The organism is Saccharomonospora sp. NB11, from assembly GCF_015910535.1.
GTDB lineage: Bacteria > Actinomycetota > Actinomycetes > Mycobacteriales > Pseudonocardiaceae > Saccharomonospora.
Genome location: NZ_JACBJG010000015.1, coordinates 1 through 56,656 on the forward strand (window position 1 = coordinate 1; position 56,656 = coordinate 56,656).

General features: G+C 68.8%; 55 protein-coding genes (1 of these 55 cut by a window edge). 29 read left to right on the plus strand and 26 right to left on the minus strand.

Going from position 1 to position 56,656, the window contains the following annotated elements; translation table 11 throughout:
• The 8 genes from JAV51_RS20335 to JAV51_RS18880 form a co-directional block, all read left to right on the plus strand.
• Positions 1-1,761: polymorphic toxin-type HINT domain-containing protein (locus JAV51_RS20335; protein ID WP_255535035.1), on the plus strand; the 1,761-nt coding region annotated here is incomplete at its 5' end.
• A gap of 1,196 nt (positions 1,762-2,957) precedes the next feature.
• Positions 2,958-3,485, plus strand: a complete 528-nt coding sequence (locus JAV51_RS18850; RefSeq protein ID WP_005438055.1) for an SMI1/KNR4 family protein — start codon at positions 2,958-2,960, stop codon at positions 3,483-3,485.
• A 648-nt stretch (positions 3,486-4,133) separates the two neighbouring features.
• Positions 4,134-4,568, plus strand: coding sequence for an HINT domain-containing protein (locus JAV51_RS18855; RefSeq protein ID WP_231642680.1), 435 nt, complete (start codon positions 4,134-4,136; stop codon positions 4,566-4,568).
• Positions 4,569-4,637: 69 nt separating this feature from the next.
• The gene (locus tag JAV51_RS18860; protein WP_197322085.1) at positions 4,638-5,066 is read left to right on the plus strand and encodes a hypothetical protein; all 429 of its coding nucleotides are present in this window, start codon (positions 4,638-4,640) and stop codon (positions 5,064-5,066) included.
• 390 nt (positions 5,067-5,456) lie between these two features.
• On the plus strand, positions 5,457-6,215 hold the full coding sequence (locus tag JAV51_RS18865; RefSeq protein ID WP_307845932.1) for a UbiA family prenyltransferase: 759 nt from the start codon (positions 5,457-5,459) through the stop codon (positions 6,213-6,215).
• Positions 6,216-6,316: 101 nt separating this feature from the next.
• Positions 6,317-7,018: a methyltransferase domain-containing protein gene (locus tag JAV51_RS18870; RefSeq protein WP_197322086.1), complete on the plus strand. Its 702-nt coding sequence runs from the start codon at positions 6,317-6,319 to the stop codon at positions 7,016-7,018.
• A gap of 130 nt (positions 7,019-7,148) precedes the next feature.
• Positions 7,149-7,574: a Fur family transcriptional regulator gene (locus tag JAV51_RS18875; RefSeq protein ID WP_197322087.1), complete on the plus strand. Its 426-nt coding sequence runs from the start codon at positions 7,149-7,151 to the stop codon at positions 7,572-7,574.
• An 11-nt stretch (positions 7,575-7,585) separates the two neighbouring features.
• On the plus strand, positions 7,586-9,055 hold the full coding sequence (locus JAV51_RS18880; RefSeq protein WP_197322088.1) for a catalase: 1,470 nt from the start codon (positions 7,586-7,588) through the stop codon (positions 9,053-9,055).
• A gap of 67 nt (positions 9,056-9,122) precedes the next feature.
• Here the strand turns inward: JAV51_RS18880 and JAV51_RS18885 are convergent, their stop codons facing one another.
• Positions 9,123-9,653 (minus strand): gamma carbonic anhydrase family protein, encoded by a 531-nt coding sequence (locus JAV51_RS18885; RefSeq protein WP_197322089.1) that lies wholly within the window; start codon positions 9,651-9,653, stop codon positions 9,123-9,125.
• Positions 9,654-9,738: 85 nt separating this feature from the next.
• Positions 9,739-10,188 (minus strand): DoxX family protein, encoded by a 450-nt coding sequence (locus tag JAV51_RS18890; protein ID WP_197322090.1) that lies wholly within the window; start codon positions 10,186-10,188, stop codon positions 9,739-9,741.
• 89 nt (positions 10,189-10,277) lie between these two features.
• Between JAV51_RS18890 and JAV51_RS18895 the strand changes: the two genes are divergently transcribed.
• On the plus strand, positions 10,278-10,754 hold the full coding sequence (locus JAV51_RS18895; protein ID WP_197322091.1) for a MarR family winged helix-turn-helix transcriptional regulator: 477 nt from the start codon (positions 10,278-10,280) through the stop codon (positions 10,752-10,754).
• A gap of 15 nt (positions 10,755-10,769) precedes the next feature.
• On the opposite strand, the gene JAV51_RS18900 is transcribed toward JAV51_RS18895, so the two are convergent.
• Genes JAV51_RS18900 through JAV51_RS18920 form a run of 5 tightly spaced genes read right to left on the minus strand, consistent with a single transcriptional unit; the run spans position 10,770 to position 14,899 of the window.
• Positions 10,770-11,312 (minus strand): putative immunity protein, encoded by a 543-nt coding sequence (locus JAV51_RS18900; protein ID WP_197322092.1) that lies wholly within the window; start codon positions 11,310-11,312, stop codon positions 10,770-10,772.
• Between the two features lie 28 nt (positions 11,313-11,340).
• On the minus strand, positions 11,341-11,970 hold the full coding sequence (locus JAV51_RS18905; protein WP_197322093.1) for a response regulator transcription factor: 630 nt from the start codon (positions 11,968-11,970) through the stop codon (positions 11,341-11,343).
• Position 11,971: 1 nt separating this feature from the next.
• The gene (locus tag JAV51_RS18910; protein WP_197322094.1) at positions 11,972-13,246 is read right to left on the minus strand and encodes a sensor histidine kinase; all 1,275 of its coding nucleotides are present in this window, start codon (positions 13,244-13,246) and stop codon (positions 11,972-11,974) included.
• Positions 13,247-13,248: 2 nt separating this feature from the next.
• Positions 13,249-13,983 (minus strand): ABC transporter permease, encoded by a 735-nt coding sequence (locus JAV51_RS18915; RefSeq protein WP_197322095.1) that lies wholly within the window; start codon positions 13,981-13,983, stop codon positions 13,249-13,251.
• A gap of 10 nt (positions 13,984-13,993) precedes the next feature.
• Positions 13,994-14,899 (minus strand): ABC transporter ATP-binding protein, encoded by a 906-nt coding sequence (locus JAV51_RS18920; protein ID WP_197322096.1) that lies wholly within the window; start codon positions 14,897-14,899, stop codon positions 13,994-13,996.
• A 164-nt stretch (positions 14,900-15,063) separates the two neighbouring features.
• On the opposite strand from JAV51_RS18920, the gene JAV51_RS18925 reads away from it, so the two are divergent.
• Both JAV51_RS18925 and JAV51_RS18930 read left to right on the plus strand, forming a co-directional pair.
• The gene (locus JAV51_RS18925) at positions 15,064-15,744 is read left to right on the plus strand and encodes a thiamine pyrophosphate-dependent enzyme (protein WP_197322097.1); all 681 of its coding nucleotides are present in this window, start codon (positions 15,064-15,066) and stop codon (positions 15,742-15,744) included.
• Positions 15,741-16,625: a transketolase family protein gene (locus JAV51_RS18930; protein WP_197322098.1), complete on the plus strand. Its 885-nt coding sequence runs from the start codon at positions 15,741-15,743 to the stop codon at positions 16,623-16,625. The genes JAV51_RS18925 and JAV51_RS18930 overlap by 4 nt, the downstream gene beginning before the upstream one ends.
• Positions 16,626-16,668: 43 nt before the next feature.
• Here JAV51_RS18930 and JAV51_RS18935 read toward each other — a convergent pair whose 3' ends face one another.
• Both JAV51_RS18935 and JAV51_RS20410 read right to left on the minus strand, forming a co-directional pair.
• Entirely contained in the window at positions 16,669-17,934 is a 1,266-nt protein-coding gene (locus JAV51_RS18935; RefSeq protein ID WP_197322099.1) for an MFS transporter, read from the minus strand.
• Between the two features lie 200 nt (positions 17,935-18,134).
• Positions 18,135-18,269 (minus strand): hypothetical protein, encoded by a 135-nt coding sequence (locus JAV51_RS20410; RefSeq protein ID WP_255535036.1) that lies wholly within the window; start codon positions 18,267-18,269, stop codon positions 18,135-18,137.
• A 312-nt stretch (positions 18,270-18,581) separates the two neighbouring features.
• Between JAV51_RS20410 and JAV51_RS18940 the strand changes: the two genes are divergently transcribed.
• From JAV51_RS18940 to fahA, 3 genes are read left to right on the plus strand one after another with little or no spacing between them, the layout of a single operon-like run.
• A complete protein-coding gene (locus tag JAV51_RS18940) occupies positions 18,582-19,778 on the plus strand; it encodes a homogentisate 1,2-dioxygenase (protein WP_197322100.1) in 1,197 nt (398 codons plus the stop codon).
• The gene (locus JAV51_RS18945; RefSeq protein ID WP_307845933.1) at positions 19,745-20,641 is read left to right on the plus strand and encodes a hypothetical protein; all 897 of its coding nucleotides are present in this window, start codon (positions 19,745-19,747) and stop codon (positions 20,639-20,641) included. The genes JAV51_RS18940 and JAV51_RS18945 overlap by 34 nt, the downstream gene beginning before the upstream one ends.
• Positions 20,638-21,816 (plus strand): fumarylacetoacetase, encoded by a 1,179-nt coding sequence (gene fahA / locus JAV51_RS18950; protein WP_197322101.1) that lies wholly within the window; start codon positions 20,638-20,640, stop codon positions 21,814-21,816. The genes JAV51_RS18945 and fahA overlap by 4 nt, the downstream gene beginning before the upstream one ends.
• Before the next feature lie 84 nt (positions 21,817-21,900).
• On the opposite strand, the gene JAV51_RS18955 is transcribed toward fahA, so the two are convergent.
• The 4 genes from JAV51_RS18955 to JAV51_RS18970 all read right to left on the minus strand — a co-directional run bounded on the left by JAV51_RS18955 (position 21,901) and on the right by JAV51_RS18970 (position 27,941).
• Positions 21,901-23,184, minus strand: coding sequence for an MFS transporter (locus tag JAV51_RS18955; RefSeq protein WP_197322188.1), 1,284 nt, complete (start codon positions 23,182-23,184; stop codon positions 21,901-21,903).
• Between the two features lie 138 nt (positions 23,185-23,322).
• On the minus strand, positions 23,323-25,689 hold the full coding sequence (locus JAV51_RS18960) for a cytochrome P450/oxidoreductase (protein ID WP_197322102.1): 2,367 nt from the start codon (positions 25,687-25,689) through the stop codon (positions 23,323-23,325).
• A gap of 336 nt (positions 25,690-26,025) precedes the next feature.
• Positions 26,026-27,351 carry an amidohydrolase family protein gene (locus tag JAV51_RS18965; RefSeq protein WP_197322103.1) on the minus strand — a complete coding sequence of 442 codons (1,326 nt, stop codon included), beginning with the start codon at positions 27,349-27,351 and terminating at the stop codon, positions 26,026-26,028.
• A 17-nt stretch (positions 27,352-27,368) separates the two neighbouring features.
• The gene (locus JAV51_RS18970) at positions 27,369-27,941 is read right to left on the minus strand and encodes a CBS domain-containing protein (protein WP_197322104.1); all 573 of its coding nucleotides are present in this window, start codon (positions 27,939-27,941) and stop codon (positions 27,369-27,371) included.
• 143 nt (positions 27,942-28,084) lie between these two features.
• On the opposite strand from JAV51_RS18970, the gene JAV51_RS18975 reads away from it, so the two are divergent.
• From JAV51_RS18975 to JAV51_RS18985, 3 genes are all read left to right on the plus strand, one after another.
• The gene (locus JAV51_RS18975) at positions 28,085-29,287 is read left to right on the plus strand and encodes an MFS transporter (RefSeq protein WP_197322105.1); all 1,203 of its coding nucleotides are present in this window, start codon (positions 28,085-28,087) and stop codon (positions 29,285-29,287) included.
• Positions 29,288-29,368: 81 nt separating this feature from the next.
• The gene (locus JAV51_RS18980) at positions 29,369-30,157 is read left to right on the plus strand and encodes a putative hydro-lyase (RefSeq protein WP_197322106.1); all 789 of its coding nucleotides are present in this window, start codon (positions 29,369-29,371) and stop codon (positions 30,155-30,157) included.
• Between the two features lie 146 nt (positions 30,158-30,303).
• Entirely contained in the window at positions 30,304-31,662 is a 1,359-nt protein-coding gene (locus JAV51_RS18985) for an NAD(P)/FAD-dependent oxidoreductase (protein ID WP_197322107.1), read from the plus strand.
• Here the strand turns inward: JAV51_RS18985 and JAV51_RS18990 are convergent.
• A complete protein-coding gene (locus JAV51_RS18990) occupies positions 31,659-32,981 on the minus strand; it encodes a chloride channel protein (RefSeq protein ID WP_231642682.1) in 1,323 nt (440 codons plus the stop codon). The two genes, JAV51_RS18985 and JAV51_RS18990, sit on opposite strands and share 4 nt — an antisense overlap.
• A gap of 72 nt (positions 32,982-33,053) precedes the next feature.
• Complete coding sequence (locus JAV51_RS18995; protein ID WP_197322108.1) at positions 33,054-33,350, minus strand: hypothetical protein; 297 nt, start codon at positions 33,348-33,350, stop codon at positions 33,054-33,056.
• A 161-nt stretch (positions 33,351-33,511) separates the two neighbouring features.
• Between JAV51_RS18995 and JAV51_RS19000 the strand changes: the two genes are divergently transcribed.
• The 4 genes from JAV51_RS19000 (at position 33,512) to JAV51_RS19015 (ending at position 36,971) form a co-directional block, all read left to right on the plus strand.
• Complete coding sequence (locus tag JAV51_RS19000; RefSeq protein WP_197322109.1) at positions 33,512-33,817, plus strand: GNAT family N-acetyltransferase; 306 nt, start codon at positions 33,512-33,514, stop codon at positions 33,815-33,817.
• A 64-nt stretch (positions 33,818-33,881) separates the two neighbouring features.
• The gene (gene nhaA / locus JAV51_RS19005) at positions 33,882-35,693 is read left to right on the plus strand and encodes a Na+/H+ antiporter NhaA (protein WP_197322110.1); all 1,812 of its coding nucleotides are present in this window, start codon (positions 33,882-33,884) and stop codon (positions 35,691-35,693) included.
• A gap of 71 nt (positions 35,694-35,764) precedes the next feature.
• A complete protein-coding gene (locus JAV51_RS19010) occupies positions 35,765-36,067 on the plus strand; it encodes a UBP-type zinc finger domain-containing protein (protein WP_197322111.1) in 303 nt (100 codons plus the stop codon).
• Between the two features lie 4 nt (positions 36,068-36,071).
• On the plus strand, positions 36,072-36,971 hold the full coding sequence (locus tag JAV51_RS19015) for a DUF5996 family protein (protein ID WP_197322112.1): 900 nt from the start codon (positions 36,072-36,074) through the stop codon (positions 36,969-36,971).
• A gap of 259 nt (positions 36,972-37,230) precedes the next feature.
• Here the strand turns inward: JAV51_RS19015 and JAV51_RS19020 are convergent, their stop codons facing one another.
• Positions 37,231-38,391, minus strand: a complete 1,161-nt coding sequence (locus tag JAV51_RS19020; protein WP_307845934.1) for an ROK family transcriptional regulator — start codon at positions 38,389-38,391, stop codon at positions 37,231-37,233.
• 86 nt (positions 38,392-38,477) lie between these two features.
• Between JAV51_RS19020 and JAV51_RS19025 the strand changes: the two genes are divergently transcribed.
• Genes JAV51_RS19025 through JAV51_RS19040 form a run of 4 tightly spaced genes read left to right on the plus strand, consistent with a single transcriptional unit; the run spans position 38,478 to position 42,836 of the window.
• A complete protein-coding gene (locus JAV51_RS19025; protein WP_197322114.1) occupies positions 38,478-39,788 on the plus strand; it encodes a Gfo/Idh/MocA family protein in 1,311 nt (436 codons plus the stop codon).
• Complete coding sequence (locus JAV51_RS19030) at positions 39,788-41,074, plus strand: ABC transporter substrate-binding protein (protein ID WP_197322115.1); 1,287 nt, start codon at positions 39,788-39,790, stop codon at positions 41,072-41,074. Before JAV51_RS19025 ends, JAV51_RS19030 begins: the two co-directional genes overlap by 1 nt.
• 5 nt (positions 41,075-41,079) lie before the next feature.
• Positions 41,080-41,985: a carbohydrate ABC transporter permease gene (locus tag JAV51_RS19035; RefSeq protein ID WP_197322116.1), complete on the plus strand. Its 906-nt coding sequence runs from the start codon at positions 41,080-41,082 to the stop codon at positions 41,983-41,985.
• Positions 41,982-42,836 carry a carbohydrate ABC transporter permease gene (locus JAV51_RS19040; RefSeq protein WP_197322117.1) on the plus strand — a complete coding sequence of 285 codons (855 nt, stop codon included), beginning with the start codon at positions 41,982-41,984 and terminating at the stop codon, positions 42,834-42,836. Before JAV51_RS19035 ends, JAV51_RS19040 begins: the two co-directional genes overlap by 4 nt.
• A 135-nt stretch (positions 42,837-42,971) precedes the next feature.
• Here the strand turns inward: JAV51_RS19040 and JAV51_RS19045 are convergent, their stop codons facing one another.
• Complete coding sequence (locus JAV51_RS19045; protein ID WP_197322118.1) at positions 42,972-43,571, minus strand: GNAT family N-acetyltransferase; 600 nt, start codon at positions 43,569-43,571, stop codon at positions 42,972-42,974.
• A gap of 111 nt (positions 43,572-43,682) precedes the next feature.
• Between JAV51_RS19045 and JAV51_RS19050 the strand changes: the two genes are divergently transcribed.
• The gene (locus JAV51_RS19050; RefSeq protein WP_197322119.1) at positions 43,683-45,143 is read left to right on the plus strand and encodes an amino acid permease; all 1,461 of its coding nucleotides are present in this window, start codon (positions 43,683-43,685) and stop codon (positions 45,141-45,143) included.
• A gap of 25 nt (positions 45,144-45,168) precedes the next feature.
• On the opposite strand, the gene JAV51_RS19055 is transcribed toward JAV51_RS19050, so the two are convergent.
• From JAV51_RS19055 to JAV51_RS19070, 4 genes are all read right to left on the minus strand, one after another.
• Complete coding sequence (locus tag JAV51_RS19055; protein ID WP_197322120.1) at positions 45,169-46,623, minus strand: sodium:alanine symporter family protein; 1,455 nt, start codon at positions 46,621-46,623, stop codon at positions 45,169-45,171.
• 75 nt (positions 46,624-46,698) lie between these two features.
• Positions 46,699-48,021, minus strand: coding sequence for a carboxyl transferase domain-containing protein (locus JAV51_RS19060; protein ID WP_197322121.1), 1,323 nt, complete (start codon positions 48,019-48,021; stop codon positions 46,699-46,701).
• The gene (locus JAV51_RS19065; RefSeq protein WP_197322122.1) at positions 48,018-49,451 is read right to left on the minus strand and encodes an acyl-CoA synthetase; all 1,434 of its coding nucleotides are present in this window, start codon (positions 49,449-49,451) and stop codon (positions 48,018-48,020) included. The genes JAV51_RS19060 and JAV51_RS19065 overlap by 4 nt, the downstream gene beginning before the upstream one ends.
• Positions 49,452-49,640: 189 nt before the next feature.
• The gene (locus tag JAV51_RS19070) at positions 49,641-50,216 is read right to left on the minus strand and encodes a TetR/AcrR family transcriptional regulator (protein WP_197322123.1); all 576 of its coding nucleotides are present in this window, start codon (positions 50,214-50,216) and stop codon (positions 49,641-49,643) included.
• A 55-nt stretch (positions 50,217-50,271) separates the two neighbouring features.
• On the opposite strand from JAV51_RS19070, the gene JAV51_RS19075 reads away from it, so the two are divergent.
• Positions 50,272-51,318, plus strand: a complete 1,047-nt coding sequence (locus tag JAV51_RS19075; protein ID WP_197322124.1) for an FAD-dependent monooxygenase — start codon at positions 50,272-50,274, stop codon at positions 51,316-51,318.
• A gap of 33 nt (positions 51,319-51,351) precedes the next feature.
• Here the strand turns inward: JAV51_RS19075 and JAV51_RS19080 are convergent, their stop codons facing one another.
• The gene (locus JAV51_RS19080) at positions 51,352-52,464 is read right to left on the minus strand and encodes a tyrosine-type recombinase/integrase (protein ID WP_197322125.1); all 1,113 of its coding nucleotides are present in this window, start codon (positions 52,462-52,464) and stop codon (positions 51,352-51,354) included.
• Positions 52,464-52,934 carry an Rrf2 family transcriptional regulator gene (locus tag JAV51_RS19085; RefSeq protein WP_197322126.1) on the minus strand — a complete coding sequence of 157 codons (471 nt, stop codon included), beginning with the start codon at positions 52,932-52,934 and terminating at the stop codon, positions 52,464-52,466. Before JAV51_RS19085 ends, JAV51_RS19080 begins: the two co-directional genes overlap by 1 nt.
• Before the next feature lie 87 nt (positions 52,935-53,021).
• Here JAV51_RS19085 and JAV51_RS19090 point away from each other — a divergent pair, with 87 nt between their 5' ends.
• On the plus strand, positions 53,022-53,780 hold the full coding sequence (locus JAV51_RS19090; protein WP_197322127.1) for an SDR family oxidoreductase: 759 nt from the start codon (positions 53,022-53,024) through the stop codon (positions 53,778-53,780).
• 16 nt (positions 53,781-53,796) lie between these two features.
• On the opposite strand, the gene JAV51_RS19095 is transcribed toward JAV51_RS19090, so the two are convergent.
• From JAV51_RS19095 to JAV51_RS19105, 3 genes are all read right to left on the minus strand, one after another.
• Positions 53,797-54,129 (minus strand): YnfA family protein, encoded by a 333-nt coding sequence (locus tag JAV51_RS19095; protein ID WP_197322128.1) that lies wholly within the window; start codon positions 54,127-54,129, stop codon positions 53,797-53,799.
• 95 nt (positions 54,130-54,224) lie between these two features.
• Positions 54,225-55,022 carry an endo alpha-1,4 polygalactosaminidase gene (locus JAV51_RS19100; RefSeq protein WP_197322129.1) on the minus strand — a complete coding sequence of 266 codons (798 nt, stop codon included), beginning with the start codon at positions 55,020-55,022 and terminating at the stop codon, positions 54,225-54,227.
• 211 nt (positions 55,023-55,233) lie between these two features.
• The gene (locus JAV51_RS19105) at positions 55,234-56,301 is read right to left on the minus strand and encodes a hypothetical protein (protein WP_307845935.1); all 1,068 of its coding nucleotides are present in this window, start codon (positions 56,299-56,301) and stop codon (positions 55,234-55,236) included.
• A gap of 210 nt (positions 56,302-56,511) precedes the next feature.
• On the opposite strand from JAV51_RS19105, the gene JAV51_RS19110 reads away from it, so the two are divergent.
• A protein-coding gene (locus JAV51_RS19110; protein WP_197322131.1) for a hypothetical protein crosses the window boundary here: on the plus strand, positions 56,512-56,656 show its start. Its footprint extends 269 nt past the window's final position; only the first 145 of its 414 coding nucleotides appear in the window; the start codon lies at positions 56,512-56,514; its stop codon lies off the right edge, out of view.

The window sequence follows — 56,656 nt, forward strand, 5'->3', positions numbered from 1 at the left end:
CGGTCTTACAGTCCGTTCGGACAGCGGCAGGCTGAGGCGGGAACGCAGCCTGCGTTGGGTTTCCAGCACCAGTACACCGACCCTGACAGCGGGAACGTGAACATGGGTGCGCGGTGGTATCAGCCGGCCACGGGCACGTTCGCCAGCCGCGACACCGCAGGCCTGGACCCCCGGGATGTGGGCAACGCCAACCGCTACGCCTATGCGAGCGCAGACCCGCTTGGACGCGTCGATCCGAGCGGATATCTCTCTTGGAGCGGTATCTGGGAGGGCATCAAGGAGATCAGCGGTTACAACGATGTCGTCCGTTGTATTGGTGGTTCGTGGGGTGGTTGTGCCTGGGCTGCGGCGGGTCTGATCCCGGTCAGCAAAATCGGTAAGGGATTCAAGGTCGTCACGGGTGGGAAAGCGGCCACCAAGGGGAAGAAGGCTGACTCACTTCCGAAGGCGGACCCGCCGAAACCGCTGACCAGTGCGCAACTGAAGGGAATCTTCGACAGCTGGACCAGCGGTTGGCGGAATCTGACCAAGACGTTGAAGGCTGCGGTGAAACGCGCGGTCTCGCTCTGCGGTGGACGCTGTGGTGTCGCGGTAGCACGTGCAGTCAATGGCGTGCTGGGCAAGGGTGCCGTGCGGGTTGGTTCACGGGCGGAGGCGCATGCTGCTGCGGCCGCGATGTCGGCCGCGAGGTCGTCGGACGCGGCTGCGGCTGCTGCGGCGCGCGCTGCGCGGGTGCGTCGCGATGTATTGACTCCGCACAAACGTCCGGAGCCGACTCGCACATTGTCGCCGGAGATTCGCAAACGTCTTGATGCCGTGCAGAACGAGAAGCCCATCGATCTGGGTGTGGTCGTTCCAAGATCGAGTGCGGATGATTTCGCCGATGCGATTACCACGCATGTTCCGATCAGCGCACCGAGGGGAGGCCCTTCCCCAGGGACGGGCAGGGGCGACTTCGAGTGGAGTGCGTCGTGTACGTCGAACAGTTTCGTGCCGGGCACGAAGGTGGTGATGGCGGGCGGGTCGACCAAGTCGATCGAGGAGGTCGAGCTCGGTGACTACGTGTTGGCTACCGATCCGGAGACCGGGGAGTCGGTGTCGCGGAAGGTGACGGCCACGATCACTGGTGAGGGCGAGAAGACGCTTATCGAGGTCACCGTCGATATCGATGGTGAGGCTGGGGATGCGGTGGAGACGATCACCGCCACCGACGGTCATCCGTTCTGGGTTGCGGACCTGGAAGAGTGGGTTCCGGCCGGGGAGTTGCGGAGTGGTGACTGGCTACGCACCGGCTCCGGCAGTTGGGTCCAAGTCCAGAATATCGACACTCGGACCGCGCATCAGCGGGTCCACAACCTCACCGTCGACGACTTCCACACCTATCATGTGGTGGCGGGCGAGACACCGGTCCTCGTCCACAACTGCGGCGGTACTATTGAGCCAAGTTTGGTGAGGTTCTCCCAAGATTCTGTCAGCCCTCGATTCAGCTCTGGAGAGACCATTGAGCAGACAGCTGCCGCGTTGAGGTCTGGTTATCTCAAGGCAAATGATCTGCCAACGGTGCGACTGACTGTCAAAGGAGGGCAGGTGTATGCGCTCGACAACAGAAGGCTCGTGGTCTTCCAGAAGGCTGGTACACCAATGCCATTTCGTATGGCGACGTCTGACGAGGTGGCTAATGAAGCGTGGAAGTTCACTACAAGGAATGAGGGACGGTCAATCATGATTAACTACTTCGATCCGCTGGAGTGGACGCCATGATATGGCATGATGACGCCTTGAACCAGGTGCAAAATCGCGAAGACCTAGCTCGGTTCCTGATTGATCTGGCAGAACAGATTCGAGACGGTAGACTCGCGATTGAGAACGCTGCAACCGTTGACTTTGTCGACTCGGCTGGGCGGTGGGCGCGTTCGATGGACGGGTTCTTCAGCAACGTGATAGGAGAGTCAGTTCCCGAGACTCCGGACTGGGCGATGGTTGCCGCGATGTTTCGGGCTGCGCTCGTGTACGAATAGTTCTTCGGTCCATTTCGCGATGAGAGATTCCATTGCATGTCCTCGTTGTGATCAGGGTTCGGTTGATCAATGCAGGGTTTTGTCAACGCAGAGCGTAATTTGGGTATGTGATGAATGTGAGGCGCTATGGTGGTCTAGGGAAGATGTGGGGGTTTCGTCTTTTGCTGACCTTTCCGTGGTGCTTGAAAGTATGGGCGTTAGGGTTTCTTGGGATCAGCTAAAACCCTTACTGAATTAAGAGCCCCTAACACATTCGGTTTAGGAGTCTGCGCCAGCAGATGATGCTGGTGGCGAGGGCGAGGAGGCCGTGGTGGATGTCGGTGCGGCGTTCCCGGCGGGTGTCCAGGCGGCGGAACTGACGCAGCAGCGCGAGGGTTTGCTCGACAACCCAGCGCACGGCCTAGTTGTGTCACAGGTGCCGCGTCGACTGGTCAACGGGCGGATACCGCGCTGACGTAGCAACTGGCGGTGTTTTCGTGGTCGTAGCCGTGGTCGGAAAGACCACGGCGGGCTTGCGGCGTGGCTCAAAATGCGAACTACTCCCCAGGTGATCGAGGGGGTAGCAGTGCCGATCCAGCGGTATATTGGTATAGGGGCAAGGTGGAATACGCGGCAATTTAGTTACAGTCCGAACTTGAATTACTCGAAAGTTGATGGCCGCGCCGAATTCGAAAGGCAAGCTTGGCTAGAGGCGCGCCGCCAGCGGATTATTGACGATGTCAACACGCCTCACGCTAAACCCCCTAAGACGAAAAGCATTGTTGACAGTATTCAGAGGGCTATCGAGCTCGCTAAAAGTACCATAATCGACCTCGGTGTTATTAACCCATATTCGAACGATGATTGTAGCTCCATCCCCTTGGGTGCTACAATTTCTGCGCATGGAATGTGAAATTTGCTCTAGATGTCACAATGGTCAATAGGAAAAGGTGAGCTGAGGTGTCTGTGGCGGAGTTGGCGCGATGGGCAAATGTCTCGTATCCGCAGGCGCCGGGTGAGGTTGACTGGAATAATGTCTCTGAAGAGCTTCGCGCTCTGATGCCAAGTGATTATCGAGAAATGATCGACACGTTCGGGGGTGGGAGTTTCGACCGGCATATCTGGATTCACTCACCTCGAGGGCGAGGGGAGCCTTATGATCTTGTGTCCGGGGCGATCGAGCGGGAAATGGCGCTGGAACTCCTCTGGGAAGCTGGGGAGGAGGTTCCTGCTGCGATCGACCGGGAAAACGACAGGCTGATCGCCTGGGCAAGCACTGGTGACGGTGAGTACCTCTACTGGCTAGTGCCCGAGAAGAATGACTCTCAGGTCCGTCGGCGGATTGCGGTTCAGGATTATGACGGAGACTGGGAGTTCTTCGATTTTTCGTGCACCGAGTTCTTGCTCCGATGGATCAATGGGCAACTCGATACGAATTTGATATCCAGTGCATTCGCGGAGTTTGAGCACTCGTTTATTCGTTATTGAGTCTTGGTTCATGGCGGAGGGTTGCTGTGGGGAGATGTGTGCCCGTCAGCCCAAGGCAGATATCCCCGCGTGTTTGAACTCATGGGCCGATTTTGACCGGGTTCTCGCGCTAACCTTGATGAGGCGTGGTGGAAACTGCATGTATGCCGCCAAATTGAAGAATTGCTAGAGGGTCTGCCGTCACTTCCCGTTGGTCGTAGTCGATGTGACTTTGGTAGCTAGGAGATCGCCTTTGCGGAGGCGATTTCGCGTGGCGCGTGCAGCCGGTCGGTTCGGGTGGTGCCGAGGGCTGATGGGCGTCTGCCTCAGTAAACGGGCGGAGCATTTGGGCGTGGTGTAGTGCTCTTGATGTTCTGGGCGATGTTGCGGGGCAGTTCGTCTTCGCGGACAGTCTGCGCGAGGGCAAACTTGGGACCCGAGTACACGTAGGTCACGGTCGAGGGGACACCTGTTCTGACGGTACGGGTGGTGTTGGTCGTGAACCCATCTAGCAAGGGTTCCATTCATCTGTCATGTCGGCTGTCGAACTGGTGCAGCAAGTTGGAAGAGGTTCAGTGCGCCGATTGATTTGGGTGTGGTGTCGCCCGAGTCGAGTGCGGACGATTTCGCCGATGCGATCCGGCCGGGGAGTTGCAGCGTGGTAACTGGTTGCGCACCGGCTCCGGCAGCTGGGTCCAAGTCCAAAATACCGACACTCGGACCGCGCATCAGCGCGTCCACAACCTCACCGTCGACGACCTCCACACCTACCATGTGCTCGCAGAGGCCACCCCTGTCCTTGTCCACAACTGCAATAGCGCAGCTCTTCATGATGTAGCGAACATTGTCCATGGCCTCGATAACAATGTTTATTTCCACTACACGAGCGAGAGGGGGCATAGTGGCATCATGGCCGATGACGGTGGTCTCAGGCTTCGCGCTAATTCTGCCGGAAAAGTTCATGTGACGCAGTCTATGGGGGCCCTGGCGAGATTGAGCGCGACATCTTCATTGGCAGTAGAAGGTATGCCGGAAAAGCGGATTATGTATTTGTATTTCGCTTGCCGGGAGGTGTTGAGCTTGCTCCGGGTCTCAACCCAATGAGCTGATCGCGAGAGAGTCGCTCAAGGTTCCGGCAGAGAACGTCCTATTTTATGGAAGGAACCCCTTCTGATGTCAGAGTTGATCGAGTTTGAAGATCTTGTTCAGATTGAGACGCTTCTCCGTGCGGGAATGGAGCTCAAGTTCGAGGTATCCGGTGACGAAAGTATTCTTAATGAAAGCCCAATTTATGCTTCAGCGTTGAATCGTCTCCGCGATGGGTTGATCTCGGGGTTGCGTTCGAATCATTTGGCGGGAAAGGCGCAGGCGGTGGGTGACTGGTATCAACTTTCATATCATAGAAATCGATGGGATGCTATTGCTCGTAGGGCCATCTCGCACCCGCATTGGGGAGAGCTTGATCCCGTCGATCTGCGTGAATGGATCGAGACGCTCGCCGCGCCGCTAAGTGTGGACGATGAAACTATGGCCGCCATTAAGGCGTCGGCTGACGAAATTGTCGCTTCGTGGGCAGGTGGCGGAGATTCCGCTGGCGAGTAGGCGGTGAGGCTTCGATGTCCTGGGACAGGATCTTTGGTAACGGCGAGAATCGTCTCGCCGGTGCGGGTCGGGCATGGGTCTGAGTCGGTCGAGGCTCGTCGAGATCGGCGAAGGCGGGTGCGGTCACGGTGTGGCTGGTGCGGCGGAGGGTGTTTACGGCGTCGAAAGCTAGTTCTGAGAGTTGTGTTCGTAGCGCGAGTGTGCACGTATCTGACCAGTTGATGCTGGCGAGCAGTATCGGAAGTCCAGCTCAACGACGTTCCACCACCTGGTGACCGACCGTCGCCTTCCGCCCGGACGGAACGCCCTGGCCGTGTCAGACTGCTTTCGTGCGAAGCGTCGCAGCGCGCTCTGGCGTTGGTGCGCGCGAGTCATCCCGAGCCATCCGTCGTGGCCACCGCCGTTGCTGCGGGGTTGGCCGTCAATACCGGACGCGATGCCGCGGGTGTCGTGACGGTCGCGGTGGCGGTGTTGGCTGGGCAGTTGTCGGTGGGCTGGCTGAACGACGTTCTCGACGCGGACCGTGATCGGCTCGCTGGGCGGATCGACAAGCCCGCCGTCACTCGAACGGTGTCCCGGCGTGCTCTGGCCGTGGCGACCATCGTCGCGGCGCTCGTGTGCATTCCCGCGTCGTTCGCTTCGGGGCCAGCCGCTGGGGCGGTGCACGTGCTCGCCGTGGCGTCGGCCTGGACCTACAACCTCGGACTCAAGTCGACGCCGCTGTCCGTGGTGCCCTACGCGGTGTCGTTCGGGCTGTTGCCGACCTTCGTGGTGCTCAGGCTGCCCGGTGCGCCCGCGCCGCCGTGGTTTGCCCGCCGTCGGCGCCCTGCTCGGCGCGGGGGCGCACACTTCACGAACGTGCTGCCCGACCTGGCGGCGGACGCGGCGACCGGGATCCGGGGACTGCCGCACCGGCTCGGGTCCGTCGGCAGCCGGACGGCGGCGGTGCTGCTGCTCGCCGCGTCGGTCGTGCTCGCAGCGACGGCGCCGGTGGTGCCGCTCGTGGTGGTCGGTGTTCCCGTGGCCGCGGCGGCGGGGCTCGCCCGCGCGCGTCGAGACGGGTCGCGGGCGGCGTTCCGTGGGGTGCGCGTGGTCGCTCTGGTCGACCTCGCGTGCCTGCTCACCGCCGGTCGCCCCATGGTGGCGTGAGCATTCACCGTGACGGTTTCTCGAAACCAGCCGGTGGCCTCGCGATCGGCCATACTGAATCGGTGCTCGCTTCTTTGGACGTCCGAACGCGGTCTCGCGCGGTGTCTCGCCGACGTCGCAACGATCCAGCGCAGTACGACGATCTCGCGGGTGAGTGGTGGAAACCTCGGGGCGCGTTCGCGGCGCTGCACTGGTTGGCCGAGGCGCGGGGTGCGCTGGTGCCGCCGGCCGAGCGGCCCGGTGCGGTGCTGGTCGACCTCGGCTGTGGTGCGGGGTTGTTGGCTCCGCACGTGGCGGGCAAGGGTTACCGCCACATCGGCGTGGACCTCGGTGCGGCCGGTCTCGTTGACGCCGCTCGGCACGGGGTGGCCGCGGTGCGCGGTGACGTGCTGCACGTGCCGTTGGCCGACGAGTGCGCCGACGTGGTCACCGCGGGGGAGATCCTCGAACACGTCCCCGACCTCTCGCAGGCGGTCGCCAAGGCGTGTCGGTTGCTCCGGCCCGGAGGTCTCCTGGTCATCGACACCATCGCGCCGACGGTGGCGGCGCGGGTGTTGATGGTGACCGTGGGCGAGCGCGTGCCCGGTGGACCTCCGCCGGGGTGCCACGATCCTGACCTGTTCGTCGATCCCGACAGGTTGGCGCGGGAATGTGCCGCGCACGGAGTAAATCTTCGGCTGCGGGGAATCACACCGCATGGTCTCGACGTCGTGCGGTGGCTGGCAGGGCGCACCGATCACGTTCGGATGCGGCCCACTCGGAACACGTCGGTGCTCTACCAGGCCGTCGGGCGACGTCGCTGACAACGCCGACAGCGCACCGTTCGCCGTCGGTAGGCAGTCGTTGACCGAGAGGGGAACGTGTGTTCGAGTTCACCGGCCTGGAGTCGTTCCTTTTCTTGAATGATTCCAGAAAGGGTGCCAGTCTGGGCCTATGCGACCCGCCCATCACGACCTGCTCCGCTCCGCCGGGCTGAGGGTTACCGCGCCCCGCCTGGCGGTGCTGGATGTGGTCGAAGCCGGCCCTCACGCGGACGCGGACACCATCCGCGGCCGGGTGGTCGATCGGCTGGGAGCGGTGTCGACGCAGGCGGTGTACGACATCCTGCACACCCTCACCGACGCGGGGATTCTCCGACGCACCGAGCCGGCCGGTTCGCCGAGCCGGTACGAGATCGCGACCGGCGACAACCATCACCACCTCGTGTGCCGGTCGTGCGGCGACGTCGTCGACGTCCCGTGCGCCGTCGGTGAGGCGCCGTGCCTGCACGCGAGCGATGACCGCGGCTTCCTCATCGACTCGGCCGAGGTCATCTACTGGGGCTACTGCCCAACCTGTCTGTCCCACTCCGCTTCCTAGAAGGAGGATGCATGTCCGACACCACCGGCACCCCGATCGACGCGACGCCGTCGACCCGCGAGAACGGTGCTCCCGCCGGCAGCGACCGCAACTCGCTGAGCGTGGGCAGCAACGGTCCGCTGCTGCTGCACGACGTCCGCCTGATCGAGACGTTGGCTCACTTCAACCGCGAGCGCGTGCCGGAGCGCAACCCGCACGCCAAGGGCGCGGGGGCGTTCGGTGTCTTCGAGACCACCGAGGACGTCTCGCGGTACACGAAGGCCGCGCTGTTCCAGAAGGGCGCCAGGACCGAGATGCTCGCGCGGTTCTCCACCGTGGCCGGTGAGCAGGGCTCGCCCGACACGTGGCGCGACGTGCGCGGGTTCTCGCTGAAGTTCTACACCAGCGAGGGCAACTACGACCTCGTCGGCAACAACACCCCGGTGTTCTTCGTGCGCGACCCGATGAAGTTCCCGCACTTCATCCGTTCCCAGAAGCGTCTGCCCGGCAGCGGTCTGCGGGACGCCACGATGCAGTGGGACTTCTGGACGCTGAACCCGGAGTCGGCGCACCAGGTCACCTACCTCATGGGAGACCGTGGTCTCCCACGCACCTGGCGGCACATGAACGGCTACGGCTCCCACACCTACATGTGGGTCAACGCCGAGGGCGAGAAGTTCTGGGTGAAGTACCACTTCAAGTCGAACCAGGGCGTCGAGTGCATGACCAACGAGGAGGCCGAGCGGCTCGCCGGGCAGGACGCCGAGTACCACCGGCGTGACCTCGCCGAGGCCATCGAGCGCGGCGAGCACCCGAGCTGGACGCTGTATGTGCAGGTGATGCCGTACGCGGAGGCGAAGGACTACCGATTCAACCCGTTCGACCTGACGAAGGTGTGGCCGCACGCGGACTACCCGCTCATCAAGGTCGGCACCATGACGCTGAACCGGAACCCGGAGAACTTCTTCGCCGAGATCGAGCAGGCCGCGTTCGCGCCGTCGAACCTCGTGCCCGGTATCGGCGTGTCGCCGGACAAGATGCTGCTCGGCCGTACCTTCGCGTACGCCGACGCCCACCGGGCGCGCATCGGCACGAACTACTTCCAGTTGCCGGTGAACCGTCCGAAGGTGAAGACCAACTCCTACACCTTCGACGGCAACATGACGTTCGAGCACTCGGGCACCGCGCCCGTCTACGCGCCGAACTCCTTCGACCGCCAGTGGGCCGACGAGACCGGCCCGGTGGACGACGGCTGGGAGTCCGACGGCGAGATGGTGCGCAGCGCCTACCAGCTCCACGCGGAGGACGACGACTTCTCCCAGGCTGGCACGCTCGTGCGTGAGGTGTTCGACGACGCCCAGCGCGACCGCCTCGTCGAGACGGTGTCGGGTGCGCTGGCCGACGTGAAGGAGCCGGTGCTGTCGCGGGCGTTCCAGTACTGGCGCAACATCGACGCCACCATCGGTGAGCGGATCGAGAAGGCGTACTTCGCCAACAAGTGAGTCACGGTCGCATGACGACGCGAGGGCCCACCGTCCCGTCCGGGGCGGTGGGCCCTCGTCGTGTGGGTCAGCTCGGGCGGGCTTCGGCGTGGGTGGCGGCGAGCGCGCGGTAGCTCTCGGCGTTGGCGCGGATGGCGGCCCGCTCCTCCTCGGTCGTCGAGCGCCGCACCTTGGCCGGGACGCCCGCGACGAGCGAGCCCGGTGGGATCTCGGTGCCTTCGAGCACCACGGCGCCGGCCGCGACCAGCGTTCCCTCGCCGATGGTGGCGCCGTTGAGGATCGTGGCGCTCATGCCGATGAGGCAGTCGTCGCCGATCTCGCACCCGTGCAGGACGGCGCGGTGACCCACGCTCACCCCCGAGCCGACGGTGACCGGGTAGCCGGGGTCGGCGTGGACGACGGTCCCGTCCTGGAGGTTGCTGCCGCGGCCGATGGTGATGCTGTCCATGTCCCCGCGCAGCACTGCCGTGTACCAGACGCTGGCGGCTTCGGCGACCGTGACCGCGCCCGCGAGCACGGCCGTCGGCGCGATCCAGGCGGCGGGATCGACCGTCGGGCTCGCGCCCGCGACGACGAGCGTGGTGGGTCCGTCCTGCATTGTGCTGTCCTTTCCGGTCAGGGCCTCGCTGCCGATGCCTGGTGTAGCACGACCGAGGTCGGGGCGAGGTCCTGCGGGCGGGCCGTCAGCGGTGGGCCGGAGACGGCTCGTCGGTGGTCGTGCTGCCCTTGCTGCTCAGGGCGTGATCGACGCTGAACCGGCCGCCGTTGAAGCCGAGGGCGAGCGCGGCGGCGGCCAGCAGGAGGACGAGCTCGACCCCGCCGCCGGAGACGAAGAAGCCCTGGCCGAGGTGCACGGAGAACAACGCGCCCAGCATCACGGCGGTCAGGAGGATGCCCGCGACCGGCAAGGCCGCACCGAGCAGCAACGCCGCACCGCCCAGGGTTTCGACCAGGGCCGCGAACCAGGCGGACACCTCGGGCAACGGAATGCCCATCTGGTCGAAGGAGGCGGCGGTTCCGTCGATGCCCCAGTCGAGGAACTTCTGCAGGCCGTGCGCGACGAAGGTGACGCCCACGACGACTCGGGCGAGGAGCAGGGCGAGATCACGGACAGGGCGTGGCGGCTGCGGCATCGGAAGAAGTCCCTTCGTTCGAACTCGAACAGTGTGGACCGAGAGTAGCGCAGTAGTTCGAATTCGAACAAGAATCATGGGGGCCTACCATGTCCGGCATGGCGGAACCCCGGTGGCTGAACGACCAGGAGATGAGGACGTGGCTCGCGTTCCTCGAAGCGAGTCACCTCGTCGAACGGCGCGTGGAACAGCAACTCCGCGATCGCGCCGGGATGTCCCACCCGCAGTACGAGATCCTCGTCCGGCTCGCCGACGCACCCGACGGCTCGATTCGGATGTCCGAACTGGCCGAACTCCTCGTGACGTCCAAGAGCGGGCTCACCTACCAGGTGGCGCAGTTGGAGAAGGCCGGATTGGTGCGCCGCTACCGCTGCCCGACGGACGACCGAGGCGTCAACGCGGCCATCACCGAGGATGGTCGGGACAAGCTGCGTGAGATCGCGCCGGACCACGTCGCCGTCGTGCGGGCGGCACTCGTCGACCTGCTCGACGCCGACCAGCAACGCGCCGTGGCCGACAGCCTCACCACGGTCGTGCGGGCACTGCGCGCGCAGCCGACGGGCTGACGGCGACGTCCGGACTCACGCGTTGCCGCGCAGGGACACGTCGAGTCGGCGGACCAGCTCGCCCACCCGACCGCCCCCGAGCGGTGCGGCCGGGTAACGACGCAGCACACTCACCACGGCCGGGGTCGCGAGTGCACGCACCCGCTTGAGGTGGTCCACGGCGGCGTCGGGGTCTCCGGTGGCGAGTTCGTGCGCGTGAGCGGCGTGCGCTGCCGACCCGAGAATGTGCTTGACCTGCGTCGCCTTCGCCAGCGGGTGGAGGAACGCGGCACCGGCCGCCGCCATCGCGGCGTTCGCCGCTTCGCTCGCCGCCGCGTGCCCCGACTCGCGGGCCTCCTTGGCAGCCCGCATCGCCGACCAGGCACCGTCGCGCAGCGCCTTGCTGCGACGGGCTCCGTCGGCGAAGGACTGCGCGGTCTCGATTGCGATCCGAGGGCGGTCGTCGTCAGGCTTCGCCTGCTCGAAGAGATCCAGCACGCCGTGGGCGCAGGCCACCGCGTAGGCGGTGACCACACGCAGGTCGGTCATGCTCAGTTCGACGGGAGTCTCCTGCGACATGACCACATCCTGGCGGAGGCGTGGTCCCTCAGGTGCGCGGTGTCAGATAGCCGCGCGAGAACGCCGCGGCCACGGCGGAAGCCCGATCGTTGACGCCGAGCTTGGCGAACACGTGCAGCAGATGCGTCTTGACCGTCGACTCGCTGACGAACAGCCGCTTCGCCGCCTCGCGGTTCGTCGCGCCCTCGGCGACGAGTTCGAGCACCTCCAGTTCCCGCTTCGACAGCGGTTCCGAGGCAGGTTGCCGCAGTCGCCCCAGCACCCGGGTCGCGACGGTGGGGGAGAGCACCGTCTGTCCCCGGGAGGCGGCCTCCACGGCGCGGAACAGCTCATCCCTCGGCGCGTCCTTCAGCAGATAACCCGTCGCACCCGCCTCGACGGCGGGCAGCACGTCGCTGTCGGAGTCGTACGTGGTGAGCACCAGCACCCGGGCCGTGACCCCGCGTTGCGCGAGTTCCCGGATGGCGGTGACCCCGTCGGTGCCCGGCATCCGGAGGTCCATGAGAACCACGTCGGGTCGCAGGCGTTCGGCGGCGGCCACGGCTTCCGCGCCGTCGGCGGCTTCGCCGAGCACCTCGAAGCGCGAATCGTTGTCGAACATGCTCCGCAACCCGTCCCGCACCACCGGATGATCGTCCACGATCAACAGTGAGATCACCTCACACCTCCGCTGGAATGGCGGGCACGGTCGCCGAGATCGCCGTGCCACCGCCCGGCTCCGACTCGACGTCCAACCGGCCCGCGAGACGTTGCACCCGCTGCCGCATTCCCACGAGTCCGTGGCCACCGCGCAGCGAACCGGTGGCGCGTTCGGCGTGCGGGTCGAAGCCCGCTCCGTCGTCACGCACGTCGAGAGTGACCACGTCCGCCATGTAGGAGAGGGTCAAAACCACCCTGTCGGCAGCCGCATGCTTGGCCACGTTGGTCAGCGCCTCCTGCGCGGTGCGGAGCAGCGCCACCTCGATGTCGGCGTGCATCGGCCGGGCGTCGCCGGTGACCGTCAGCGTCGCGTCGACGTCGTTCTCCTCGGCCCAGCGCCGGACCAGGTCGCGGATCGCGTCCGGGAGTCGGGACTCGGCGAGCACGGCGGGGCCCACGGCATGGACCGTGCGCCGAGCCTCGGTCAGGCTCTCGCGGGCCAGGGTCATCGCGGTGGTCAGGTGTCGTCGCACGGTGGACGGCTCGTGCAGCGTCTGCTCGGCTGCCTGGAGCTGGGCGAGAATTCCGGCGAGGCCTTGCGCGAGCGTGTCGTGGATCTCCCTGGCCATGCGTTGGCGTTCGTCCATCACCCCGGCTTCCCGGGCCTGGGTGAGCAGCCGGGCGTGCAGACCGGCGTTCTCCGCCAGCGCGGCCTCCAGCTTGAGGTTGGTCTCGTGCAGCTCGGTCAGCGCCTTCTTCTGGCCGCGGTCGCGTCGATCGCTCATCTCGGAGAAGTGGAAGAACGCCCCGGACAGCAGCGTGATCACGGTGGCGATGAGCAGCCAGTCCCACCACCCGCCGGCCAGGACCTCGTCCAGCCCACCCACGTACGACACGGCGGCGATGGACGCCGTGACGGCGACACCGACGTAGCGCCACCCGCCGCTCAGGCAGAGGAAGGCGTGGAGATAGCCGGTGAAGGTGAAGATGCCGTAGGACGGTGCGAGCACGACGAGCCCGGCCATCGCCGCCATGAGTCCCGCGTAGTAGACGCTCGTCATGCGGCCGTCGTCGCGGCGTGTCGGGCGGAGCCCGTGGAAGGCGAAGATCCAGACCGCGGTGGCGAGCGCGAGCCCGAGCACCGCCGGTCCGCCGGCGGGTTCGTCCCACAGCGGTTGCAGGAGCGTGAGGACGGTACCCGCCGCCAAGAGGAGGTAGGGGAGGACGCCGACGACCACGTTCTCCCGTTTCTCCCAGTGGTCGAACTCTCGGCGAAGTTCGGCCTCGATGCTCACGGCTACTCCCAGCGAAAGCAACGGGCGGCCACGCCGCCGGCCACGACCGTCCAGGCGAGCATAACAGCGAGATGCAGCAGCTCAGGCCACTGTCCGGCGGCCGCGTCCTGCAACGACTGCGCGCCCGCGCCCAACGGGGTGAAGTCACTGATCCGGCGGAGTACGTCGTTCATCGAGTCGCGGGGGATCCACAGCCCGGCGAAGAACAGGATCGGGCAGAACAGCAACGTCCCAGCGGCTCCCGCGCTCTTCCCGCTCGGAGCCAGCGAGGCGACCAGCAGTCCGAGGACGAACATCGCCGACGCCGTCATGACGTACGCGAGGACGTAGGCGACGGGGGCGGCGGGCAGGGTCACGTCGAACGCGACGCGCGCGACGGTCAGGACCACCAGCATCGTGGTGACCGAGACGGCCGTGGCCAGCAGCAGTTGGGCGCCGAGCATCGTCGCGGGCGTGACCGGGGTGGTGCGCAGGCGGCGCAGCACACCCTTCTCCCGGTAGGTCGCGAACTGCTGTGGCAGGACGGTCATCGCGATCAGGCCGATGCCCAGCACGACGACCACGGGTGTGTAGACGTCGATCGTCCGCAGTCCGTCGAGGCCGGGCTCCCGGAACGACGGGACGGCGCCGACGATGACGAGCAGCAACGGGGGAAGCCCGAGCGTGAAGAACACGCTCGTCGGTTCCCGGAAGAACAGCGTGGTCTCGGTGGCGCAGAGCCGGAGCAGTGCGGTCAACGTGGTGTCCTCACTCGAAGTGTCGGCCGGTGAGCGCGACGAACGCGTCGTCCAACGAGGCTTGCTCGATCCGGAGGTCGACGGCGGTGATCCGGTGGTGCACGAGCACGGTGGCCACGGCGTGGAGCAGGTTGCCGTGGCCGGTCACGACGAGCCGGGTCCCGGCGCGCTCGACCGACGTGACCTCCGGCAGCTCGGCCAGCGCCCGGAGATCCACCGGCGCGGAGGGTCGGAACCGGATGCGCTGCCGGTCGTCGACCCGCGCGATCAACCCGGCAGGGGAGTCCAAGGCGACGAGCCGACCGGACTCGATCACCGCGACTCGGTCGCAGAGCCGTTCGGCCTCCTCCATGAAGTGGGTGACCAGGAGGATCGTGACTCCCCGATCGCGGACGTCCTCGATGAGCTGCCAGGTGTCGCGGCGGGCCTGTGGGTCGAGGCCGGTGGTGAGTTCGTCGAGCACGGCCACCGTCGGGCCGCCGAGCAAGGCCAGCGCGATCGACAGCCGTTGTTTCTGGCCACCGGACAGCCGCCGGAACTGAGTGTCGATCTTGTCGGTGAGCCGCAGCGTGTCGAGCAGCTCCCGCCAGTCCACCGGCTTCCGGTAGAAGGAGCTGTACAGCCTCATGACCTCGCCGACCTCGATTTTGTCGGGCAGTGCGCAGTCCTGGAGCTGTGCCCCGAGCCGCTGCCGTAGTGCGTCGGAGTCGTCCTCGGGGTCGAGTCCGCAGATGCGGATCGTTCCGCCGTCCCGCCTGCGAAGCCCTTCGACGCACTCGACGGTCGTGGTCTTCCCCGCGCCGTTTCGGCCCAGGATGCCGAAGATCTCGCCCTGCTCGACGGCGAAGCTCACTCCGTTCACCGCGGTGTGGTCGCCGTAGCGCTTGACGAGGTCGTCCACCTCGATGATCGCCATGAGTCGAGCCTGCCGCCCCGGCCACGCTCACCGCATCGACCGGGCGGACACGGCTGCGACGGGGCGTGGTGGACCCGGGGATCTACCGTTCGGTGGATTCCCTGATCAGGCGCCACATTCGCCTGGTTGACCTCTAGTGCGCTGGAGGAACCAGAGTGGAGCATATGAGCATGACTCTCGGTTCCACTCTGGAACAACTGATGACCCGGTTGACCGGGGACGAGAAACATTCCCACGCCGCAACGTCCACGTTGGACGTTCTGCAGGTGCTCTACGACCGCGTGCTGCGACACGACCCCGCGAACCCGGAGGATCCGGATCGGGATCGTTTCTTCCTCAGCAAAGGCCACGGCCCCATGGCGTACTACGCCGTGCTCGCCGCGCACGGCTACTTCCCCGTCGAGTGGCTCGACGACTTCGGCTCCTTCGACTCGCCGTTGGGGTACCACCCCGACCGCAATCTCGTTCCCGGAGTGGAGATCTCGTCCGGCTCGCTCGGCCACGGGTTGCCGCTCGCGGTCGGCGCCGCGCTCGCGTTGCGCGTCCAGGGCCGCGACTCGCGGGTGTTCGTCCTGGTCGGTGACGCCGAGCTGGACGAGGGATCCAATCACGAGGCGATCGAGTTCGCCCCGGCGGTCGGGTTGGACAACCTCACCGTGATCGCCATCGACAACGACTCGTCGTCGTATGCGGTGCGGGGTCGCATCGCCGAGCGGTTCGCCGTCAACGGCTGGCAGGCCCTCACGGTCGACGGCCGCGACCACGCCGACATCGAACACGCTCTTCGGCACGTCACCCCTCGGGTGCCGACCGCCGTCATCGCCCGAGTGGAGGACAAGGAATGAACCCGCGCGAACAGTTCGCTGCCACCACGACCGCCCTGCTGGACGAGCGGGCCGACACCGCGCTGGTGTACGCGGAGGTGTCCGGCCAGTACTTCGGGGACGCCACCAAGGCGCATCCGGACCGCGTGATCAACGTCGGCATCCGGGAGCAGCTTCTGGTGAGCGCCGCGGCGGGGCTCGCCCTGACCGGGATGCGGCCCATCGCGCACACCTTCGGTCCGTTCCTGGTCGAGCGGGCCTTCGAACAGATCAAGCTGGACTTCGGGCACCAGGGAGTGGGAGGGGTTCTGGTCGGCTCGGCGGGCTCGTTCGACGTCGCCGTCGGCGGTCGGACCCACCAGGCTCCGGGTGACGTCACGCTGCTCGACACCCTTCCCGGCGTGACCGTCCACGCGCCGTCCACCGACGCCGAGGTCGACGCCGCGTTGCGGGAGGCCGTGGCGGGCGACGGACTGCACTACGTGCGCGTCACCGGGCAGACCAACCGGGAGACCTTCCCCGTCGGTCCCCGGCTGCACGAGGTGAAGCGCGGCGAGCGCGCGGTGGTCGTGGCTCTCGGGCCGGTGTTGGACGACGTGTTGGCCGCGACGGCCGACCTCGACGTCACCGTGCTCTACACGAGCCGGGTGCGGCCTTTCGACGGCGCCACCCTGCGAGCGGCGTTGTCGAGCACCGACGTCGTCGTGGTGGAGCCGTGGCTGGCGGGAACGTCGGCCCACGTGATCGCCGAGGCCCTCGCCGACCGACCCCACCGGTTGCTCGCTCTGGGGGTGTCCCGCGACGAGGAACTCCGCCGCTACGGCAGCCCGAGCGACCACGTGCGCGCCCACGGTCTCGACGCGGCGGGAATCCGTCGCCGACTCGACGCCTGGCTCGGCTGAATCGGCCGCGGCTCGACGGTGCTCGCGTCAGGAAGGGCTCGCGTCAGGACGGCGTCGACGCGGGCCGCTCGGCACGACTGTGCGTGCCGGTGAGGAACCAGTTCACCGCGCCCGCACCGGCGACGATGGTCGCGGCGACCGCGGGCAGCAGCAGCGCTGCGGACGTTCCGGCACGTTCGGCGATCTCTCCGGTGATCGCCGAACCGAGGGACTGTCCGACGATGACCCCTGATCCCAGCATGGTCATCACGGTCGCCGTGCGACCGGCCGGGCTTCGGTCCGCCCCGAAGCTGTACTGGGTGACCAGCGTCGGCCCGATCCCGATGCCGAGCAACGCCAGCGCGCCGATCATGCCGGGGACGTCGTCCACGAGGAGCAGCAGCAGGGTTCCGGTGAGCAGGATCGCGGAGAACGTCGCCCACCGGGCGCGCAGGGAGAACGTGGTGGGCAGCGCGGCGACGCCGAGCGCGAACCCGGCGGAGCCGATGCCCATGATCCCGTAGAGAAGCCCGGCCTGCTCGGAGACACCGCGGTCGGCCATGAACGACGTCAACGACGTCAGCATCGTGCCGAAGAAGGTGCCGACGCCGAAGATGCCGATCACGACCACGAGCAGGCGGGCGCGGAACAGGTCGCGGACCGGGGAGGGGGCCGCGCCGCTCGGTCCGCGGGTGGCCGACACGAGACGACCACTCGGGTGCAGAGCGAATGCGCCGACGAACATCACCGTGAGCACCGCGGCGCCGACGAGCGGCGCCCAGGGGGCGAGAGCCGATGCGAGCAGTCCGACGACGAACGGGCCGATCACGAATACGGTCTCGTCCGCCGCCGACTCGTACGCCATCGTCGACGACAGGGTCTTCGCGCGCCGGGTGGGAGGAATGCGGTCGGTGATGAGGGTGACCAACCGGGACCGGGACAGAGGTGCGACCTGCGGTGCCGTGGCTCCGATGCCGAACCCGACGGCCAGCACGGCGAGATCCGACGCGTCGCTGTAGGTCACGAAGGCGAAGGCCACGAGCATCGCGGCGTTCGCGGCGGCGAGTACGAGCAGGACCCGCCGCTGTCCGAACCGGTCGGCGGCCGCGCCCGACAGCGCACCGAAGCACGCCGTCCCGGCGCCGACGGCGGCCGAGGTGAGGCCACCGAGCGACACCGACCCTCGCGCGGAGACGACGACGGTGAGCACACCGACGACCATCATCGCGAACGGCAACCGAGCCATGAACGCGATGAGGAAGTAGGGCAGTCCCGCCGTGCGCAGCAGGCTGGTCGGCTGGGGAGTGACGGGATCGAGCGTCTGAGTCATCGGACACCTCCACGGATGCGGTGGTTGTGCCGCCGCTGTCCGTCGGGATACCGAGGACCGGTAGATGCACAAATCGGTCGAGGGCCGCGTGGTGCGGCCAGCGGAACACCGTACTCGACGCGGGGAGCCGACGTGTGACGGGGCAGGCCTGCGTCGGACCGTGGTGCCGGGCGGTACGTCACCGTCCGGCACCAGCCGCCTCAGTCCTTGACCTTCACCCCGTTGCTGCTGCGACGACGGCGGTACCCGCGGTTGCGGTTGCCGCCGCACGCCACCAGCACGGGCATGGCGAGGAAACCGGCGAGCAGCGCTCGGCGGTTCAGACGCTTGGTCACGATGAATCCCCCAACGTTCATGTTGATCTTGAACGGCGTCGGAAGAGTAGCGCACGCCAGGTCGTGCAGGGGACGATCGGGGAGACGACGGCCCGGTAGTTCACATATGTACTAAAGCTCACCGCGGCGCGTCCCGGTCGGGGTGAACGGTGGGTGTCGGCCGTCGGTGAGCGGGGCGAACGCCGTCGAGTGGTGGTCGACGAGTCGTGAGACGCGACGCTTCCCTCGGAAGTAGTAAATGTGTTTACTATGTGGTCGCGTGGGGCGTCCGGCGCCGGGCGGTCCGCGACGCGACTTCCAAGGAGGCAGGTCATGGCGTACTACCGTCAGGTGGGTCACGTGCCGCCGAAGCGACACACCCAGCACCGGGACGAGAACGGCACCCTCTACTACGAGGAACTCATGGGGGAGGAGGGCTTCTCGTCCGACTCCTCGCTGCTGTACCACCGGCACATCCCGTCGGCGATCGTCGACTCCCAGGTGTGGGAGCTGCGCGACCAGACGACGACGCCGAACCACCCGCTGAAGCCTCGTCACCTGAAACTGCACGACCTGTTCGGCGACGAGTGGAAGACCACCGACGTGGTCACCGGGCGCCGCCTGATCCTCGGCAACGCCGACGTGCGCATCTCGTACGTGGTGGCGGGAACGGCGTCCCCGTTGTACCGCAACGGAATCGGCGACGAGATCGTCTACGTCGAGTCCGGCGACGCGATCGTGGAGACCGTGTTCGGGGCGTTGCGGGCCACCACCGGCGACTACGTCGTGCTCCCGATGTCCACCACCCATCGCTGGCTGCCGCAGGGTGATCAGCCGCTGCGGGCGTACGCGATCGAGGCCAACAGCCACGTCGCGCCGCCGAAGCGCTACCTGTCCCGGTACGGCCAGTTGCTGGAACACGCGCCGTACTGCGAGCGTGACCTGCACGGGCCGACGGAGGTGCTGACGGCCGAGGGCGCCGACGTCGAGGTGCTGCTCAAGCATCGCGGGCCGGGCGGGGTCGTGGGCACGCGCCTGGTGTACCCGAACCATCCGTTCGACGTCGTCGGCTGGGACGGCTGCCTCTACCCGTACACCTTCAACATCAACGACTTCGAGCCCATCACCGGGCGCGTGCACCAGCCGCCGCCCGTGCACCAGGTGTTCGAGGGGCACAACTTCGTCGTGTGCAATTTCGTGCCGCGCAAGGTGGACTACCACCCGCTGGCCATCCCCGTGCCGTACTACCACTCCAATGTGGACTCCGACGAGATCATGTTCTACTGCGGAGGCGACTACGAGGCGCGCAAGGGCTCGGGCATCAACCAGGGTTCGATCTCGATCCACCCGGGCGGACACTCGCACGGTCCGCAGCCGGGCGCGTACGAGCGCAGCATCGGTGTCGAAGCCTTCGACGAGCTCGCCGTCATGGTCGACACCTTCCGCCCGCTCGAACTCGGCGAAGGGGCGTTGGCCTGCGAGGACCCGAACTACGCGTGGACCTGGTCCGGGCGAGGGCCGCAGCAGTGATCCCCGCCTTCGCCCGAGGACTGTGCGACGACGCCGCGATCTTCCCGCCGGGATCGTCGCCACTGGCCGACGCCGTGCCCGCGCACGTGCGGCACCGCCACGCCCCGTACGCCGAGCTGGTCGGCCCGCTGGTGATCTCGGCGACGGCGTCGCGAGCGCTGCCGGACCTGCTCCCCGTCGAGGGCGGGCACCGGCTCGACCTCGCGGTGACCTTCCCCGAGGGGCCTGCGACCGTGCCCGCCGTGATGGAGGCCGTGACGGCGCTCCCGGTGGATGTTCGCGCGCTCGAAGTGGCGGTGCCAGAGGGTGTCACCGCCGTCGAGCTGGTCGGCGCGCTCGACGCGGCGGGTGTCGACGACACCGTCGAGGTGTTCGTGGAGGTCCCCCGCGACGCGCGACGGGCCGACGTGATCGCGGCGCTGGCGACCACGCGGTACCTGGCGAAGTTCCGCACCGGCGGGGTCAGGGCGGAACTGTATCCCGACGAGGTCGAACTCGCCGCGGCGATCACGGCGGTCGTGGGCGCGGGTGTGCCGTACAAGGCCACGGCGGGACTGCACCACGCCGTGCGCAACACCGACCCGGACACCGGCTTCGAGCAACACGGCTTCCTCAACCTGCTGCTCGCGACCGACGCCGCGCTGCGTGGTGCGGACGAGAGCGACCTGGTGCCGATCCTCGCCGACCGCGACGGCTCGGCGCTCGCCGAGCGCGTCACGGCACTGACCGACGACCGGGTGGCCGCGACGCGGGCGACGTTCCGGTCGTTCGGCACGTGCAGCGTGGACGAGCCGCTGACCGAGATGATCGACCTCGGCCTGGTGCCGAACGCGGTGTCTCCCACTGACGAAAGGACCGTATGACCGCCATCGAGATTCCCGACGGCTCGCTGTTCGGGCTGAACAACCTGCCCTACGGCGTCTTCTCCACCCCGGGTGCGCCGCGTCGGGTCGGCGTGCGCGTGGGGGACACCGTCGTCGACCTCGCCGCGACGCTCGGCGACGACGTCTTCGCCCGGCCGACGCTCAACGCCTTCATGGCGCAGGGACACCGACGCTGGGTGGAGGTGCGTGAGCGGATCACCGAGCTGGTGTCGGGCGACGTGCCGGACGCGGCCGTGCACTCGGTCGACGAGGTGACACTCCACCTGCCCGTCGAGGTCGGCGACTACGTCGACTTCTACGCCTCCGAACACCACGCCACCAACCTCGGCAAGCTGTTCCGCCCCGGCTCCCCGCCGCTCATGCCGAACTGGAAGCACCTCCCCGTCGGCTACCACGGCCGCGCGGGCACCGTGATCCCGTCCGGCACCGACATCGTGCGCCCGTGCGGCCAACGCAAGGCGCCCGACGAGGACACCCCCACGTTCGGGGAGAGCAGGCGACTGGACATCGAGGCGGAACTCGGCTTCGTCGTGGGCACCGGCTCGGAGCTGGGCAGGCCCGTGCCGACCGGCGAGTTCGGCGAGCGGGTGTTCGGCGTGGTGATCGTCAACGACTGGTCGGCACGCGACATCCAGGCCTGGGAGTACGTGCCGCTCGGCCCGTTCCTCGGCAAGAGCTTCGCGACGTCGATCTCGCCGTGGGTGGTGCCGCTGCTCGCCCTGGAGGCCGCGCGGGTCGACACGCCGACGCAGGACCCGGAACCGCTGCCGTACCTGACGGAGACCTCGCCGTGGGGGTTGGACATCGAGCTGGAGGTGGAGCTGAACGGCGAGGTTGTCAGCCGTCCGCCGTACCGGGAGATGTACTGGTCGCCCGCGCAGATGCTCGCGCACCTGACCGTCAACGGCGCGTCCTCGCGCACCGGTGACCTGTTCGCCTCGGGGACCGTTTCCGGCCCGGAACGCGACCAGCGCGGCGCCTTCATCGAGCTCACGTGGGGCGGCAAGGAACCGCTTCGGGTGGCAGGAGAGGAACGGACCTTCCTCCAGGACGGCGACGAGGTCGTGCTGAGGGCCAGCGCGCCCGGTGTGGGCGGTGGTCGGATCGGCTTCGGCGAGGTCCGCACGCGCATCCTGCCCGCGACGCACACCTGAGCGGCGGGACGCCCGCCGGTCACGAAGGAAGGCCCCACCCGTCAACGACGCCGGGTGGGGCCTTCCTCATGCTCGGGGGAGTGGTCAGCCCTCGACCTTGTCGAGGTCGACGCCTCGGCTCTCCCGGCTCGTCGCCACGGCGACGAACGTGATCGTCATCGTGATCACCAGGTACGCGATGACCGATCCGACGCCGTAGCTCTCGATGAGCCACACGGCGATGAACGGAGCCGGAGCACCGGCGAAGATCGACGAACCCTGGAACACCAGCGACGATCCGGCGTAGCGGTAGCGCGTGGGGAACAGCTCGGTGATCCACGCCGCCTCGGGCCCGGCGAGCATGCCGTGGAAGAACGCCCCCACGCACACCCCGAGCCACAGCATCGGCACGCTCTCGAACTGCACCAGCCAGAAGAAGATCGGTGCCCACGCGATCAACACCGCGGTCGGCACGAGCATGGCCTTCTTGCGCCCGACCCGGTCGGACCACGCCCCACCGCTGATCATGCCGACGAACTGGAACACCGACGCGAACGTCACCGCGAGGGTCACGTCACCGCGGTCGAAGTCGAAGTAGGTGGTGGCGTAGGCGATGACGAACGTCGTGTAGACGTAGAACGCGATGTTCTCGCCCAGCCGTTGGCCGAGCCCGTGCAACACCTGACGCGGACGCCGCAGGGCGAGCACGATGCTCGACTTCTCCTGTCGCCGCGCCGGCTGCGCCGCCACCTTCTCCTGGGCCTTGCGGAACACGGGCGACTCCTCGACGCCGCGCCGCACCCAGAACCCGATCACCAGCAGCGGGATGGCGAGCAGGAACGCGACGCGCCATCCCCACGACTCGAACGCCGCGTCGGTGGTGGTCATCGACAGCACGGTGATCACCGTGGTGGCCAGGACCGTGCCCGCGGGAGCGCCCGCCTGCGGCCAGGACGCCCAGAAACCACGTCGTTTCGGCTCGCCGTACTCGCTGACGAGCAGCACGGCGGCACCGAACTCGCCACCGAGCGCGAAGCCCTGGATCAGCCGCAGCAGCACGAGCAGCACCGTCGCGGTGATCCCGATGTCGTGATAGGTCGGCAGCAGGCCGATCGACGCGGTCGCGGTGCCGAGCAGCAGGAACGTCACCACGAGCATCGGTTTGCGACCGAACCGGTCGCCGAGGTGTCCGAAGACGACGCCGCCCAGCGGGCGGGCGACGAAGCCGAGCCCCTGGGTCGCCAGTGCCAGCAACAGGCTGGTGACACCGTTGTCGTTCGGGAAGAACAGCGGACCGAGCACGGTGGCGGCGAGCACGCCGTAGATGGCGAAGTCGTACCACTCCAGCACCGCTCCGGCCATGCTGCCGGTCAGGACCCGCCGGAACATGCGGGGTGTCGTGCCTCCGCCGGTGCTGCCCCCGTCGGCGCCGGTGGGGAATGAGTCAAGGGCTGATGCCACCTGAGGTTCCTTTCACCTTCGTACGGGCCGCCTCGTCGCGGCCCGGAAGTCGGGAGAGGGAGCCGGTCACAGCTCCACGGTGAGCGCGCTGCCGCAGGCGCGGGAGCAGCACGTCATCATCTTGTTGTTCAGTGCGCGCTCGGACTTGGTGAGGACCTTGTCGCGGTGATCGACCTCCCCGGCGGAGACGGCGACCTCGCAACTTCCGCACAGCCCTTCCTCGCAGTCGCTCGGCACGTCGATGTTCGCGGCACGCAGCGCGGCGAGGACGGTCTGGTCGGCGGCGACCTGGACCGTGATGCCGGAGTCGGCGAGCCTGACCTCGAAGGCGTGTTCCTTCTCGGGATCGAGTTCGGCGAGGTCGCTGGAGAAGTGTTCGACGCGCAGGGATTCCTCGGGCCAGTGCTCGGCGGCGTCCGCCAGGGCGTCGAGCAGCCGTTGCGGCCCGCACGCGTAGAGCTGCGTGTCCTCGCGCGGCTCGGCGAGCAACGACGCGACGTCGAGTCGGGTGCCTTCGTCGGAGACGTGCAGGACGAGCCGATCTCCGTGGTCGCGCACGGCCCGATCAAGCAGTGCCATCGCGCTCCGCGTCGTCCCGCAGTAGTGGAACTCGTAGTCCTTGCCCTCGCGGCGCGCGTGGTCGGCCATCGCCAGGATCGGGGTGATGCCGATGCCGCCCGCCACGAACAGGTAGCGCCGCGCGTCCGGGTCGAGCTTGAAGTGGTTGCGCGGCCCGCGCATCGACACGGTGTCGCCGACGGACAGTCGTTCGTGGACGAATCGCGAGCCGCCCCGGCTGTCCGGGTCCTTCAGCACCGCGATCTGGTAGCACGACCGGTCGTTCGGGTCGCCGCACAGGGAGTACTGCCGGGAGAGTTCCCCGAGTTGCAGGTCCACATGCGACCCCGGCGACCACGTCGGCAGCGGCCTGCCACGGACGTCGGCGAGGGTGAGCCGCACGACGTCGTCGGCCTCGGCGACGATGTCGCGCACCTCCATCGTGCGCGTGAGGGCCTTCGTGGACGGTTGTCCGATCTTGACGGTGAGGCGTCGGTCGAGGAGTTCCGGGTGGGCCCGCTCGGGGTTCTTCGCCGGGTCCCACTGCACCCACAGGTGCTCCGGCCCGCGGAAGGACGTGTTGGGCAGGTACGTGAACTCCTGGTCGGGCACCAGTTCGAGGTGCGGCAGCCGGGTCGTCAGCTCCTCCAGGAAGATCTGGATCTCCATCCGGGCCAGGTTCTTGCCCATGCACTGGTGGGCGCCGTAGCCGAAGCTCAGGTGGTCGCTGGCATTCTCGCGCCGCACGTCCAGCTCGTCGGGGTCGTCGAAAACGCGTTCGTCGTGGTTGGCCGACGTGTTGACGATGAGCAGCTTGCCGCCCTTCGGGATGTCGACGCCCCCGACCTGAGTGTCCTTCGTGGCCACCCGACGCCACGCGATGATCGACCCCGAGTAGCGCAGACATTCCTCGACGGCGTTGGGGATGAGGCTCTGATCGGCGCAGATCTCCTCCCACACCGCGCGGTTCTCCAGCAGCAGCTTGATTGCGTTGGTGGCGGCGAGCGCGGTGGTCTCGTGGGCGGCGACGATGCCCGCCATCATCATCGAGTGGAGGTAGGAGTCGGTGATGACGTCGGGCATCGTCGGCTGGAGTCGTAGGCCGTACTGCATCCACCCCGGCTTCGACGGGTCCTCGCGCATCTTGTCGAGCACCGCGCCCGCGTACTGCCAGAACTTCCCGACGTTCTCGGCGACGGCGACCTGCTCCTCCGGCGCGGGCCGACCCCACGTGTTCACGGTGTGCGCGACCGAGTAGCGGCGCAGGGTGGCCATGTCCTCCTCGGGCACGCCGAGGAAGTGCAGGGCGACGGTCAGCGGGATCTCGTAGAGCATCTCGTCGACCAGCTCGGCCTTGCCGCGATCGACGAAGCGGTCGACGTGCTCGCGGACCAGCCTGCGCACCATTGGCTCGTGGCGGGCGAGCGCAGGTGGGGTGAAGGGCTCCATCAGGGCGCGGCGACGCGGCATGTGCGCGGGCTCGTCCTCGTTCACGAGCGTGCGGCCCATGGCGTAGTCGTACTTGGCGAGCACGGCGTTGGCCTCGTCGCCGAACGGGGTGATCTTCTCCAGCACGTTGGCCGGGGAGAACGTGATGTTGTCGCGGAAGACCGCCTTGACGTCCTCGTACCGGGTGACCACCCAGTAGCCGAGCTCGGGGCTGTAGAAGACCGGCTCCTCGTCGCGTGACCAACGCAGGGAGCCCGGCGGATCCTGCTGGTAGGGCCCGGTGAACGGGTCGAACGCCGCCGCGTTGGCCGAGATCGGGCAGCCCGTGGGGCTCGACCGGGTGTGCTCGACGGGGCAGCCGCTCGCGCTCCCGGGCGTCTCGGCATGGTCCCTGTCGTCGGTGGCCATGACCGGCTCCGCACCCATAGGCGTCCCTCCATACAGCTCTGTACAGGGTGTTTACCTTTATCGAACACAAGTGTTCGGTAAGAGAATGCGGGCAGCCTAAAGTGAGCTGTGACTCCGGTCAAGGTTTCCGCCGCCCAGCGGCGTCGGATCGATGCCGAGCCGTTCGCCGGGCGTGTCCGCGCCCCACGACGCCGACATGCGTGCAGGGGACGGCAAGAAGCGTGCAGGAGACCGCATGACGTGCGCACAGGACGCCGACATGCGTGCGCAGGGCGCCGACATGCGTGCGCAGGGTGCCGACACGCGTGCGCAGGGGGCGGACACGCGCGCGTGGGGCGATGACACGCCCGGGAGTCAGGTCGGCAGGGTGTTCTTGTAGACCCGGCCGTCCTTGATGATCACGCGCAGGTTGGTGTGGGGGTCGCCGAGCAGGCTCAGGTCCCGCGTCGGGTCGCCTTCGACCAACAACACATCGGCCCACGCGCCCTCGGCGATCACGCCGAGGTGGTTGCGATGGGGAGTGTCGGTGTCTGCGCTGTCGTCGTCACTGCTGTCAGGTGCTTGGTACGGATCACGTTGGCCCGACAGCCGGAACAGCTCGGCGTTGCCGGAGGTGGCGATCTTCAGACCCGCCAGCGAGCTGCCGCAGAGCGTGGCCATCCGGGTGAGCATCTCGCTCTGTCTGTCGCTCTTGCTCGGGTCCAACAACAGGTCGGTCCCGAACGCGACCTTCACGCCGTGCGTCAGCGCCCACTCGAACGTCTGCCGCACCCCCGCGCACACCCGGCGGTTCTTCTCCGCCGACGCCGGGTTGGCGTAGTCGTGGTCGTCCTCGACGAACGGTTGGGTGCTCAGCCAGACGCCGTGGTCGGCCATGTGCTTGATGTCGTCCTCGGTCGCGAGCTGCCCGTGCTCGATCACCGCGACTCCGGCGTCGACCGCCCGTCGGATGCCCGCACCCGTGTAGACGTGCACGCACACGTAGGTGCCCCAGTCGCCGGCCGCCTCCACCGCGGCACGCATCTCGTCGGGGGTGAACTGGAGGACGTCCAACGGGTCGTAGGTCGACGCGACACCGCCGCCCGCCATCAACTTGATCTGCGACGCACCGCGTTTCAACTGTTCCCGGACCGCGGCGAGCACCTGCTCGCGCCCGTTCGCGACCCGCATGGCCCCGAGTTCCTCGGCGCGGGCCTGGGTTCCGCCGAGCAGTGTGGGCCGGTCGTAGACCATGCTGAAGTCGCCGTGTCCGGCGGTCTGCGAGATGCCGGCCTGGCTCGGATAGATCCGCGGCCCCGGCAGCACACCCGCGTCGATCAGTCGTTTCAGGTCGCTCGTGTCCCCCGCCATGTCGCGGATGGTGGTGAACCCGCGCATCAGCATCGCCTGCGCTTGGGCGGCGCCCGTGAGGTAGCTGAACCCGGTCCCTGCCGCGAGCAGCGCGGTGGAGGTCGCCCCGATCAGCATGACGTGGGCGTGGGCGTCGCTGAGACCGGGGATGAGGGTCCGGCCACCCGCGTCGATCACCACGTCGGCGTCGGTCGACGCGGGTTCGCCCGAACCGACGTGTGCGATCGTGCGGCCCTCGATCCGCACGTGCCCGGTCCGGACCTCGTCGTGGATGCCGTCGAAGATGCGTGCGTCGCGGATGAGAATGCTCGCTCGAGGTTCGGTCGGCATGGTGTGTCCTCCGGTGCTCAGCTCTCGACCTGCACGTCGCGGACGCCCGGCACCGTGCGCACGAGGCTGGTCACCACGTCGCGCTCGGCGGTGTCGACGAACTCGCCGCGGACGACGGCCACCCGGTCGTGGACCTCGGCGGTCCACCGCCGCTCGCTGCCGCTGTAGGCGTCGAGAAGTTCCTGTGCGTGCGAGGCGACGACGTCGTCCGGTCGCACGAGCGGTCGCAACACGTCCCGGCGGCTCACGATGCCGACGAGCACCCCGCCCTCCACCACGGGCAGGCTCCGGACGCGGTCGGTGAGCATGTGGCGGGCGATGTCGTCGACCTTGGTGCGCGGCGATACGACGTCCACGGCGCGGGTCATCACCTCACCGACCGTGCGTGCGGGGGCCGCCGTGGTTCGACGCATTCCCTCCGCCGCGCGGAGGGCGTCCACCTCGGTGAGCATGCCGACGACCCGCCCGTCGCCGTCGACCACGGGAAGACCGGCGAAGTTCCCCTCGGTCAGCTTCACCACCGCGTCCAGCAACGACGCGTCGGCCGTCGTCGTGACGACCGGCCTCGACATGATCTCCGACGCTTCCACGTGTTCACCCCCTCGCCACCCGAGACAGCGACGGAATTCCCGCCACGAGGGCGGTCGAAGCGGGGCTTAGGTCCCTCGTCGGCCCGAGCCCGGGCGACCACGGAGGGCAGGCGGTCGGGTGCCGAATGCGTAGGGTGGCGAGCATGACCACTGGCGTGCGGCATTCCCCCACGGTTGCCGAGCGGCGAGCCCGTGTCGCCGTGGCCGTTCTCTTCTTCACCAACGGAGCCCTCTTCGCCAACCTCCTGCCACGGTTCCCGGAGATCAAGGCGAGCCTCGACATCGGGAACACGGCGTACGGGCTGGCCGTCGCCGCGTTTCCCGCCGGGGCCGTCGTCGCGGGGCTCGCGGCCGGGGTGCTCGTCCGCCGCTGGGGCTCGGCTCCGGTGGCGGTGGGCGGAACCCTGTTGACCGGAGCGGGGATCCTCGTGGCGAGCGTGGCGGGTTCCGTGGAGCTGTTCGCCGGGGCGTTGTTCCTGGCGGGCGCGATGGACGCGATCACCGACGTCGGCCAGAACGCGCATGCGCTGCGGGTGCAACGGCGCTACGGACGGTCGATCATCAACTCCTTCCACGCCGTCTGGTCGGTCGGGGCGGTCACCGGTGGTGCGATGGCCGCGGGAGCGATCGCGCTCGAAGTGCCGCTCGGCCGTCATCTGGCGTTCGCCGTGGTGCTCTTCGCTGCCGTCGCCTGCGGGGCGTTGCGGTTCTGCCTGCCCGGCCGCGACACCGACTCCGGTGCCGACCACCCGAGTGTCCGCCCGACCCGAGAGCCCGGCGTGGAACGAGGACTGCGTCCGAGCGTGCTGCTCGCCGCGTTGGTCCTCATCGCCATGGCGGGGACCCTCGTGGAGGACGCGGGCAACTCGTGGGCCGCTCTCTACCTCTCCGACGCGCTGCACGCGCCGGCGACGGTGGCGGCCTCCGGTTACGTCGCGCTCGTCGGAGCCCAGTTCGTGGGAAGACTGCTCGGCGACCGGCTCGTCAACCGGTTCGGTCAACGAGCGGTGGCCCGAGCCGGAGGGGCGATCGCCGCGCTCGGCATGGGAACGGCGTTGGCGTTCCCGACCGTTCCCGGCACGGTCGCCGGGTTCGCGGCGGCCGGACTGGGCGTGGCCACGCTGGTGCCCGCGGCCATGCACGAGGCCGACGAACTGCCCGGGCTGAAACCCGGATTCGGTCTGACGCTCGTCTCGTGGCTCATGCGGGTCGGGTTCCTCGTCTCGCCGCCGCTCGTCGGTCTCGTGGCCGACGCGACGACGCTGCGAACCGGCCTGTGTGTCGTCCCCCTCGCCGGACTGCTGGTGGTCGCGCTCGCGGGGGTGTTGCGCGGTCGCGCCCGCTGATCGCGGACCGCGTCGCCGCGTCCGCGTGCGTCCCACCTACCCTGGCCCCCGCCCAGGTGCTCGTCGGAGAAGGGAATGGGGATGACCGTGGAGTCGTGGCGCTCGCTGACCCCGGAGCAGGCCCGCCGCACGCTGCGTGACGGCTACACCGGCACGACGTCGGGGTGGTGCGACGGCTGGGCGCAGGCCAACCTGTTGGCCGTTCCGCGCGAGCAGGCGTTCGACCTGATGCTGTTCGCCCAGCGGAATCCGAAGCCGTGCCCGCTGCTGGACGTGTTCGACCCCGGTGCGCGCAGCAGCGCGCGATTCCGTGGCGACATCACCACGGACCTGCCCGCCTACCGCGTGTACGAGAGGGGTGAGCTGGTCGCCGAGACGACCGAGGTCACCGATCTGTGGCGAGACGACCTGGTCGCGTTCCTGTTCGGCTGTTCCTTCAGCTTCGAGCGGGCGTTGACGGACGCCGGGATCGAGATGCGTCACACCACGGCGGGCAGGACGGTGCCGATGTACCGGACGTCGATCGCCTGCGAACCCGCCGGTGCGTTCTCGTCCTCGATGGTCGTGTCCTTGCGGGGCGTCCCGGCGAGTCGGGTTCCCGACGCCGTGCGCATCTGTTCCCGGTATCCCGCCGTGCACGGCGCGCCGGTGCATGTCGGCGACCCCCGCGTGATCGGCATCGACGACCTGGACACGCCGGACTGGGGTGAGCCGCCGATCCTGCACGACGGCGACGTGCCCGTGTTCTGGGCCTGCGGGGTGACACCCCAGGCCATGGTCATGGAGTCGCGCCCCGAGTTCGCCATCGCGCACGCGCCGGGCCGCATGGCGATCACCGACATCCGGGAAGCCGACCTGATCGTCCCGTAGCGCGAACGCCCGGCGCGGCGGGCCGGTTCGGGCTCCGTGGCCGCTGGGTCGTCGCCGGGTTTCCCACCGTGGCCGTGGTGGTAGTCGCTCGCCAGGCAAGCTGGTGTCCCGCGTGGTCGCCTTCCCGAGCGCACCAGGAGGAAGCCATGGAGCCACCGCGGATTCTGGTGATCGGTGGAGGGTTCGCCGGGGTGGAGTGCGTGCGCCTGCTGGAGCGGTTGCTGGCGCCGGACGAAGCCTCGATCACGGTGGTGGCGCCCCGCAACTACCAGCTCTACCTGCCGTTGCTGCCGCAGGTGGCGTCGGGGATGCTCACCCCGCAGTCGGTCGCGGTGTCGCTGCGCAGGGTGTTCCGCCGCACGCGCATCGCTCCCGGCCTGGCCCTCGGGGTGGACCTCGACGCGAAGGTGTGCGTGGTGCGCGGCATTTCCGGGCGCATGCGGGTCGAACCGTACGACTACCTGGTGCTCGCGCCGGGCAGTGTGACACGCACGTTCGACATCCCCGGGCTCACCGAACACGCGCGCGGGATGAAGACGCTGGCGGAGGCGGCCTATCTGCGTGACCACGTGATCGGTCAGCTCGACATCGCGGCGGCCGCGCCCAAGGACAAGAAGAAGGAGGCGCGGCTGCGGTTCGTCGTCGTGGGCGGCGGCTATTCCGGCACGGAGACGGCGGCGGCGTTGCACCGGCTGACGGCCGCGGCCGTGGATCGGTACCCGGGTCTCGACTCTCGCGCCATCAACTGGCACCTCGTGGACATCGCGCCCCGGTTGATGCCCGAGCTCGGCGAGGACCTGGGCCGGGCCGCGACGGAGATGTTGCGGCAACGAGGGATCGACGTCTCGCTCGGCGTGTCCGTGGCCGAGGTCGACTCCGACACCGTGACGCTCACCGACGGCCGGGTCCTGCCCTGCCACACCCTTGTCTGGACCGCCGGAGTGCAGCCGAGTCCGTTGATCGGCACGCTCGACGTGGACACCGTGCGGGGGCGGGTCAAGGTCAACGAAACCATGGACGTGCCAGGACGACCGGGGGTGTTCGCCATCGGCGACGCCGCCGCGGTGCCCGACGTCACCAAGGGCGACGACGCCGTCTGCCCGCCGACGGCGCAACATGCGCAGCGGCAGGGGAAGGCGGTCGCCCGCAACCTCGTCGCGGCCCTGCGGGGACATCCGATGCAGCCGTACCGGCACCGGGACATGGGGCTCGTCGTGGACCTGGGTGGCGCGGACGCCGTGGCGAACCCGCTGGGCGTGCCACTGAAGGGATGGCCCGCGCAGGCCGTCACGCGGGGATACCACATGTTGGCGCTGCACACGGGCGTCGCGCGAGCCAGGGTGATGACGAACTGGCTGTTGAACGCCACAGCGGGCGACGACTACGTGCGTACGGGCTTCCTCGCCGACCAACCGCCGATGCTGCGGGATCTGGAGGAACTCGACGCCTACCTCAGCGTGGAGGACATGCGTCGCTACGTCGAGACCGCCGAGGTGAGCGGTTAGGGCCGCGGCGTGTCGGCGGCCGGGTCGTCCGTCGCGGGTGACAGCCACGCCCTGAGCACGTAGGCCACCACGACCGACACGATCACCAGCGGCATCGTCGCCAGACCGCTGGAGAGCAGCAGCAGCGTCGCGAGCAACACCGACACCAGTGGTAACCCCAGCATGGTCACGCACAGCGCGCCGATCCCCATCGCGGCGGCCGGGACGGCGTCGAGCCCGGGCAGGTGCGACAGCGCCAGACCTCCGACGGCGCCCAGGAACATCGCCGGAAACACCGGCCCGCCGCGGAACGCGCCGAGCGACACGCCGTAGGCGAGTCCCTTGCAGCCCAGCAACAACAGCAGACTGCCGGCCGAGTACTCGGCGCCGTGGGCCAGCAACGGCCCCAGTGCCTCCTGACCGGAGAACAACACGTCACGGGTGCCCTTCGAGGTGAGCAGCGCGTAGAGGCAGGCCAGCAGTCCGACCTTCAGACCGGCCACTGCCGTGGCCACGACGACGTGATGCCGCGTCCACCGCGCCACCGGACGCGCGAGGCGACGGAGCGCGGTGCCCAGCAGCGCCGCCGCCACACCGATCACGATCGCCCACCCGAACTGGGCGAGGGTCAACTCCCGCACCGGCGGTAGGTCGGGGACCACGAGTGAGGGCTTCGCCAGGCCGGTGACCGAGTCGAGCCCGAGGAAGATGAGCGCGCCCAGGCCGGAGGCCAGCAGGCCGGGGACGAGCAGCACCGACGTCCGTCCCGCGGCCGTGCCCGCGGCACCGGCGACCTCCAGCAGCAGGAACGCGCCGAGCAGGGGCGAGCCGAGCAGCGTGCTGATCGCGGCGAAACTGCCCGCGGCGCCGATCAGCGCGACGGCCTGCTCGGGGGCGTCGCGTCGCAGCGCGCGGACCGCGAGTGCCGCGAGTCCTCCCCCGAGCGCGATCAACGGAGCCTCGGGGCCCAACACCGCGCCGAACGCGAGAGTGCCCAGCGCCGCGAGCGCGATACCGGGCAGGTGTCGGGCCGCGGGTGGACCGCCCGCCCGAACACCGTCCACTCCGGACTCGCCGCCGTCGCCGGGAAGGTGACGCACGACGAGCCCGACGACGAGCCCGCCGACGGTCACCATCGGCACGGGCCACCACACCGGCTCGGACCCGAGGCCGAGCGCGGACGGCAGCTCCTCGAACACCCACCGCTGCGCGTACGACGCGAGCTGCAGGAACCCGTACGCGAGGAGTGCGACGGGGACGCCGAGCAGCCCCGACACGGCGAGTGCGGCCAGGTAACCGCGGGACCGCAGCAACTGCCCGGCGGTGCGTGGAGTGCTCATGGCCGCTCCCGTCGTGGCCGTCGCGGTGTTCGCGACCGGAACGACCCGAGGCTCGCGTGAGGACGAGGCGACTCAGGCGCGTTCGAGCGCTCGGCCGAAGTCCCGGAGGAAGATCACGTGACGGTTGTGGGCGAGCACGTGGCCGGTGACGAGCACGGCCACGACCGGCCAGTCCACGACCCCCGCCACCCCGAGCGTCACGACACCGGCGAGATACGCGAGTTCGTCGGTGGGCGGCAACTCCAAGGTGCCGAGGAAGGGGACGGTGACACGACGGGAACTGTGCTCGGCGGCTTTGCGCATCGCCTCGGCGTTCTCCGTGCCGGTGTGAGGGACACCGGCTGTTCGCTGCGAAGTCCCGCTGTCCATGCCTTCAGTGTGCGGCGCTGTCCGCCTGCCCGCAGGTTCGCCGCGTCGCAGCGGAGGCGGCGACGGCCTGCCGGACACCCGTGACGTGCGTAGGCTCGATTCGCGAGGACCTTCGGGCTCGCCGTCTCGGCGAGCCGGGTGCGTCGAGGGGAGCGCGAGAGATGGCCGTGCAGGTGACCGACGTGCCCGAACGGCGACGCTTCGAGGCCCGGCGCGACGGGACGGTCCTCGGCATCGTGGCTTACGAGCGGATGAACGACGTGCTCGTCGTGACGCACACGAAGGTCGACCCCGCGCTGGAGGGTCGGGGAGTCGGGGGGACGTTGGTCCGATCGGCCCTGGACGAGGTGCGCGGCCGAGGTGGACAGGTACTGGTGCTCTGCCCGTTCGTCCGCTCGTGGCTCGAACGGCACCCGGAGTATCAGGACCTGGAGTACCAGCCTCCCGCGAGCACGGTGACGGACTGACGGGACGATGGTCGTCGACTTCCTTCGCAGGAATCGCGGTACCCGGCGGACGGTGCCGGGTCAGATGTCGGTGCCGGCGCGCCGCTTCCTCAGTACCGAGGCGGCCAGTGCGGCGCTGCTCCTCACGGCGACGCTCGTGGCGCTGCTGTGGGCGAACTCGCCGTGGTCCTCCTCGTACGACGCCGTCTGGCACACCGAGCTGTCCGTGTCGCTGGCGGGCTGGCACCTGTCGATGGACCTTGAACACTGGGTCGTCGACGGCCTGATGGCGTTGTTCTTCTTCTCGGTGGGGTTGGAGGTGCGTCGGGAGTTCTCCGTCGGGGAGCTCACCCACCGAGGGCGGGCCGCGATCGCGGTGGTCGCCGCGGTCGGGGGCCTCGTGGTGCCGATGGCGCTCTACCTGGTGTTGGCGCCCTCGGGCCCCGCCCAGCACGGGTGGGGTGTCGTGATCGGGACCGACACGGCGTTCCTGCTGGGTGCGCTCGCCGTGGTGGGACCACGTTTCTCGACCCAACTCCGCGTCTTCCTGCTCACGCTGACCGTGATCGACGACATCATGGCCGTCAGCGTGATCGGCATCTTCTACTCGGATTCGATCGACTTCGTCGCACTGGTCGCCGCGCTCGGGTTCGGCGGGGTGCTGTGGATGCTCGGTCGGCTGGGTGTCTGGCGTGCGAGTCCCTACGTCGTCGCTGTGATCGGGCTCTGGTTGTGCACGGTGGGGTCGGGCCTGCACGCCGCGATCGCCGGGATGCTCGGCGGCCTGCTCGTGGGAGCCCGTAATCCCATGCGCGAGGACGTGGAGCAGGCCGCACGCCGGTTCCGCGCGTTCCGGCAGTCGCCGCACGTGGAGGTGGGGCGCACGGCCCGCGACGGCTTGGATCGGGCGATCTCGGTGAACGAGCGGTTGCAAGCCGCCGTCCATCCGTGGGCGAGCTATCTCGTCGTGCCGTTGTTCGCCCTGGCCAATGCGGGCATCGATCTACGGAACGGGGTGCTCGGCCAGGCGTTGACCTCCCGGATCACGTGGTCGGTGGTCATCGCGCTGGTGCTCGGCAAGTTCGTGGGAATCAGTCTGAGCACGGTGCTGGGCGTGAGATTCGGTGTCGGCCGGCTGCCGCGCGGCGTCGGCTATGGGCACGTCTTCGGCGGCGCTGCGCTGTCGGGGATCGGGTTCACGGTGTCGCTGCTGATCGCCCGGTTGGCCTTCTCCGACCCGGTGATGCGTGACGAGGCGATCGTCGGGGTGCTGCTGGCGGCGGTGCTCGCGACGACGTTGGGGTGGACGGTGTTCCGGCTCGCGGTGCGGTTCGGTGGGCGCACCGACGCGGACCTGCCGCGGCGGCTCGATCCACCGGTGGACGCGGACCGCGACAACATCCGTGGTGACGCCGACGCGCCGCTGACCCTGGTCGAGTACGGCGATTTCGAGTGTCCGTTCTGTTCGCGGGCCACGGGCGTGACGCGAGAGCTGCGGGCGAAGTTCGGCCCGAACCTGCGGTACGTGTTCCGGCATCTGCCGTTGTCGGACGTCCACCCGCACGCCGAGTTCGCGGCCCGGGCGGCGGTGGCCGCGCAGCGGCAGGGCCGGTTCTGGGAGATGCACGACCTGCTCTTCGAGCACCAGGACGAGCTGGAGTACGAGGACGTCGTCGGCTACGCCTCGGAACTCGGACTCGACGTCGAGACGTTCCTGCGTGATCTGGAGTCGGAGGCGACGGCCGCCGTGGTGCGGGAGGACCTGGTGAGTGCGGAGGCGAGCGGGGCGGTCAGCACGCCCACCTTCTTCGTCGGGTCGCAGCGACACGTCGGTCCCCACGACACGGAGACGCTGTCGCGGGCGCTCGAAGCCTCCCGCAACCGCACGGAGGTCTGAGTCCCACGCCCCGCATACCCGATCGTGGGTCGGGTAGCCGAATGGGGAACGCCGAGACGGGGGAGACGAGCATGGACGGTCCCTGCGGACACCTCGACCGGGTGCGCGATGTCGAGCCGTCGGCCGACGGGTGCGAGGAGTGCCTCCGGACCGGGGAAACTTGGGTTCACCTGCGGATCTGCATGTCGTGCGGGCACGTCGGGTGCTGTGACAGTTCCCCGAAGCGCCACGCGACGGCCCACTGGCGGAGCCACCCCGATCATCCCGTGGTGCGCTCGTTCGAGCCGGGGGAGGACTGGTGGTGGTGCTTCGTCGACGAGTTGCTGTTCGAGGTGGACTCCGCCGCGCCGGCGCCGTCGCATTCCGTGAGGTGAGTCCGTGCAGTCCTCGTGGCCGGCGCTTCCGGTGGAGTGGTGGAAACCGACCCGCGACACGTTGACGTTGTGGTTGCAGGTCGTCGGCAAGGTTCGCATCGCCCGGACGCCGCTGGTCAACCATTGGTGGAACGCGCCGCTCTACCTCACGGCTCGCGGGTTGACGACGTCCCTGATTCCGGCAGGGGCGGGGCGCAGTTTCGCCGTCGACGTCGATCTCATCGGCCACCGGCTGGAGGTGCTCACGACGCAGGGGGAGACGCGGGGGCTCGACCTCGCGCCGAAGTCGGTGGCCCAGTTCTACACCGAGCTGTCCGAGGCACTCGACTCCCTCGGCCTGCACACCGACATCTGGCCGATGCCCGTCGAGCTGCCCGACGCGATCCCGTTCGACGTCGACACGGTCCACGCGGACTACGATCCCGAGGCCGCGACCACGTTCTTCCGCGTGCTGGTTGAGCTGGAGCGGGTCTTCACCGAGTTCCGGGCACGGTTCGTGGGGAAGTCGAGCCCCGTGCACCTGTTCTGGGGTGCGTTGGACCTCGCGACCACGCGGTTCTCGGGTCGGCCCGCGCCGCCGCATCCCGACGGTGCGCCGCACTGCGGCCCTCACGTCATGCACGAGGCGTACTCGCACGAGGTGAGCAGTTGCGGGTACTGGCCGGGCGGTGACGGCGAGGGGTTCGTCTACTCCTACGCGTATCCCGAACCCGACGACTATCGGCGGCAGCCTCCCGGTCCGCCCGCCGCTCGTTACGACGAGGAGCTGGGGGAGTTCGTGCTGCCGTACGCGGAGGTGCGCAGCGCTCGCGATCCCGACGCGCTGGTGCTCGACTTCCTGCAGCACACCTACGAGGCGGCGGCGAACACCGGGCGATGGGCGAGGTCGGCACTCGAACGATGAGGGCGTCGGGTGTCCGATGGCTCAGGCGCCGGTCGGGAAGGCTGACGCGGCCGACCTCAGCGGGGGGGGGCGAACGGCTGCCGAGGGAACGAGCGAGGCTGACGCGGTGAACCCGACTCACTGATGAAACTGTATAACGACCTATACGCCTGGGCTTTGTGCAGGCAACCTTGAACCTCGTCGCTCGAACAACCCGCGTCACCTTCACAACAACAGCGACGAGGTCCAAGGCTCAGGCTGTTGATCTTGATGGGTGTCCTCAGGCGCGGGCGGCCACACCTGCTTTGGCCTGTTGTTCCAAAGCTTCGTCTGCGGCATCGAGGGCGAGGCGGACGGCCCCGAGCACGACGGCCTCCTGACCCACCGTGGAGGCGGCGAGGTCCGGGGTGCGCACGCACACCTCGCTGATGTGCCGTTCGAGTCGTGGCAGGATCAGGTCCTCGGCGCTGGCGAGTCCGCCGCCGAGCACGATGAGCTGCGGGTCCACGGTGAGCGTCATCGCCACGGCCTGGCGGGCCAGGACTGCGCAGAACTCGTCGACGATGCGCACGGCGTCGGTCTCGCCGGCTCGGGCACGGTCGAGCAGTTGGCTGGTGGCCCGGTGTCCGTTGCCGGGATCGCCGGTCGCGGGTCCCATCAACAGAGTGCGGGACTGCTCCCAGGTCGGGAAGTCGAGCAGGCCGATCTCACCGGCAGCGCCGCCGAAGCCCCGATGGATGCGTCCGCCGAGTACGAGTCCCGCGCCGATGCGGCGACCGATCAGCAGGTAGACGAGGTCGTCGACGTCGCGGGCGACTCCGTGGGTGCGTTCGGCGAGTGCGGCGAGATTGGCGTCGTTGTCGACCAGTACCGGACAGGGGAACGAGCGAGCCAGTCGACGGGCGAGCGGGAAGTCGACCCAGCCGGAGATCACCGTGGACACGGTGACGGTGCCGTCGGCGGCGATGATGCCGGGGCAGCCGACGGCCACGGCCATGAGGCTCGCGCGGTCGACGCGGGCGGCGGTGAGGCAGCGGGTGCCCACCTCGCGGAGCACGGCCAGTCGGGCGTCGGGGTCGAGCTGGGGGTCGACGTGGGTCTCGGTGGTGTGGACCGTGTCGCCGTTGAGGTCGGCGAGGACGCCGAGGACTCGGTGGGCGCCGACGTCGAAGCCGAGGACGTAGCCGCTGTCGCCGCGGAAGACGAAGCGTCGGGCGGGGCGGCCGACGCGGTGCTGCTCGCGTGACTCGTGTTCGGCGGCCCAGCCCTGCTCGACGAGGTCGTCGACGGCGGCTTCGACGGTGGGGCGGGAGAGTCGGGTGGCGCGGGTGAGTTCGGTGATGGTGGCGGGGCCGGACTTGCGCAGTGCGGTCAGCACCGCCACGGAGTTGATCAACCGCAGGAGCGACTGGCCGCCGCCCTGGGGATGCGAAGTCGACACACACTCTCCCTTGACCGGACGTCGATGATCGTAGACCATGCCTCATTAATTAAAACAACTTTCGTTATTAACTGTGTGGAGGCCGTGTGACAACGCCGGTCACCTTCGCCGTGGTGGGCGCGGGTGTGCGAGGACAGACCTACGCCGCGTGTGCTGCGGCGACGGGCAAGGCGTCGGTGGTCGCCGTCGCGGAACCGCGCCCGCATGCCCGAACGACTCTCGCCACTGCCCACGACATCCCCGACGACGCCGTCTTCGACGACTGGCGGGCGTTGCTCGACCGCCCTCGGCTCGCCGACGTCGCGGTGATCGCGACGCAGGACGCCGACCACGTGGAGCCCGCGGTGGCGTTGGCGCGGAAGGGCTATCACCTGCTGTTGGAGAAGCCGATGGCGACCTCGGAGGCCGACTGCGAGCGCATCGTGGCCGCGGCCGAGGAGGCCGGGGTGTTCCTGGCGGTGTGTCACGTGTTGCGGTACATGCCGTACTCGCGGCGGTTGAAGTCCCTCGTCGACGCGGGTCGGATCGGCGACATCGTCAGCATCGAGCACCTGGAGCCGGTCGGCTGGTGGCACCAGGCGCACTCGTACGTGCGGGGCAACTGGCGTCGTGAGGACACGTCGACGTTCATGTTGATGGCGAAGTCGTGTCACGACCTGGACTGGTTGACGCACGTGATCGGCAGGCCCGCGGAGCGGGTGTCGTCGTTCGGTGGGTTGTACGAGTTCCGTCCGGAGCGCAGGCCGGAGGGTGCTGCGGACCGGTGCCTGGACTGTGCGGTGGAGTCGACGTGTCCGTACTCGGCGCCGAGGATCTATCTGCCGTTGGTGTCGGAGCCGGATCGGTTGTGGCCGCTGTCGGCGATCACGGAGGACCGCAGCGAGGAAGGCGTGCTCACCGCGTTGCGGGAGGGCCCGTACGGGCGGTGTGTGTACGCGTGCGACAACGACGTCGTGGATCACCAGGTGGTGAACCTGGAGTACAGCGGTGGGGTCACCGCGTCGTTCACGATGACGGCGTTCACGCCGTTGGACTTCCGCAAGACCCGGATCTTCGGGACGCGGGGTCAGATCGAGGGGGACGGTCGGTCGATCACGGTGCACGACTTCGTGGACGGGAGCACCGAGGTGATCGAGGTCGACGCCGGTGGGGGTGCCACGGCCGACGACGGTCACGGTGGGGGTGACCAGGGTCTGGTCGACGCGTTCGTCGAGGCGGTGGCGACCGGCGATGCCGGGCACATTCTGTCGAGCGGGCGGGAGAGTCTCGCGACGCACCGATTGGTGTGGGCGGCGGAGCATGCCCGGCGTTCGGGAACGGTCTTGGAGTTGTCCGACTGGAGCGGTTCTCCAGCAGGGTCTTCAGCATCCCCAGTGATCCACTCGGAGGAAAAGTGATGAGAAAGTCGACGGTCGCGCGGCTCGCGATGGCGGTGGCCGGTGTGTTGGTGGCGACGGCGTGTGGTTCGGGCGGCGGTGAGCAGTCCCAGGGTGACCCGAACGGGCGTGGGCCGATCACGTTCGCCACGATCAAGGACGGCACGGGCACGGTGCCGGAACTGGTCGAGAAGTGGAACGAGGAGCACCCGGACGAGAAGGTGACGCTCGTCGATCTGCCGGAGGGCGCGGACAGCCAGCGGCAGAAGTTGGTGCAGCAGGCGCAGACGCAGTCGGACGCCTACGACGTCATCACGATCGACCTTCCGTGGAATGCGGAGTTCGCGGCGCGTCGGTGGATCACCGAGTTGCCGGAGGAGCAGTTCGCCGTTGACGGGTTCTTCCCGAAGGTGTTGGAGAGCTCGCGGTATCGGGACTCGTTGTACTCGATTCCGCACTTCACCGGGGCGGCGATGTTGTACTTCCGGGAGGATCTGCTGGAGAAGGTGGACGCCGAGCCGCCGACGACGTGGGAGCAGATGTGGGAGATCTGCGAGAAGGTCCTGGCCACGCCGGAGGGTGAGGGCATGTCGTGCTACTCGGGTCAGCACGACAAGTACGAGGGTCTGACGGTGAACTTCCTGGAGGCGGTGGCCTCGGCGGGTGGTCAGGTGTTCGACGCCGAGGGCAACCCGACGGTCGACACGCCGGAGGCGAAGGAGGGGTTGTCGTTCCTCGTCGACGGGTTCCGGGAGGGCAACATTCCTGCGGACGCCATCACGTACAAGGAGGAGGAGGGTCGTCGGGCCTTCCAGCAGGGTCGGTTGGTGTTCCACCGCAACTGGGCCTACATCTACAACTTGGCGACGGCCGAGGACGGTTCGTCGAAGGTCGCGGGCAAGTTCGGGGTGACGGTGATCCCGGGGCAGAACGAGCCGGGTGTGTCGGCGCTGGGTGGGAACAACCTGGCGGTGTCGTCGTTCTCGACGAAGCAGGCCACGGCGCGGGACTTCATCGCGTACCTGACGAGTCTGGACGTGCAGTTGGAGCACGCGAAGGGTTCGGCCTATCCGATGACGCGCACCGACGTCTACGAGGACGCGGGTTTGCAGGAGCAGTACCCGTATCTGACGGTGCTGCAGGAAGGTATCGAGCGGGCCCAGGAGCGGCCGTCGATCATCCGGTACGGCGACGCGAGTGTCGTGATCCAGAACCACGTCTACGCCGCGTTGAAGGGTGAGTCGTCGGTGGAGGACGCGTTGTCGGCGATGCAGCGGGAGCTGGCCGAGCTCACTCAGGGGTCCTGACGTCCATGGCACGGTCAGAGGCGCGTAGGGCAGCGCTGTTGCTGTCCCCGACGGCGCTCGTGCTGGGGTTGGTGGTGGGGTATCCGCTGCTGTCCGCGGTGCGGGAGTCGGTGTTCCGCAGTGGGGACGAGGTCGACGAGTCGGGGTTCATCGTCACGGGCGACCGGTTCGTGGGAGCGGACAACTACCTCGCTGCGTTCTCCGGTGAGCGGTTCTGGAATGCCTTCGGCAACACGACGTTGTTCACGGTGACGACCGTGGCGGCGGAGGTGGTGCTCGGGGTCGTGATGGCGCTCGTGATGCATCGGGCGATGCGCGGTCGGGCGTTGGTGCGGGCGGCGATCCTGGTGCCGTGGGCGATTCCGACGGCGGTGGCGGGTCTGCTGTGGCAGTGGATCTTCCAGGCCGACGGGGTGGCCAACGCGGTGCTGGGCACCGAGTTGTTGTGGACGGCGGACGGGTGGCCGTCTCAGCTCGCAGTGATCATCGCGGACACGTGGAAGACGGCTCCGTTCGTGGGGCTGCTGGTGTTGGCCGGGTTGCAGTTGATTCCGAACGACGTCTACGAGGCGGCGCGGCTCGACGGGGCGAGCGGTTGGCAGCAGTTCTGGCGGGTGACGTTGCCGTTGGTGAAGCCCGCGCTGCTGGTGGCGGTGTTGTTCCGGTTGCTCGACGCGTTGCGGATGTTCGACCTGCCGTTCGTGTTGGTGGGTGCACAGAAGGCGTCGGTGGAGACGCTGTCGATGTTGGCGTGGGACGAGGCGAACCAGGTGCGGTATGGGCCTGCGGCGGCGTACGCGGTGTTGTTGTTCTGCTACATCGCCGTGGTCGCGTTCGTGTTCGTGAAGTTGCTCGGCGCCGACGTGCTCGGTGAGCGTCGGGCGCGCAAGACGTCGGAGGTGTCGCGATGAGCACGACCCGATCGGGCCCAGCGGCCGGTGGTGTGGTGCGTCGGCTGGCCCCGTACGTGGGGATCGCGATCATCGTCGTGTACTGTCTCGCGCCGTTCTACTGGATGGTGGTGTCGAGTTTCCGGCGCACGAGCGACATCTTCGACACGTCGCCGCTGCCGTCGCCGTGGTCGTGGGAGAACTACGAGGCGGTGTTCAGCGGTGAGAACGACTTCGGGCGTGCGCTGCTGAACAGTCTGCTGGTGGCGGGCGTGACGACGGTGGTGACGGTCGCGGTGGCGACGTTGGCCGCGTATGCGTTGGCGCGGTTGGAGTTCCGGTTCAAGAACGCGGTGTTGGCGGTGGTCATCGCGACGTCGATGTTCCCCGGGATCTCGCTGTTGGTGCCGTTGCTGAAGTTGTTCACCGACATCGGGTGGATCAACACGTATCAGTCGATGATCGTGCCGAATCTGTCGTTCGCGTTGCCGCTCGCGATCTGGTATCTGACGGCGTTCTTCCGTCAGTTGCCGTACGAGTTGGAGGAAGCGGCGCGGGTGGACGGGTGCACGGCCGGTCAGGCGTTCCGGAAGGTGATCCTGCCGATCGCGGTGCCCGGTGTGTTCACCACGGCGATCATCGTGTTCGTGGTGGCGTGGAACGAGTTCATCATCGCGTTGACCATGGTGAACGATCCTGCGATGCAGCCGGTCACGGTGCGGATCTCGCAGTTCGTGGGCGAGGCGATGCACGACAGTCCGTTCGGCACGCGGATGGCGGCCGGGGTGATCGCGACGTTGCCGTTGGTGATCGCGGTGCTGTTGTTCCAGCGGCGGATCGTGGCGGGGTTGACGTCGGGTGGTGTGAAGTGACGGTCGACGTCGTGCGGTGACGCGTGCCGTGGTGTCGAAGGGGGCCGCTGCCCGTGGTGGGTGGCGGCACCCTTCTCGTGCTCGGGGACGTCACGGTGGAGGACGATGTGGTGTTCGCCGCGAACCGCGCCGTCCTCACGCGGTGGACGTGTTCTGGTCGCCGCTGACATCCAAGGCTGCTCGGTCCTGCCACTCCTGGCGGAGCAGCTCGTACTCGACGTCGCCGTGTTCGGAGCCGGGAATCGGTTCGGGCCAGTCCTCGAAGAAGGTGCGCACGTACCGCAGGCCGGCCTTCTCCAGGACGCGGCGGGAGGCGTGGTTGACGGTCATCGTGGTCGCCCACACGCGGCGGATGCCGAGTTCGGTGAAGCCCTTCCGGAGCAGCGCGCGGGAGCCTTCGGTGGCCAGTCCCCGTCCCCAGTGGGCGCGGTGGAGGCGGTACCCGAGTTCGACGTCGTCGAGGTTCGCGGGGTCGTGAGGGCGGAATTCGAACCAGCCGAGGAAGGTGCCGTCGGTGCGGGTCTCGGCGGCGAACACGCCGAGGCCGTCGAAGCGGGTGTAGTCGGCGATCAGCGCAGGCAGGGTGTCCTCGCGGACCACGTCGGCGGGGACGGGTCTGCCGTTGTCGATGAACCGCATGACCTCGGCGTCGCCGTGGAGGGCGGCGAGCGCGTCGGCGTCGGCGGGGGTGAACCGGCGCAGCACCATGCGTTGCGTCGTGCAGAAGACACGCATGTGTCGACGGTCGCCGGTGGAGGCGGCCGCCGCAACCGATTTTCGATCTTTTCCCTATGATGTGGCGGCCCGCCGCGATCATGAGCGAGCACACGGGGAAGGAGCGGCGACATGACCGCGAATACCGATTCCGCCGCGCCCGATGGGGAGCCGACGGCCACCGCCTACGAGGAGCGGGGCGAGGTCGGGTACCGGAGAGCCTTGTCTCACCTGCAGCTTCAGATGATCGCCTTCGGTGGCGCGGTCGGGGTGGGGCTGTTCCTCGGGCTCGGTGAGCAGCTCAGTTCGGTCGGTCCGGGGTTGATCGTGTCGTACCTGGTGGTCGGCGCGCTCGTGTATCTGTTGATGCGGGCCCTCGGTGAGATGACGGTGTATCGGCCTGCGACGGGTGGGTTCGTGTCCTACGCGCGGGAGTTCGTGGGGCCGAGGTTCGCGCACCTGATCGGTTGGATTTACGTGACCGTGGCGGTGTTGGTCGGCATCGCGGAGATCTCGGCCGTGGGTGTCTACACGCGGTACTGGTTCCCGGACGCGCCCGCGTGGTTGTCGCCGCTGGTGGCGTTGTGTCTGGTGTTCGGCACGAACGTGTTGACGGTGCGGGCGTTCGGGTTCATCGAGAGCACGGCGGCGGCGATCAAGGTGATCGCGATCGTGTTGTTCCTGGTCACCGGGGTGCTCGTGGTGTTGTTCGGTGGGGACGGCGCGCCCGATGCGAGTGTGGCGAACCTGTGGGAGGGCGGGTTCCTGCCGCACGGGGTGTGGCCGGTGATCCTGGTGATGCAGGCCGTGGTGTTCTCGTTCTCGGCGGTGGAGGTGACCGCCACGGCGGCCGGTGAGGCGAAGGACGCCGCGAGGTCGATGCCCAAGGCCGTGCGGGGTGTGGTGTTCCGGCTCGGGCTGTTCTACGTCGGGTCGGTGCTGGTGCTGTCGATGTTGCTGCCCACCGACCGCTACAGCGGCGACGAGTCGCCGTTCGTGACGGCGTTGTCGAGTCTCGGGGTCCCGTATCTGGGCGGGATCATGAACCTGGTGGTGCTCAGCGCGTCGTTGTCCGGGGTGAACGCCGCCCTCTACGCGACGTTGCGGCTGCTGCGGAATCTCGCCGCGCACGGGTCGGCGCCGAAGCTCACCGTGGCGATCGACCGACGGGGTGTGCCGACGGGGGCGTTGGCGTTCACGAGCCTGCTGTATCTGATCGGGGTGGTGCTCATTCTGTTCGCCGACGCCGGATCGGTGTTCTTCCTGGCGTTGGATGCGGCGTCGGTGGGCATCCTGTTGGCGTGGATGGGGATCTTCGTGTCGCACCTGCGGTTCCGGGCCCGGGTGCGGTCGGGTGCGATCGAGCCGGTGGACTTCCGGATGCCCGGCTCCCCCTACACCGACTGGTGTTGTCTGGCCGTGCTGGTGGCGATCTTCTGTTCGTTGGCGTTCGACAGCGGCACGGCGTACGCGGGGTTGATCGCCACGCTCGCGCTCGTCGCGGTGCACGGGGCGACCTACGAGATCGCGAAGCGGCGGGTGGCGCGGCACGGTCTGCCGGACGTGACCCCGGTGGGGCGGACGAAGGACTGACCGTCCGCCCCACCGAGCGGGTGGCTCACGCGGTTTCGGTGGTCCGCTCCGCGGGCTCGTCCCAGCACTGGATACCGCGCACGTCGGGCATGCTTTCGCGGCGGAACACGGGGTCCAGACCGGCGCGGCGTTGCTGCTGGTAGTCGCGCAGCAACCGCACGACCAGCGCGCCGAGCGGGGCGACAGCGAGCAGGTTCACCACGGCCATGACGCCCATGGTGACGTCGGCGATGCCCCACACCACTTCCAGGGAGCTGACGGCGCCGAGGAACAGCACGCCGAGCACCGCGAGGCGGAACAGCGGCACGAGTCGTTCGTCGTCGTTGAGGAACCGCAGGTTCGCCTCGCCGTAGAAGAAGTTGCCCAGCACGGACGTGAAGGCGAGCAGGAAGACGATCAGCGTCAGCAGGTGCAGGGCCCAGGAGCCGAGGTTGGTCTGCAACGCGGTCTGGGTCATCGCCGCGCCGACGTCCTCGCCGTAGACGGGGTCGGAGACGAGGATGACGAACGCGGTGATCGAGCAGACGATCAGCGTGTCGAAGTAGACGCCGAGGGTCTGGGCGAGGCCTTGCTTGACGGGGTGGCTGACGGCCGCGCTCGCGCCCGCGTTGGGGGCGGAGCCCATGCCGGCTTCGTTGGAGAACAGTCCGCGTCGGATGCCCTGCATGAGGGCGGTGCCGATGGCGGCGCCGCCGACCTGTTCGAAGCCGAACGCCGAGCCGACGATGTCGGCGAAGACTCCGGGCACCTTGTCGAGGTTCATGCCCACCACGACGAGCCCGACGAGCAGGTAAATCAGTGCCATGATCGGCACGGCGAGTTGGGCGACGTGGGCGATGCGGCGGGCGCCGCCGAACACGACGGCGGCCACGAGCGCGACCAGCGCGAAGCCGATGACGGGGGCGAGCCACCCGGCGGGCTCGTCGGCGCCGGTGATCGTGGTGACCGAGTTGGAGATCACCTCGGTGATGCTGTTGGCCTGCACCATGTTGAAGCTGAAGCTGAAGGTGAAGATGATGACCACGGCGAACAGCACACCCATCCAGCGCGCGTTCAGCCCGTGCTGCATGTAGTAGGCGGGGCCGCCGCGGTATCCGGCGCGGTCACGCACCTTGAACAACTGCGCGAGCACGGATTCCGCGAACGACAGCGAGCTGACGACGATGGCCATCAGCCACATCCAGAACACTGCCCCGGGGCCGCCGACGGCGATGGCGATCGCCACGCCCGCCACGTTGCCGGTGCCGATGCGGGCCGCCGCGGAGATCGAGAACGCCTGGAAGGACGAGATGGCGCGTTTGCCGTCCTGCGCCTTCTCCGGGGCTCCCTTCAAGTCGCGGAACATCTGCGGCAGCATCCGGAACTGCACCCCCGCCGTGCGCGCGGTGAAGTACAGCCCGAGCAGCACCAGTAACGGGATGACGAGGTAGGTCCAGAAGACGTCGTTCACCTCGCCGATGGATTCCATCAGCGCGTCCATGCGCCCACTCCTCACTGTGGGTCGTCGATGATCAATCAGCGGAGTGTACGCAGCGGTAGCCCGTTCGTCGTCGCTTCAGTGACGCAGAACAGAACGCGCGATGCCGAGTGCGACCACGTCGGCGGGGCGTAACCGCAGCGCGTCGGCGGTGTCCGGGATCTCACCTGCCGACCGTTTCAGTATTGCCGCGGCGGCTTCGGGGGACGTGACGGAGAAGTAACTGTCGGGCGTAACCCACAGGTGGTCGGGTGCGGTGAAGGCCAGGGCGCCACCGGAGCCGCCTTCGCCGATCAGGGCGCTGGTGACGGGCACGTGGGCGGAGGTGACGGCGTCGAACAGGTCCGCGATGGCGGGTCCCACACCGGCGCGTTCGGCGGTGCTGTCGGCGGCGGCGCCGGGGGTGTCCACGAGGGTCAGGACGGGGATGCCGAGCCGGTCGGCGGTGCGGACCAGTCGGGCGGCGGTGCGGAAACCGGCGGGTCGGGTGGGTGTGCCGCGTTGGGCGGCGTAGGCGATGGTGGCGTGGTCGTGGTGGCCGAAGCCGCATTCGACGCCGTCGTCCACACCACCTGCGCGGTCGCCGCGGATCGGTTCCCGCCATGTGAAGTAGTCGTCGAGGTAGGCGTCGGCGCGGGGACGGTGTGCGGCGCGGGCTCGTTGCACGGAGTCCCAGCCCGTGACGGCGGGTGAGGTGTCGGGGCCGAGGGCGCGTGGTGGCTCGGCGTGGGTGGCGGGGGTGGTGAGCAGCCGCAGCCATCGGCCGAGGACGTCGCGCAGTTCGCCGGGTTCGACGAGGCGGTCGACCTGCCCGGTGTCGTAGTGGGCTTCGGCGGTGTAGGCGGCGTCGTCGCCTGCGGGACGGACGCGGGAGCCGGCGAACCCGATTTGGGCGCCCCGGAGGGCGAGGACGACGTCGGCGCTCGCGCCGAGCGTGGCCCACCCGCCGCCGGTGGTGGGGTCGCGCAGCACGGCGACGTGGGGCAGCCCGGCCGCGCGGGTGGCCGCGACCTCGCGTGCCAGCACGTGCAGTTGGGCGAGCGCCCGCATGCCTTCCTGCATGCGGCTGCCGCCGGTCGCGACGAGCGACACCACGGGCAGTCGGTGTTCGCGGGCGCGTTGGAAGGCCAGGGCGATCCGGGTGCCGGTGTGTTCGCCGATGGAGCCGCCGAGGAATCCGAACTCGAAGGTGACGAGGACGGTGTCGACCCCGGAGATCACCGCACGCCCGCAGATCACGGACTCCGACTCGCCACTGCGGTGCGTCGCGCGGGCGCGGCTGCTGGCGTAGCCGGGCCAGTCGATCGGGCCGTCGTCGACCGGTGGGGGTTCGGAGTCCGGGCGCCACTCGGTGAAGTGGTCGGTCACCGCGGTGAGCCACGCGCGTGCGGAGTCGGTCATCGCAGTGCCCGTTTCATGATCTTGCCCATGTCGTTGCGGGGCAGCGCGTCGAGGTAACGCACCACGCGGGGGCGTTTGTGGGGGGTGAGCAGGCGGGCGACGTGGTCGCTCAGTTCGTCCGCTGCCGGTGGTGTGCCGTGGGGAACCACCCAGGCGACGATGCGTTCGCCGAGGTCGTCGTCCGGTTCGCCGGTGACCGCGACCTCGGCGACCCCGGGGTGTTCGAGCAGCGCGTTCTCGATCTCGCCCGCGCCGATGCGGTAGCCGCCGCTCTTGATCAGGTCGGTCGCTTTGCGTCCCACGATGCGCACGTACCCGTCGGGGTCGCGGACAGCCATGTCGCCGGTGCGGAACCACCCGTCGTGGAACGCCTCCGCCGTCGCGTCCGGCCGGTTGAGGTACTCGGTGAACAGGTTCGGGCCGCGCACTTCGATCTCGCCGACGGTCTCGCCGTCGAAGGCGTCGATCGGGGTGCCGTGGTCGTCGACCAGCCGCAACGCCACCCCGCGCAGCGGCAGCCCGACCGACCCGGGGCGGCGCTGTCCGTCGGCGCGCACGCTCGTGTTCATCAACGTCTCGGTCATGCCGTAGCGTTCGACGACCTGCTGGCCCGTGGCGGCCGTGATGCGGTCGTGGTCGTGCACGGGCAACGCCGCCGACCCCGACACCAGCAGTCGCGCCCTGCCGAACGCCGCCGCGAGTCGGGGGTCGTCGGTGACCTCGTCGGCGATGCGGTGATACATCGTGGGGACGCCGAACATCATGGTGGCCCCGTCGTTCAGCTCGCGCGCCACCGCGGCGGGGGAGAACCGGCCGACGTGCCGCACGCTGCCGCCTCGACGCAGCGGCCCGAGCACGCCCAGGATCAGCCCGTGGACGTGGAACAGCGGCAGCGCGTGCACGAGGACGTCGTCGCGGGTCCACTGCCAGGCCTCTTCGAGCGCGTCGAGGGTGCTCACCACCGCGCGTCGGGGCAGGACGACGCCCTTGGGTGCGCCGGTGGTGCCGGAGGTGTAGACGACGAACGCCGGGGTGGTGTCGTCCGGTTCGTCCGTGAGTGGGGCGGCCTGGTCGGCGAGGGTGACGTCGACGCGGGGGACGTCGGCGAGACCGGACGGCAGTGTCACGTCCGGTGCGGTGAGCACGAGGCCGGGTTCGCTGTCGGTGACGATGTGCTCCAGTTCGCGGTGGCCGATCTTCGGGTTGATCGGTACGACGGGGGCGCCCGCCAGCAGCGCCGCCACGGTGGCCACCGCGGTCTCCAGACTGGGGGTGGCCCACACCGCCACCCGGGGCGGGTCGCCGACGCCTGCGCGGATGCGGTGCGCCAGCGCGCCCGCCGTGCGCGCGAGGTGCCCGTAGGTCAGGCCACGGTCGCCGAATCGCAGGGCGGGCGCGTCGGGGGTGGTGTGCAGGGCGGGGAAGAGCACGGGGTCTCCTCGTCGGTCGAAGGCGGTTGGGTGGTCCGGGTGGGGGGGCGAGATCGGCCCCGGCGACGATGATCCGCCGCCGGTCGCGGCAGCACCAGGGTAGTTCTCGACGCCGTCAGCCTCGGTGCTCCGGAGCGATGTGGCCACGGCAACTCCGTGGCCGAGGCGACCTCGGCGAGTCGCGCGGGATCACGCCGCGTTCCAGTGCGCGCTCAATCCCTCCAGCAGGGCGCGCACCGGCACGCTCGGGTCGAAGTCCGGCGAGGGTTGGGTGCACTGGTGCAGCAGTAGTCCGTCCAGTAGGGACCGTAGGGCGGCGAAGTCGTGTTCCGGGCGCGGTGATCCGAGCCGTTGCAGCCATGGCGCGCCCCAGGCCTGGAGGCGGAGTCGTCGGGTCTCGATCAGCTCGCGCAGGTGCTCGTGGTGTGCGGCTTCGAGGAAGATCGCGTAGCGGGCGAGGGTGGCGGTGCGGGCCGTGGCCGCGAGTTCGTCGACGAACTGCACGAGCGCGTCGGTGAAGGTGTCGAGCGTGAGCGTGAGGTTGGCCAGGTCGGCCGAGAACAGTCCCCACGCCTGTTCGTCCTGGGTGACGAGCCGGTCGAGGACACCCGCCACGAGGGCGTCGCGGTTGCGGAAGTAGTTCGAGGTCGAGCCCTGTGGGAGGCGGGCTTCGGCGTCGACGGCGCGATGGGTGAGTTGGCGCGTGCCTCGGGTGCCCAGGACGCGGATCGCGGCGTCCAGCACCTGGTTTCGTCGGGTGGTCACACCTAAGACACTACATCTGTAGTGGGATTACTACAGGAGTAGTAGCGTGGTGGGTATGGACGCACACGTCGTTGGTGGCGGCATCGGCGGGCTGGCCACGGCGGTCGGGCTCACACAGGCGGGATGGCGGGTGCGCGTGTCCGAGCGCGCCCCCGCGTTGTCCAGCGACGGTACCGGTCTGCTTCTGTGGCCGGATGTCCTTCGCGCTCTGGACGCGCTGGGGTTGGGCGAGCGACTTCGGCGTCTGGCCGTCCCGCAACCGCCGGGAACGCTGCGGCGGGACGACGGGCGGGTGCTCGCACGGGTCGACCCCGAGCGCGTCCGGCGCCGCGTGGGCGACGTCCCTCACGTGGTGGCGCGGCCGGACCTGTTGTCGGTGCTGTTCGAGGCCCTGCCGGAGGCGACGGTGCGGTTCGGGGTGACCGCGCCGGTCGAGCCGGACGCCGACGTGCTCGTGGGCGCCGACGGCGCCCGCAGCGCTGTGCGACGTCGTCTCCTCGGCGTGCGATACGGACTACGGGAGACCGGGACGACGGCGTGGCGGGTCGTGGTCGACGCGCCCACGTCCACCGCGGGCGAGGTGTGGGGTCGGGACGCCAAGGTCGGCTACACGCCGCTGCGGGGCGGGCGCACCTACTTCTACGCCGTGCTGCCGACCCGAGAGCGCCGTCCTGACGGGGACGACCACGCCGTACTGCTCGACTGGTTCGGCCGGTGGCCCGAGCCGGTGCCCTCGCTCCTGCGGCAGGCCGACCCGGCGCGTCTGCTGCGGCATCCCCTGCACCGTCTTGCCCCGCGGTTGCCGCGCTACGTCGGCGCGCGCACCGCGCTGGTCGGCGACGCCGCCCACACCATGACTCCGGACCTCGGGCAGGGCGCCTGCCAGGCGCTGCTCGACGCGGTGACTCTCGCGCGGTGTCTGACCGGGGTGTCCGGCAGCGAGGACGTCGCCGCTGCGTTGCGCGACTACGACAGGGCGCGGCGACGGCCGAGTCAGCGGATCGCGGCGGCGGCGCTGTGGACGGGGCGGATCAGCACGGCCCGGCACGGCGCGGGCGTGCGCGACGTCCTGGTGCGCGCGGCGGCGGCACTGGCGGGCTGACGGCGTGCGGGCACCCGTGACTGTGTCGGCCTCTCATGCCTCCAGTTCCGCTGCCGCCTCCGCCACGTCGGCGGTGAGGGTGGCGGACAGAGCGGCGTCGCGTTGGACGCTGTTGCGGCGCTCCCAGTAGCCGCGCGTGGTGGAGGCGTGGGCGTGGCCGGCCCACTCCTGCACCTCCTGCAGCGGCTTGCCCTTGTCGAGCAGCGCGGTGATGGCCGTGGCCCGCAGCACGTGCGGGGTGACCTTCTTCGGCTCCACCAGGCGGGCGTGCCGGGCGAGTCGGCGGGTGATGCTGATGAGCTGGTGCCGGTCGCGGCGCAAACCCGTGTCGGGGTGCACGAGGATCGGCCCGGTGAGTCGGCCGTCGAGGTAGTCGTCGAGGTGCCGGGCTCCCGCGTCGCTGAGTCTGCGCCGCACCCAGCGGCCTCCCTTGCGGGCCACCGACAACACGGGGAGGCGGTGGGTGCGGTCGAGGTTGTCGATGTCGAGCGAGACCACTTCGGACTCGCGCAGCCCCTGGGTGAACAGCAGCTCGAACACCAGGTGTTCCTCGGCGGTCGAGCACGCCGCCGCGAACGCGGCGACCTCGGGGAGGTCGAGGACACGGGTCGCGCCGGGTGGGCGACCGTTGGTGGAGGTTCCGATCGGGGGCGCGTGCGTGGGCAAATGCACGGGATTGTCGACGTCGAGTCGGTGCGCGCGACGCGCGTGGTCGAACAACGACGACAGCGCCGACAGGTAACGGCGTTGCGTTCGCGCGGACCAGTTGCGGCTCTTGGCGTAGAGGGACCACGCCGTCACGGTGTCGAAGGTGACCGAGGTGAGCAGGTCGGCGGGGTGCCGTCCGGTGGCGGCAGTGAACCACTCGGCGATGCGGCAGATGTCGTCGGCGTAGCCGCGTTTGGTGTCGAGGGAGCGTCGTTCGTAACTCGACAGCCAGTGCAGCACGACGCCGAACGTGGTGCGGTCCAGCAGGCGCGCGAGCGTGTCGAGGCGTTCGGCGCCGATGTCGGTGACGAGCTGGTGGCGGACGGCCTCGTCGACCTGGCGGGGTGAGAGACCGGGCGACGGCAGCCGCGTCGTCGTGGTGTCGAAAGCGGAGTCGGCCGAGGAGGTGCGCGTCAACGCGCTGCTGTGTGTCTCCATCACGACTCGGTGAGCAGGGAACGGGTACGGGCGGGCGCCCACGACGGGATCCTGTCGAGGATGTCGGCGAGGGTGACGTCGGCGAGGCTGCGACGCCACGCCTCGTGGGCGTCGGCCATCGCGGCGGCGATCGCACACGTGTGGCGGCAGTCCTCAGGCGACAGTGCACCACGGCCTTGTTGCCGGATCTCGTGGCACTCGAAGGGGGAGGCGGCGCCGTCGATCGCCTCGACGATCTGGAGCAACGTGATCTCCGACGGCGGCCGGGCGAGCCGGTAGCCGCCACGGGGCCCGGAGGTCGCGGTGAACACGCCCGCTTTCGCGAGGGCCTTGAGCTGCTTGGCGAGATACGGGGCGGGCAGGTCGTAGTAGTCGGCGAGTTGGGCCGCCGACACGGTCCTTCGTGGTTCCACCTGCGCCAACGTGGTGGCGCAGTGCAAGGCCCATTCCGTACTCGCAGGCAGCTTCACGCGGTCCAGTGTATCGAAGATATTGCAGACCTCTGAACTCCGCGATAAGGTTCGGCCGACACGACACCGCGACAGGAGGACACCGCCATGCGTATCGCCGTCGCCGGCGCCACCGGCAAGATCGGTTCTCTCACCGCCGCTGCACTCGAACGGGCAGGTCACGACGTCGTGCCGATCAGCCGCACGCACGGCGTCGACGTCCTGACCGGCACGGGGCTCGACGACGCGCTCGCGGGGGTCGACGCCGTCGTCGACGCCCTCAACGCGCCACCCGCCGACGAGGCCGCGACCGTGGAGTTCTTCGGGACCACGACCCGCACGCTGCTCGCGGCGGAGGAGCGCGCCGGGGTGGGCCACCACGTGCTGTTGTCGATCGTCGGCATCCACGGCATCAGCGGCAACAACCACTACGCGGGCAAACGCGAGCAGGAACGGCTCATCGAGGCGGGCCCGGTGCCGTGGACCATCGTCCCGTTCACCCAGTTCCACGACTTCGCCGCGATGGTCACCGGCTGGACCGAACAGGACGGCGTGGCCACCATCGCCCCGCTTTTGGTCCAGCCCATCGCCCCGGCGGACGTGGCCGAGGTGCTCGCCGAGGTCGTCACCGGACGCCCGCAGGGCCGCCACGTCGACGTCGCGGGCTCCGAGACGCAGGACCTCGTCGACATGGCCCGCCGCACCTACCAGGCACGCGGCAAGGACATCACCCTGATCCCGACCTGGCGGGGCGTCTTCGGCACGTCGATGGCCGGGGAGGTGCTGCTGCCCGGACCCGACGCCCGCATCGCCCCCACCACCTTCGACGAGTGGCTGCGCACCCAGCACCCGAGCGCGCAGGCGTGAGACTTTCGCGCCGCGGTCACCCCCGCGGCGCGTACATGATCACCGCGACGCCGACCAGACACACCAGCGCACCGACGACGTCAAAGCGGTCGGGTCGATACCCGTCCACCACCATGCCCCAGACCAGCGACCCTGCGACGAACACCCCGCCATAGGCGGCGAGGATGCGACCGAAGTGCGCATCCGGTTGCAGGGTCGCCACGAACCCGTACGCCCCCAGCGCGAGGACCCCGGCGCCGATCCACAGCCAACCGCGATGCTCCCGCACGCCCTGCCACACCAGCCACGCGCCGCCGATCTCGGCGAGAGCGGCCAGCACGAACAGCAGGATCGAACGCACGACGGTCATGGAGCACTCCGGTGGCAAGGGTCGGGAACCGATGCCAGTCCATCACCACCCGGCCCGGCGCGCCGGACCAGGTCCACAGCGTGAGTGCCTCGGGATCACGGACAGGGGTCGGCCACCGTGTCGAGTTCCACGGTCGTCACCGTGCCCCCGAACCGTTCCTCGCGGTGGCGGCGGCAGGCCTCGACGACGTTGTCCGGCTCAACCGCGTAATCGACCGCCAACACCGTCTTGCCCGCGTCGCGCAGCGCGCGAACATGATCGAGGTTCTCGGCACAGTAGTCCGCCACGCACGGCTGGTCGGTGTCGCGGAAGAACAGGTCCTCCACACCGATGCCGTCGATCGCGTCGAGATAGCCGTCGACCATTCGAAGCTCCGGCGCGTTCTGCGGGAAGACGAGGAAACCCGGTCGTTGCGCATGGGCGTGGTCGGCGATCCGGCGGACCAGCTCCACCATCCGGCGCGCGGCCTCCTCCCGTCCCCCGTCCGGCAACGCCGACGGATCGATCTGCTCGTAGGCCAGCAGCAGATCCAGGTAGACGCCGTCGAATCCCGTCGCCAGCGCCCGATCGACCCGCGGACGCACGACCTCATCCCACCAACGGGGGTCCCAGAAGCGCACGAACCGCTCACCCGGCCACGACGGCACCTCACCCAGCAGCAGCTCGGGATGCTCGGTGGCGAGGTGGTCGAACTCGGGACGGAACTGCTCGACGGCCCCGATCTCGAAGTACGCCAGCACCGTCTTGCTCGACGCCCGGAGCCGGGCGATCTCGTCGGGATCGAAGTAGTCCTCCCCACCGTCCCGGGCGAGGTCGATCACCACGACATCATGGGGAGCCGCGACCAGCCGGTCGAGCGCGTCGTCGGCGTAGCCCTGGAGTTGGTAGATCATCTGCGGCTCGCGCGGCAGTCTCGTGTGGACGGCCCCGGTGTCCGGCGTGGACTGGGGAGGTGCCTGACACGCGACCAACCCGAGTGACAGGGCAAGAAGCGGCGTCGCCAGACGACGAGTGACGGCAACACTGTTGCGGCGCAATAGAAACCCCCACGATCTCGCCCGAAGTCTAGCGAGCGGTCGGCGGTGCTCACGCCGCGCGCCACGGTCACCGCTCCGGTTCGTCCGGCGGGGTCGGTGGTGCCTCGGAAGGAGCGGTCGACTGTTCGGTGAGGACACGCTCCAGGTGAGCGTGGGCCTGCCGGAGTTGTTCGGTGAGCTCCGCGATGCGGGCGTCGCGGTCGGCGACCGCAGACCGCGCGGCCGTGGTCGTGGCCTCGGCGACGGAGCGGGCCGTGCGTTCGGCGGCGAGCTGCTCGCGGGCGGCGTCCAGCTCGGTGCGCAGCGCCGCCGCGCTCTCCCGCGTGGTGGTCAGTTCGGCGCGGGTCTGCTCCAGGGTCGAGGCGAGGGCGTCCCGCTGCGCGGTGGCGGCGGCGAGCTGCTCCGTCACCGTCGCGTGCGCCGCCTGCACCTGACGCAGCTCCTCCCGCACCTGCTCGACACTGCGGGCCAGGGCGTCACGGTCCGACTGCAACGTCTCCTGGCTCTCCCGCAGTCGGTCCAGTTCGGCGGCGAGAGTCTCCCGAGCGCGCGTGGCCGCCTCGGCGGCGGATTCCGCGGCACCCCGCGCACGTTCGTGCTCGGCCACCGCCGCCCACGCCTGCGACTTCACCGACTCCGCTTCCGCCTTCGCATGCTGGGCGGCGAGTTCGGCCTGCTCACGCGCGGCGCGGTCGTCGCGGGCCTGTGCGAGTGCCTGTGCTCGGGCGCGCTCGGCCGCGTCGGCGCGTTGCGTCGCTTCCTCGGCCTCGGTGCGGGCCGCCAACGCCTGCTCCTCCGCCTGCTTGACCTGAGCCAGCGCCTGCTCCTCGGCGACCTTGAGGCGTTGCCCCATGTCGGTGAGCGCCGACAGCAGCGGAGCGGTCGCGGTGTCGAAGGACTCCGCGGCCCGGCGCAGCTCCACGAGCGGCTCGACCACCGCGGCCGTGCGCGCGGCCCGCCGCTGCCGCGACGCCGCGTCGGCGTGGGACTTGCAGCAGTACGACGACGGCCTCCCACCCTTGCGTCGACCGTTCTCGTCGACGGCGGGCGGGGGCAAAGGGTTGTCACAGCCGTCCAGCGCGCAGACACCCTGCGAGTCCGGCACCGGCTCGGCGCTCACCAGCTCGTCAGCCACCGCACCATCCTCGCCCACCGTCCGAAGCGATCAGCAGGGTGGGGACGGCCAGGAACGTCGCATGATCCGAATTGCGATGTTCGGGTGAGCTGTGCTCGTTACTACGAAGTGGGATCACGGACAGCTCCTAGCGTCTGACCCGGCTCGGGGTGCGGCTCGCTTGACGGGGCCGTTTTCCGAGTCCACACGGAAACCAACGAGGGGGAAACGATGAAACGCATACTCGCCACCGCCGCGGCCGCGGTGATGACTCTGACCGCACTCGCCGGCACCGCCACCGCAGCCCAGACCGACACCGGGATCACCCCGGCCGTCAGCTGCTACGACGGCGCGGTGGTCTCGCCGATCTCGAAGA

Coding starts and splice junctions, on each gene's coding strand:
- JAV51_RS18860 (WP_197322085.1), top strand. CDS start 4,638: ATGTCAGAGTTGATCGAGTTTGAAGATCTTGTTCAGATTGAGACGCTT.
- JAV51_RS18875 (WP_197322087.1), top strand. CDS start 7,149: ATGCGACCCGCCCATCACGACCTGCTCCGCTCCGCCGGGCTGAGGGTT.
- JAV51_RS18880 (WP_197322088.1), top strand. CDS start 7,586: ATGTCCGACACCACCGGCACCCCGATCGACGCGACGCCGTCGACCCGC.
- JAV51_RS18885 (WP_197322089.1), bottom strand. CDS start 9,653: ATGCAGGACGGACCCACCACGCTCGTCGTCGCGGGCGCGAGCCCGACG.
- JAV51_RS18890 (WP_197322090.1), bottom strand. CDS start 10,188: ATGCCGCAGCCGCCACGCCCTGTCCGTGATCTCGCCCTGCTCCTCGCC.
- JAV51_RS18895 (WP_197322091.1), top strand. CDS start 10,278: ATGTCCGGCATGGCGGAACCCCGGTGGCTGAACGACCAGGAGATGAGG.
- JAV51_RS18900 (WP_197322092.1), bottom strand. CDS start 11,312: ATGTCGCAGGAGACTCCCGTCGAACTGAGCATGACCGACCTGCGTGTG.
- JAV51_RS18920 (WP_197322096.1), bottom strand. CDS start 14,899: ATGGCGATCATCGAGGTGGACGACCTCGTCAAGCGCTACGGCGACCAC.
- JAV51_RS18925 (WP_197322097.1), top strand. CDS start 15,064: ATGAGCATGACTCTCGGTTCCACTCTGGAACAACTGATGACCCGGTTG.
- JAV51_RS18930 (WP_197322098.1), top strand. CDS start 15,741: ATGAACCCGCGCGAACAGTTCGCTGCCACCACGACCGCCCTGCTGGAC.
- JAV51_RS18935 (WP_197322099.1), bottom strand. CDS start 17,934: ATGACTCAGACGCTCGATCCCGTCACTCCCCAGCCGACCAGCCTGCTG.
- JAV51_RS18940 (WP_197322100.1), top strand. CDS start 18,582: ATGGCGTACTACCGTCAGGTGGGTCACGTGCCGCCGAAGCGACACACC.
- fahA (WP_197322101.1), top strand. CDS start 20,638: ATGACCGCCATCGAGATTCCCGACGGCTCGCTGTTCGGGCTGAACAAC.
- JAV51_RS18955 (WP_197322188.1), bottom strand. CDS start 23,184: ATGTTCCGGCGGGTCCTGACCGGCAGCATGGCCGGAGCGGTGCTGGAG.
- JAV51_RS18960 (WP_197322102.1), bottom strand. CDS start 25,689: ATGGGTGCGGAGCCGGTCATGGCCACCGACGACAGGGACCATGCCGAG.
- JAV51_RS18965 (WP_197322103.1), bottom strand. CDS start 27,351: ATGCCGACCGAACCTCGAGCGAGCATTCTCATCCGCGACGCACGCATC.
- JAV51_RS18975 (WP_197322105.1), top strand. CDS start 28,085: ATGACCACTGGCGTGCGGCATTCCCCCACGGTTGCCGAGCGGCGAGCC.
- JAV51_RS18980 (WP_197322106.1), top strand. CDS start 29,369: ATGACCGTGGAGTCGTGGCGCTCGCTGACCCCGGAGCAGGCCCGCCGC.
- JAV51_RS18985 (WP_197322107.1), top strand. CDS start 30,304: ATGGAGCCACCGCGGATTCTGGTGATCGGTGGAGGGTTCGCCGGGGTG.
- JAV51_RS18990 (WP_231642682.1), bottom strand. CDS start 32,981: ATGAGCACTCCACGCACCGCCGGGCAGTTGCTGCGGTCCCGCGGTTAC.
- JAV51_RS18995 (WP_197322108.1), bottom strand. CDS start 33,350: ATGGACAGCGGGACTTCGCAGCGAACAGCCGGTGTCCCTCACACCGGC.
- JAV51_RS19000 (WP_197322109.1), top strand. CDS start 33,512: ATGGCCGTGCAGGTGACCGACGTGCCCGAACGGCGACGCTTCGAGGCC.
- nhaA (WP_197322110.1), top strand. CDS start 33,882: ATGTCGGTGCCGGCGCGCCGCTTCCTCAGTACCGAGGCGGCCAGTGCG.
- JAV51_RS19010 (WP_197322111.1), top strand. CDS start 35,765: ATGGACGGTCCCTGCGGACACCTCGACCGGGTGCGCGATGTCGAGCCG.
- JAV51_RS19030 (WP_197322115.1), top strand. CDS start 39,788: ATGAGAAAGTCGACGGTCGCGCGGCTCGCGATGGCGGTGGCCGGTGTG.
- JAV51_RS19035 (WP_197322116.1), top strand. CDS start 41,080: ATGGCACGGTCAGAGGCGCGTAGGGCAGCGCTGTTGCTGTCCCCGACG.
- JAV51_RS19040 (WP_197322117.1), top strand. CDS start 41,982: ATGAGCACGACCCGATCGGGCCCAGCGGCCGGTGGTGTGGTGCGTCGG.
- JAV51_RS19045 (WP_197322118.1), bottom strand. CDS start 43,571: ATGCGTGTCTTCTGCACGACGCAACGCATGGTGCTGCGCCGGTTCACC.
- JAV51_RS19050 (WP_197322119.1), top strand. CDS start 43,683: ATGACCGCGAATACCGATTCCGCCGCGCCCGATGGGGAGCCGACGGCC.
- JAV51_RS19055 (WP_197322120.1), bottom strand. CDS start 46,623: ATGGACGCGCTGATGGAATCCATCGGCGAGGTGAACGACGTCTTCTGG.
- JAV51_RS19060 (WP_197322121.1), bottom strand. CDS start 48,021: ATGACCGACTCCGCACGCGCGTGGCTCACCGCGGTGACCGACCACTTC.
- JAV51_RS19075 (WP_197322124.1), top strand. CDS start 50,272: ATGGACGCACACGTCGTTGGTGGCGGCATCGGCGGGCTGGCCACGGCG.
- JAV51_RS19080 (WP_197322125.1), bottom strand. CDS start 52,464: ATGGAGACACACAGCAGCGCGTTGACGCGCACCTCCTCGGCCGACTCC.
- JAV51_RS19090 (WP_197322127.1), top strand. CDS start 53,022: ATGCGTATCGCCGTCGCCGGCGCCACCGGCAAGATCGGTTCTCTCACC.
- JAV51_RS19095 (WP_197322128.1), bottom strand. CDS start 54,129: ATGACCGTCGTGCGTTCGATCCTGCTGTTCGTGCTGGCCGCTCTCGCC.
- JAV51_RS19100 (WP_197322129.1), bottom strand. CDS start 55,022: ATGATCTACCAACTCCAGGGCTACGCCGACGACGCGCTCGACCGGCTG.